The organism is Kyrpidia spormannii (genome assembly GCF_002804065.1).
GTDB classification, from domain to species: Bacteria; Bacillota; Bacilli; order Kyrpidiales; family Kyrpidiaceae; genus Kyrpidia; species Kyrpidia spormannii.
Genome location: NZ_CP024955.1, coordinates 1267096 through 1323965, shown reverse-complemented (window position 1 = coordinate 1323965; position 56870 = coordinate 1267096). Strand labels below are relative to the sequence as shown.

Annotated in this window: 59 protein-coding genes, 5 tRNA genes and 2 riboswitches (1 of these 66 running past the window's edge); of the genes, 19 read left to right on the top strand and 45 right to left on the bottom strand. The window is 59.3% G+C overall.

Features of this window, described 5'->3' with window-relative positions; translation table 11 throughout:
* Nucleotides 1–55: 55 nt before the first annotated feature.
* From CVV65_RS06615 to greA, 11 genes are all read right to left on the bottom strand, one after another.
* Nucleotides 56–140 (bottom strand) — tRNA-Tyr (locus CVV65_RS06615).
* Between the two features lie 4 nt (nt 141–144).
* Nucleotides 145–220 (bottom strand) — tRNA-Thr (locus tag CVV65_RS06610).
* Between the two features lie 3 nt (nt 221–223).
* Nucleotides 224–299, bottom strand: a tRNA-Phe gene (locus CVV65_RS06605).
* Between the two features lie 44 nt (nt 300–343).
* Nucleotides 344–419: transfer RNA gene (locus CVV65_RS06600), tRNA-Thr, on the bottom strand.
* A 5-nt stretch (nt 420–424) separates the two neighbouring features.
* Nucleotides 425–499, bottom strand: a tRNA-Asn gene (locus CVV65_RS06595).
* A gap of 160 nt (nt 500–659) precedes the next feature.
* Nucleotides 660–1403, bottom strand: a complete 744-nt coding sequence (locus tag CVV65_RS06590) for a DUF881 domain-containing protein (RefSeq protein WP_100667468.1) — start codon at nt 1401–1403, stop codon at nt 660–662.
* A 15-nt stretch (nt 1404–1418) separates the two neighbouring features.
* Nucleotides 1419–2219: an ABC transporter ATP-binding protein gene (locus tag CVV65_RS06585; protein WP_100667467.1), complete on the bottom strand. Its 801-nt coding sequence runs from the start codon at nt 2217–2219 to the stop codon at nt 1419–1421.
* Complete coding sequence (locus CVV65_RS06580) at nt 2216–3085, bottom strand: ABC transporter permease (RefSeq protein WP_100667466.1); 870 nt, start codon at nt 3083–3085, stop codon at nt 2216–2218. Before CVV65_RS06580 ends, CVV65_RS06585 begins: the two co-directional genes overlap by 4 nt.
* Before the next feature lie 12 nt (nt 3086–3097).
* The gene (locus CVV65_RS06575) at nt 3098–4108 is read right to left on the bottom strand and encodes an ABC transporter substrate-binding protein (protein WP_100667465.1); all 1011 of its coding nucleotides are present in this window, start codon (nt 4106–4108) and stop codon (nt 3098–3100) included.
* A 271-nt stretch (nt 4109–4379) separates the two neighbouring features.
* The gene (gene cspE / locus CVV65_RS06570; RefSeq protein ID WP_013075938.1) at nt 4380–4580 is read right to left on the bottom strand and encodes a transcription antiterminator/RNA stability regulator CspE; all 201 of its coding nucleotides are present in this window, start codon (nt 4578–4580) and stop codon (nt 4380–4382) included.
* A gap of 99 nt (nt 4581–4679) precedes the next feature.
* Entirely contained in the window at nt 4680–5156 is a 477-nt protein-coding gene (gene greA / locus CVV65_RS06565) for a transcription elongation factor GreA (protein WP_100667464.1), read from the bottom strand.
* Nucleotides 5157–5347: 191 nt separating this feature from the next.
* Between greA and CVV65_RS06560 the strand changes: the two genes are divergently transcribed.
* From CVV65_RS06560 to CVV65_RS06550, 3 genes are all read left to right on the top strand, one after another.
* A complete protein-coding gene (locus tag CVV65_RS06560) occupies nt 5348–6115 on the top strand; it encodes a polysaccharide deacetylase family protein (protein WP_100667463.1) in 768 nt (255 codons plus the stop codon).
* A 258-nt stretch (nt 6116–6373) separates the two neighbouring features.
* The gene (locus CVV65_RS06555; RefSeq protein ID WP_198592154.1) at nt 6374–7501 is read left to right on the top strand and encodes a sensor histidine kinase; all 1128 of its coding nucleotides are present in this window, start codon (nt 6374–6376) and stop codon (nt 7499–7501) included.
* 79 nt (nt 7502–7580) lie between these two features.
* Nucleotides 7581–8246, top strand: a complete 666-nt coding sequence (locus tag CVV65_RS06550; RefSeq protein WP_100667461.1) for a response regulator — start codon at nt 7581–7583, stop codon at nt 8244–8246.
* A gap of 61 nt (nt 8247–8307) precedes the next feature.
* On the opposite strand, the gene ltrA is transcribed toward CVV65_RS06550, so the two are convergent.
* Nucleotides 8308–9720, bottom strand: a complete 1413-nt coding sequence (gene ltrA / locus CVV65_RS06545; RefSeq protein ID WP_198592060.1) for a group II intron reverse transcriptase/maturase — start codon at nt 9718–9720, stop codon at nt 8308–8310.
* Nucleotides 9721–10174: 454 nt separating this feature from the next.
* The gene (locus CVV65_RS06535) at nt 10175–11821 is read right to left on the bottom strand and encodes a universal stress protein (protein ID WP_133121246.1); all 1647 of its coding nucleotides are present in this window, start codon (nt 11819–11821) and stop codon (nt 10175–10177) included.
* A 246-nt stretch (nt 11822–12067) separates the two neighbouring features.
* Nucleotides 12068–12190, top strand: a riboswitch (SAM riboswitch).
* 60 nt (nt 12191–12250) lie between these two features.
* On the opposite strand from CVV65_RS06535, the gene CVV65_RS06530 reads away from it, so the two are divergent.
* Genes CVV65_RS06530 through CVV65_RS06520 form a run of 3 tightly spaced genes read left to right on the top strand, consistent with a single transcriptional unit; the run spans nt 12251 to nt 14812 of the window.
* Nucleotides 12251–13279 carry a methionine ABC transporter ATP-binding protein gene (locus CVV65_RS06530; RefSeq protein ID WP_100667458.1) on the top strand — a complete coding sequence of 343 codons (1029 nt, stop codon included), beginning with the start codon at nt 12251–12253 and terminating at the stop codon, nt 13277–13279.
* Nucleotides 13257–13910 carry a methionine ABC transporter permease gene (locus CVV65_RS06525; protein ID WP_100667457.1) on the top strand — a complete coding sequence of 218 codons (654 nt, stop codon included), beginning with the start codon at nt 13257–13259 and terminating at the stop codon, nt 13908–13910. The genes CVV65_RS06530 and CVV65_RS06525 overlap by 23 nt, the downstream gene beginning before the upstream one ends.
* A gap of 38 nt (nt 13911–13948) precedes the next feature.
* A complete protein-coding gene (locus tag CVV65_RS06520) occupies nt 13949–14812 on the top strand; it encodes a MetQ/NlpA family ABC transporter substrate-binding protein (protein ID WP_100667456.1) in 864 nt (287 codons plus the stop codon).
* 139 nt (nt 14813–14951) lie between these two features.
* On the opposite strand, the gene CVV65_RS16750 is transcribed toward CVV65_RS06520, so the two are convergent.
* Complete coding sequence (locus CVV65_RS16750; RefSeq protein WP_157935418.1) at nt 14952–15107, bottom strand: hypothetical protein; 156 nt, start codon at nt 15105–15107, stop codon at nt 14952–14954.
* Nucleotides 15108–15245: 138 nt separating this feature from the next.
* Here CVV65_RS16750 and CVV65_RS06515 point away from each other — a divergent pair, with 138 nt between their 5' ends.
* Nucleotides 15246–15728, top strand: coding sequence for a hypothetical protein (locus CVV65_RS06515; RefSeq protein WP_100667455.1), 483 nt, complete (start codon nt 15246–15248; stop codon nt 15726–15728).
* Nucleotides 15729–16060: 332 nt separating this feature from the next.
* On the opposite strand, the gene CVV65_RS16745 is transcribed toward CVV65_RS06515, so the two are convergent.
* The 9 genes from CVV65_RS16745 to CVV65_RS06465 form a co-directional block, all read right to left on the bottom strand.
* On the bottom strand, nt 16061–16216 hold the full coding sequence (locus CVV65_RS16745) for a hypothetical protein (RefSeq protein WP_157935417.1): 156 nt from the start codon (nt 16214–16216) through the stop codon (nt 16061–16063).
* 142 nt (nt 16217–16358) lie between these two features.
* A complete protein-coding gene (locus tag CVV65_RS06505) occupies nt 16359–17066 on the bottom strand; it encodes a TVP38/TMEM64 family protein (RefSeq protein ID WP_157935416.1) in 708 nt (235 codons plus the stop codon).
* Between the two features lie 70 nt (nt 17067–17136).
* Entirely contained in the window at nt 17137–17376 is a 240-nt protein-coding gene (locus CVV65_RS06500; RefSeq protein ID WP_331250455.1) for a heavy-metal-associated domain-containing protein, read from the bottom strand.
* 8 nt (nt 17377–17384) lie between these two features.
* Nucleotides 17385–17657, bottom strand: a complete 273-nt coding sequence (locus CVV65_RS06495) for a metal-sensitive transcriptional regulator (RefSeq protein ID WP_013075952.1) — start codon at nt 17655–17657, stop codon at nt 17385–17387.
* 48 nt (nt 17658–17705) lie between these two features.
* Entirely contained in the window at nt 17706–18566 is an 861-nt protein-coding gene (locus CVV65_RS06490; RefSeq protein ID WP_100667453.1) for a galactose-1-phosphate uridylyltransferase, read from the bottom strand.
* Nucleotides 18567–18686: 120 nt separating this feature from the next.
* Nucleotides 18687–18989, bottom strand: a complete 303-nt coding sequence (locus CVV65_RS06485) for a hypothetical protein (protein ID WP_100667452.1) — start codon at nt 18987–18989, stop codon at nt 18687–18689.
* A riboswitch (cyclic di-AMP (ydaO/yuaA leader) is annotated at nt 18990–19123 on the bottom strand.
* Between the two features lie 433 nt (nt 19124–19556).
* Complete coding sequence (locus CVV65_RS06475; RefSeq protein ID WP_157935415.1) at nt 19557–20321, bottom strand: SDR family oxidoreductase; 765 nt, start codon at nt 20319–20321, stop codon at nt 19557–19559.
* Nucleotides 20322–20350: 29 nt separating this feature from the next.
* The gene (gene pssA / locus CVV65_RS06470) at nt 20351–20920 is read right to left on the bottom strand and encodes a CDP-diacylglycerol--serine O-phosphatidyltransferase (protein ID WP_197945572.1); all 570 of its coding nucleotides are present in this window, start codon (nt 20918–20920) and stop codon (nt 20351–20353) included.
* A gap of 140 nt (nt 20921–21060) precedes the next feature.
* Nucleotides 21061–22563, bottom strand: a complete 1503-nt coding sequence (locus CVV65_RS06465; protein WP_100667448.1) for a carboxypeptidase M32 — start codon at nt 22561–22563, stop codon at nt 21061–21063.
* A gap of 201 nt (nt 22564–22764) precedes the next feature.
* Here CVV65_RS06465 and pdo point away from each other — a divergent pair, with 201 nt between their 5' ends.
* Nucleotides 22765–23412: a protein disulfide oxidoreductase gene (gene pdo, locus CVV65_RS06460; RefSeq protein WP_100667447.1), complete on the top strand. Its 648-nt coding sequence runs from the start codon at nt 22765–22767 to the stop codon at nt 23410–23412.
* Between the two features lie 91 nt (nt 23413–23503).
* Here the strand turns inward: pdo and CVV65_RS06455 are convergent, their stop codons facing one another.
* The 4 genes from CVV65_RS06455 to CVV65_RS06435 form a co-directional block, all read right to left on the bottom strand.
* A complete protein-coding gene (locus CVV65_RS06455) occupies nt 23504–23878 on the bottom strand; it encodes a DUF423 domain-containing protein (RefSeq protein WP_100667446.1) in 375 nt (124 codons plus the stop codon).
* A gap of 21 nt (nt 23879–23899) precedes the next feature.
* Nucleotides 23900–25351, bottom strand: coding sequence for an FMN-binding glutamate synthase family protein (locus tag CVV65_RS06450; protein WP_100667445.1), 1452 nt, complete (start codon nt 25349–25351; stop codon nt 23900–23902).
* Nucleotides 25335–25646, bottom strand: coding sequence for a hypothetical protein (locus tag CVV65_RS06445; protein WP_100667444.1), 312 nt, complete (start codon nt 25644–25646; stop codon nt 25335–25337). Before CVV65_RS06445 ends, CVV65_RS06450 begins: the two co-directional genes overlap by 17 nt.
* 234 nt (nt 25647–25880) lie before the next feature.
* Nucleotides 25881–28280, bottom strand: coding sequence for a bifunctional acetate--CoA ligase family protein/GNAT family N-acetyltransferase (locus CVV65_RS06435; RefSeq protein ID WP_100667442.1), 2400 nt, complete (start codon nt 28278–28280; stop codon nt 25881–25883).
* Nucleotides 28281–28550: 270 nt separating this feature from the next.
* Between CVV65_RS06435 and CVV65_RS06430 the strand changes: the two genes are divergently transcribed.
* The 6 genes from CVV65_RS06430 to CVV65_RS06405 all read left to right on the top strand — a co-directional run bounded on the left by CVV65_RS06430 (nt 28551) and on the right by CVV65_RS06405 (nt 34299).
* Nucleotides 28551–29765, top strand: a complete 1215-nt coding sequence (locus CVV65_RS06430) for a Glu/Leu/Phe/Val family dehydrogenase (protein ID WP_100669244.1) — start codon at nt 28551–28553, stop codon at nt 29763–29765.
* Between the two features lie 146 nt (nt 29766–29911).
* Nucleotides 29912–31459 carry a glycan biosynthesis hexose transferase WsfD gene (gene wsfD / locus CVV65_RS06425; RefSeq protein WP_100667441.1) on the top strand — a complete coding sequence of 516 codons (1548 nt, stop codon included), beginning with the start codon at nt 29912–29914 and terminating at the stop codon, nt 31457–31459.
* A 117-nt stretch (nt 31460–31576) separates the two neighbouring features.
* Nucleotides 31577–31966, top strand: a complete 390-nt coding sequence (locus CVV65_RS06420; RefSeq protein WP_100669242.1) for an ArsR/SmtB family transcription factor — start codon at nt 31577–31579, stop codon at nt 31964–31966.
* Nucleotides 31966–33024 (top strand): ACR3 family arsenite efflux transporter, encoded by a 1059-nt coding sequence (gene arsB / locus CVV65_RS06415; protein ID WP_100667440.1) that lies wholly within the window; start codon nt 31966–31968, stop codon nt 33022–33024. Before CVV65_RS06420 ends, arsB begins: the two co-directional genes overlap by 1 nt.
* Before the next feature lie 110 nt (nt 33025–33134).
* Complete coding sequence (arsC, locus tag CVV65_RS06410) at nt 33135–33617, top strand: arsenate reductase (thioredoxin) (RefSeq protein ID WP_100667439.1); 483 nt, start codon at nt 33135–33137, stop codon at nt 33615–33617.
* 112 nt (nt 33618–33729) lie between these two features.
* Nucleotides 33730–34299 carry an FAD-dependent oxidoreductase gene (locus CVV65_RS06405; RefSeq protein WP_100667438.1) on the top strand — a complete coding sequence of 190 codons (570 nt, stop codon included), beginning with the start codon at nt 33730–33732 and terminating at the stop codon, nt 34297–34299.
* 145 nt (nt 34300–34444) lie between these two features.
* Here the strand turns inward: CVV65_RS06405 and CVV65_RS06400 are convergent, their stop codons facing one another.
* A complete protein-coding gene (locus CVV65_RS06400; protein WP_133121245.1) occupies nt 34445–34639 on the bottom strand; it encodes a hypothetical protein in 195 nt (64 codons plus the stop codon).
* 268 nt (nt 34640–34907) lie between these two features.
* On the opposite strand from CVV65_RS06400, the gene CVV65_RS06395 reads away from it, so the two are divergent.
* A complete protein-coding gene (locus CVV65_RS06395) occupies nt 34908–35774 on the top strand; it encodes a cupredoxin domain-containing protein (protein ID WP_100667436.1) in 867 nt (288 codons plus the stop codon).
* Nucleotides 35775–35924: 150 nt separating this feature from the next.
* On the opposite strand, the gene CVV65_RS06390 is transcribed toward CVV65_RS06395, so the two are convergent.
* A complete protein-coding gene (locus CVV65_RS06390; RefSeq protein WP_100669240.1) occupies nt 35925–36596 on the bottom strand; it encodes an LrgB family protein in 672 nt (223 codons plus the stop codon).
* Entirely contained in the window at nt 36596–37000 is a 405-nt protein-coding gene (locus CVV65_RS06385; protein ID WP_232796767.1) for a CidA/LrgA family protein, read from the bottom strand. The genes CVV65_RS06390 and CVV65_RS06385 overlap by 1 nt, the downstream gene beginning before the upstream one ends.
* Before the next feature lie 141 nt (nt 37001–37141).
* Here CVV65_RS06385 and CVV65_RS06380 point away from each other — a divergent pair, with 141 nt between their 5' ends.
* Nucleotides 37142–38038: a LysR substrate-binding domain-containing protein gene (locus CVV65_RS06380; protein WP_100667434.1), complete on the top strand. Its 897-nt coding sequence runs from the start codon at nt 37142–37144 to the stop codon at nt 38036–38038.
* Nucleotides 38039–38089: 51 nt separating this feature from the next.
* Here the strand turns inward: CVV65_RS06380 and phnW are convergent, their stop codons facing one another.
* The 15 genes from phnW to CVV65_RS06305 form a co-directional block, all read right to left on the bottom strand.
* Nucleotides 38090–39223, bottom strand: coding sequence for a 2-aminoethylphosphonate--pyruvate transaminase (gene phnW, locus CVV65_RS06375; protein ID WP_100667433.1), 1134 nt, complete (start codon nt 39221–39223; stop codon nt 38090–38092).
* The gene (pbfA, locus tag CVV65_RS06370) at nt 39207–40580 is read right to left on the bottom strand and encodes a (R)-1-hydroxy-2-aminoethylphosphonate ammonia-lyase (RefSeq protein ID WP_100667432.1); all 1374 of its coding nucleotides are present in this window, start codon (nt 40578–40580) and stop codon (nt 39207–39209) included. Before pbfA ends, phnW begins: the two co-directional genes overlap by 17 nt.
* Nucleotides 40571–41389 carry a phosphonoacetaldehyde hydrolase gene (gene phnX, locus CVV65_RS06365; RefSeq protein ID WP_100669238.1) on the bottom strand — a complete coding sequence of 273 codons (819 nt, stop codon included), beginning with the start codon at nt 41387–41389 and terminating at the stop codon, nt 40571–40573. The genes pbfA and phnX overlap by 10 nt, the downstream gene beginning before the upstream one ends.
* A 55-nt stretch (nt 41390–41444) precedes the next feature.
* The gene (locus tag CVV65_RS16930) at nt 41445–43178 is read right to left on the bottom strand and encodes a 2-aminoethylphosphonate ABC transporter permease subunit (RefSeq protein WP_198592153.1); all 1734 of its coding nucleotides are present in this window, start codon (nt 43176–43178) and stop codon (nt 41445–41447) included.
* The gene (locus CVV65_RS06355; RefSeq protein WP_198592152.1) at nt 43165–44385 is read right to left on the bottom strand and encodes an ABC transporter ATP-binding protein; all 1221 of its coding nucleotides are present in this window, start codon (nt 44383–44385) and stop codon (nt 43165–43167) included. The genes CVV65_RS16930 and CVV65_RS06355 overlap by 14 nt, the downstream gene beginning before the upstream one ends.
* Entirely contained in the window at nt 44351–45463 is a 1113-nt protein-coding gene (phnS, locus tag CVV65_RS06350; protein ID WP_157935412.1) for a 2-aminoethylphosphonate ABC transporter substrate-binding protein, read from the bottom strand. The genes CVV65_RS06355 and phnS overlap by 35 nt, the downstream gene beginning before the upstream one ends.
* Nucleotides 45464–45701: 238 nt before the next feature.
* The gene (locus CVV65_RS06345; RefSeq protein ID WP_100667429.1) at nt 45702–46469 is read right to left on the bottom strand and encodes a DeoR/GlpR family DNA-binding transcription regulator; all 768 of its coding nucleotides are present in this window, start codon (nt 46467–46469) and stop codon (nt 45702–45704) included.
* A 29-nt stretch (nt 46470–46498) separates the two neighbouring features.
* Nucleotides 46499–46753 (bottom strand): hypothetical protein, encoded by a 255-nt coding sequence (locus tag CVV65_RS17280; RefSeq protein WP_100667428.1) that lies wholly within the window; start codon nt 46751–46753, stop codon nt 46499–46501.
* 141 nt (nt 46754–46894) lie between these two features.
* A complete protein-coding gene (gene larC / locus CVV65_RS06335; protein WP_100667427.1) occupies nt 46895–48145 on the bottom strand; it encodes a nickel pincer cofactor biosynthesis protein LarC in 1251 nt (416 codons plus the stop codon).
* Nucleotides 48142–48900 carry a nickel pincer cofactor biosynthesis protein LarB gene (larB, locus tag CVV65_RS06330; protein ID WP_100667426.1) on the bottom strand — a complete coding sequence of 253 codons (759 nt, stop codon included), beginning with the start codon at nt 48898–48900 and terminating at the stop codon, nt 48142–48144. The genes larC and larB overlap by 4 nt, the downstream gene beginning before the upstream one ends.
* Nucleotides 48897–49715 (bottom strand): ATP-dependent sacrificial sulfur transferase LarE, encoded by an 819-nt coding sequence (gene larE, locus CVV65_RS06325; protein ID WP_232796766.1) that lies wholly within the window; start codon nt 49713–49715, stop codon nt 48897–48899. Before larE ends, larB begins: the two co-directional genes overlap by 4 nt.
* A 60-nt stretch (nt 49716–49775) precedes the next feature.
* Nucleotides 49776–51140: a (Fe-S)-binding protein gene (locus CVV65_RS06320; RefSeq protein WP_232796731.1), complete on the bottom strand. Its 1365-nt coding sequence runs from the start codon at nt 51138–51140 to the stop codon at nt 49776–49778.
* Nucleotides 51137–52582: an FAD-binding oxidoreductase gene (locus CVV65_RS06315; RefSeq protein ID WP_198592151.1), complete on the bottom strand. Its 1446-nt coding sequence runs from the start codon at nt 52580–52582 to the stop codon at nt 51137–51139. The genes CVV65_RS06320 and CVV65_RS06315 overlap by 4 nt, the downstream gene beginning before the upstream one ends.
* Nucleotides 52579–53841 (bottom strand): nickel pincer cofactor-dependent isomerase, group 22, encoded by a 1263-nt coding sequence (locus CVV65_RS06310; RefSeq protein ID WP_100667424.1) that lies wholly within the window; start codon nt 53839–53841, stop codon nt 52579–52581. Before CVV65_RS06310 ends, CVV65_RS06315 begins: the two co-directional genes overlap by 4 nt.
* A complete protein-coding gene (locus tag CVV65_RS06305; protein ID WP_198592150.1) occupies nt 53838–54656 on the bottom strand; it encodes a FadR/GntR family transcriptional regulator in 819 nt (272 codons plus the stop codon). Before CVV65_RS06305 ends, CVV65_RS06310 begins: the two co-directional genes overlap by 4 nt.
* A gap of 159 nt (nt 54657–54815) precedes the next feature.
* Here CVV65_RS06305 and CVV65_RS16925 point away from each other — a divergent pair, with 159 nt between their 5' ends.
* The 3 genes in view from CVV65_RS16925 to CVV65_RS06290 are tightly spaced (at most 27 nt apart) and all read left to right on the top strand, a layout consistent with a single transcriptional unit that may run on beyond the window.
* Complete coding sequence (locus CVV65_RS16925; protein WP_133121242.1) at nt 54816–55073, top strand: hypothetical protein; 258 nt, start codon at nt 54816–54818, stop codon at nt 55071–55073.
* Complete coding sequence (locus tag CVV65_RS06295) at nt 55070–55957, top strand: DUF6282 family protein (protein ID WP_100667421.1); 888 nt, start codon at nt 55070–55072, stop codon at nt 55955–55957. The genes CVV65_RS16925 and CVV65_RS06295 overlap by 4 nt, the downstream gene beginning before the upstream one ends.
* Nucleotides 55958–55984: 27 nt before the next feature.
* Nucleotides 55985–56870, top strand: partial view of an MFS transporter gene (locus CVV65_RS06290; RefSeq protein WP_100667420.1) — the 5' portion only. The gene runs 395 nt beyond the window's last position; the window shows 886 of its 1281 coding nt (coding positions 1–886); it begins with the start codon at nt 55985–55987; the stop codon falls past the right edge of the window.

The following is a 56870-nucleotide window of genomic DNA, read 5'->3' as shown; positions in this document are numbered from 1 at the left end:
AATAGGCCCGTCTCCCCAGTATCGCGTCGGTCGCCGACCCCAGCCGGGCAACCTCTGGTGGAGGGGGTAGGATTCGAACCTACGAAGGCTACGCCAACGGATTTACAGTCCGCCCCAGTTGACCGCTTTGGTACCCCTCCATCATGGAGCCACCTGGCGGACTCGAACCGCCGACCCCTTCATTACGAGTGAAGTGCTCTACCAACTGAGCTAAGGTGGCATGTGGTGGCTCGGGACGGAATCGAACCGCCGACACGAGGATTTTCAGTCCTCTGCTCTACCGACTGAGCTACCGAGCCCCGGGCTATACCGCCGGTCCAGAAACGACGATATAACCCGTGTATGGAGCTCCCAACCAGGCTCGAACTGGTGACCTCATCCTTACCATGGATGCGCTCTACCAACTGAGCTATGGGAGCAGGATTGGCTCCCCGGGCAGGATTCGAACCTGCGACCACCCGGTTAACAGCCGGACGCTCTACCACTGAGCTACCGAGGAAAGCGCGATTGTAACACCCTCGCCTCCGGGCGACAAGATACACTTTATCAAACTCCATCGTCTTTGACAAGGGGGTATTTGTACGCGAGGGAAATTCTTCTCGCACCCCGCCGCAACCAGGCCATGCCAACCAACCCGGACCTGCCCCCCGACAAAAACCTTATTGCCGAATGTCAAAGGTCCATCTTCGCCCATCGTAGCCGGGCAAGTGAAGGGTGTTGACCGCCTTGGGCGCGGACACTGTGAGCCCCCTCTGCTGAAGCCAGTCCAAGATGCCGCCCCGCATCGACAGCGCCGTCATCAACACGCTTGGATCCCCAATAGCCTGAATTTGATAAGGGGCGTGAAGATGGACAGGCGCAGAATCCGGTGCCGGACTGTCAACGATGGCCCAGCGCTGACCATTCACCGCCACCGCTTCAGCCCCGCCGGCCAAAAGTTCCTGGACCAGGCGCACGACGTCCCATTCCTCGACGATCGCCGCCTGTCTATCGCCCCCTGTTTGAGTCCCTCGACCATTGTCCAACGTCACCGTCACCCCAGGGCCGCTCACTGGTGCGCCGGCCAGAATCCGCGCCCGGTCCATGTCCATGCGCATCTGTTCGAATGATGCGAGGTTTCCCCCATACTGTTTTTCGATCCCATCAATCTGTTTCTGGACATCCTGAACTTGGGACTCCAGCTGTTGATTCCGGGCTTTTACGGCTTCGAGCTGGTGGGCGACTTCGCTCGCGTCTTGGGAAACTTCCGTATTGCCCCCCGAATGGAGCGACCGATACTGGACGGTGAGAAGCCAGCCCAATACAAAAAACACCATCGCCAGGGACACGTACAGGATCAGTTTCTGTCTGAGTTCCCTCGCCACTCCGGATTGCGGCAGCCGGCCCCCGGATTCTTTGGTCATGTTCCCGCACCCCGATTAGACTTCACTGAATTCCGCGAACACCATCCGATCGGACAAGGCAGAGCCCTCTCCGAACAGCTCCATGAGCTTCGCGACGGTAAGCCCCCGTTTTGCGTCGCCACCAATGTCCACCACCACGGAACCTTGGTGGAGCATGACCAAACGGTTGCCGTAGTCCAAAGCATTTTTCATGTTGTGCGTGACCATGAGGGTCGTGATCCGGTGCTCCTCCACCAGCTTCTTCGTCATCTCCATAATAATTCCCGCCGTCTTAGGGTCCAATGCAGCGGTGTGCTCATCCAGGAGGAGCAGGGAGGGGCTCACCTCCGTGGCCATCAGTAACGCCAGAGCCTGGCGCTGTCCCCCTGATAAAACCCCCACCTTAATATCCAATTTATTTTCTAACCCGAGGCCCAAAGACGCTAAACGTTCTTTAAAATGCTCCCGTCTCCGGCGGTCTCTTGCAAATCCTAAGCCGAAAGGTCGGCCTTTATTCACGGCCAAGGAAAGGTTTTCCTCGATCGTCAGTGAAGGGGACGTGCCAAGCGCCGGATTTTGGAAAACCCGGCTGATAAAAGCTGAGCGCCGGTGCTCGGGCATTTTTCCAACATCCCGGCCATTGACCACAATCCGCCCCGCATCCGGTGGGATGCTTCCCGCAATCAAATTCAACAATGTCGACTTCCCGGCTCCGTTGCTTCCGATGATCGTGACAAACTCTCCGGATTCGACCCGTAACGAAAAATCTCTGAACAAGGCCACTTCGTCGGCGGTTCCCCGATGGAACGTTTTATGCAAGCCTTCGATCTCGATCACGAGAACCGCACCTTCTTTCGAACAGCCGGCAACGTCAAGGCGAGAAACACGATGATAGCCGTGAGGAGTTTCAAATCGGTGGGTTCGAACCCAAGGACCAGGGCCAGTCCAATGCTCAACCGATAAACAAAGGTCCCGAGGAAAACACCCGCCAAAAGCCACCCCATGCCCCGGGAACCGGCAAACACTTCGCCAATGATCACCGAGGCCAGGCCGGCAATAATGGTCCCGATACCCATCCCTACGTCCGCGAACCCTTGATACTGTGCCACCAATGCACCGGAGAGGCTGACAAGGGCATTGGAGAGCGCCAGCCCCCACACCTCCATCCGCTCGGGATTCACACCGAGGGACCTCACCATCTGGATATTATCCCCGGTGGCCCGCAACACGTAACCGAATTTGGTGCGAAACAACCACACCAAAAGGACGAACACCACCCCTGGAAACAACACGAACACAACCCATGCGCTGGCGTCCGGCGAGAGGCCCAAGGGCTCGAATACCCCCAAAATCCCCTGCCCGCTCAGCAGCGGGATGTTCGGCCGGCCCATAATCCTCAAATTGATCGAGTATAAGGCGATCATGGTGAGAATCCCACTAAGCAGCCCAGTGATCCCCGCCTTGGTGTGTAAGAGACCGGTCACGGCCCCGGCGGCAAACCCCCCCGCCAGGGCCAAAGCAATCCCGACCCACACAGACCCACCGCTGATCACCACGGCCGCGTACGTCGCTGCCCCGAGGGCGAAAGTGCCGTCCACGGTGAGATCGGCAAAATTTAAAACCCTAAAGGTTAGAAAGACCCCCATGGCCATGATGCCAAACAGCAATCCTTCTCTTACCGCGGTGAGTAGAATGTCCAACAACGTTATTCGCCCCTATTGGATCTTCTTGGCGTCTTGAAGTAGCGAATCGGGAATCGTAATGCCGAGATCCTGGGCCGTCTTGAGATTGACTACCACGCCCAGATTTTTCGCCGTCTCCACGGGCAAGGTTTTCGGATCGGCGCCGGACAGAATCTTCACTGCAAGTTGCCCCGCCTGGTAGCCCAGCTTCTTATAGTCGATTCCTTTGGTGATCAGAGCACCTTGCTGCACCTGACCTTCCTCTGAACCAAAAACGGGAATCTTCTTCTCCTTGGCCGTGGCGACCACCGTGGCGATGGCAGAGACCACCGTGTTGTCCGTGGGAACGTAGATGGCATCCACCTTACTCGTAAGTTGCGCGGTGGCCACTTTTACATCATTGAGCCCTGAAACCGGTTGAGGGATGAGGTTAAAACCGAACTGCGGCGCAACTTGCTTCGCCTGATCCAATTGCACCACAGAGTTCGGTTCTCCAGGATTGTACAGGAATCCGACATTCTTTGCATGGGGGAGAATCTGTTGAATCAGTTTTAATTGTTCACCGATTGGCACCGCATCCGACGTACCGGTGACGTTCGTTCCCGGATGATCGAGGGACTGAACCAAACCGGCTTTAACCGGGTCCGTCACGGCAGTAAAGACGATGGGGATGGTCTTCGTGGCGTTGTATACAGCCTGAGCCGAGGGCGTGGCCACCGCCAGGATCAAGTCGTCCTTGTCCCGGACAAACTTGTCGGCGATCGTTTTTGCCACCGACTGATCATTCTGGGCGTTCTGTCGATCAAAAGTCACCTTTTCCCCTTCTTTATACCCCGCATCCGCCAACGCTTGAATGAATCCGTCTCGGGCGGCATTGAGCGCAGGGTGATCCATTATTTGAATGATGCCGATTTTCTTGACTTTCCCTGCGTCTGAACCGCCAGACGTAGTTCCAGCGCTGTTCTGAGCCCCACAGCCCGTCACCACCATGGTCATGGCTACGACCCCGGCCAACAACCACCCTCTATTTTTCATTCGCTCCATGTTGAGCCCCCTTTTCCCGTCGATCGGCCGCTTGGAAGGCCGCCGACTTCTTTTTGTGGAGATTTACCCCCTGATTTAGAAACTGTTACTTACGCCGATTATACACCAGTCTACCGAAAAACGGTCAACCTATTTTCTGGCACGCCCTCAAAAAGATATGTTTCTTCCCCCAGGCCCATGCGCCATAGCGCAAAAAACAGCAACAGCCACTGGCCTTAAGGCCAGTGGCTGAACCTTTCTGGCTTCCCGTCCGCACATTCATCAATTGCTCTTACAACTTCACGACATTCGCTGCCTGAGGGCCCCGCGGACCTTCCACGATGTCGTACTCGACGTCCTGGCCCTCTTCGAGTGTACGAAACCCTTCTTCCTGAATCGCGCTATAATGCACAAACACGTCTTTCCCGCCGTCATCCGGCGTAATGAAACCATAACCCTTCTCCGCATTGAACCACTTGACTTTGCCTTTCACGAAGCTGCCTCCTTGCGCCTTTATGCCCTCATCATAACATACAAACCAACCCCTGCACAGAGGAATTGGCAGACGGTCAACAATTTTTCTATGCGTCATTCAACGGATGCGCAAAATCCGGAATATGATCTCCCCGGCCGGCGTCTGAATGCCCACCTCTTCCCCTGCCCGGCGCCCGAGTAAACCAGCCCCGATGGGCGACTCATTCGATATCCGAAATTTACCCGGATCTGCTTCGGCAGTTCCCACAATGGTGTAAGTCTCTTCAGGACCATCCGGCAGTTCGCGAATGGTCACCGTGGAACCTATGGATACCACTCCTTCCACCTTGTCCTCCGCCCGGATGATTTTCGCCCGGCGAATCTGGTCTTCCAGTTGGAGAATCCTCGATTCGACAAAGGCCTGCTCCTCTTTTGCCGCATCATACTCGCTGTTTTCAGACAGGTCACCGTAACTTCGCGCGATCTTGAGCCTTTCTTTCACTTCCGCCCGTTTCTCGGTTTTTAGCCATTCCAGCTCTTCCTTGAGCTTGCGTAATCCCTCTTCGGTCATATACGCCGCTTGTTCCTGCTCCACCGTACTCCAACCTCCTGATTTCCCGCTCGAGACACCTCGAAGCCTTTCCCTTTATTGTTTCACAACTCCGGGAAAATGCCAAACCGGCCACGGGTTCATTCGGGAAGGTTCGGCTCAATCAGCAGGATCATAGCCAGTCGCTAGCCCGGTTACACTATGCGACGTACTCAAAAGCCCGGAGGGGACCCGTCATGTTGTTTCGCAACACATCACGTCGCCCGCTGGGATCTTTATATCTGACGGCAGTCGCTTTTATGGCCGTCGCGCCGACATTTCTAAGCCACCATCCGCTCGCCCGAATGGTCGATCCCAACGATCGCCAATCCTGGAACATTTCCGCGAACAGTTCGATCCCTGGACAGAACGCGCCCATCCGTACCGTCCAACACAGTGGCCAGTGCATCGCCCTGACCTTCGACGATGGTCCTCACCCCATCTACACCCCGCAGCTCCTGTACATCCTTCGCAAGCACCGGGTTCGGGCCACGTTTTTTCTCACAGGCATTCATTGCGAAAAACACCCTTCCATCGTTAAACGAATTGCGGCGGAGGGTCATGAATTGGGGAATCACGGATATCTTCACGCCCGTCTGGACAAAATGTCCCCAGATTCCGTCGCCGCCGATATCCGACGAGCCGATCAGGTGATTGCGCGCATCACCGGAATATGGCCCCATTATTTTCGCCCGGCGGGAGGCGTATTGACCCCCACCGTGCTGCAGGCGGCCGCCCAGACCGGCCATCCCATCGCCATGTGGTCTGTGGACCCGAGGGACTGGGTCGTCGGCCGGGATGCCACGGCTATCACAGCGGTGGTCAAAGACACGGTGGGCCCTGGAAGGATTGTGCTTTTTCACGACGGTGGCGGCAATCAGCCCCGAATGTTGGAAGCATTAGATAGTCTACTGGATTTTCTCAAGAAACAAGGATATCAATTCGTGACTTTAAGCGAAGAATGATCCATCGCGGAACTCCAACCTTTTCTAAACTCTGTTGCTTTAACGCGGAAAAACGTGTTATACTCCTTTCAGACCCCCTTTGAAGATTCTGTGGCCTAGGTCCCCAAAAGGGGACTATTTTTTTGGAGAAGGTTCGGATTTCCCCAGTTCTTTCTCCCTGCTCCCCGGTAGAAACCTGGTATACTAGTAATTGAAAAAGAAGTGTGCCGAAACGGACGTATTTTCGGCACAGGCGGTCGGGAACGGGGGGCGATGAAGATGAGTGACAGGAAGGAACAAGGGGATAACCCGGCCCTGTATTGCCACGCTTTGCTGGAACACGCTTCGGATGGCTTGGTGGTGGCGGATGAGGAGCGCCGGATCGTTTTTATGAACCGGGCAGCCAGGGAACTCGTCGGGCTTGCCGAAACCGAACAATTCCCAGACACATGTGCCGAACTTTTGCAATGCCGCAACGACAAGGATGAGAATCTCGCCCTGGCGCCACTGTGCTTCGGTCATTGCGTATTGAATACCAAGGCGCCGCTCAGCTACGTGGAGATGAACATCCATTCCCGACAGGGTGATGTGATCCCCGTCGCTGTCTCCTACTCGTATATTCCAGCCGGCAACCGCCGGTACTTCCTCATGAGCCTTCGAGACCTCAGGGAACGCCGACACTTAGAAGAAGAGCGGCGAAAACGCGACGAAATGTACTTTACGCTCCAGGAACGAGAGCGCCTGGCCAGGGACCTTCACGACGGTGTCGTGCAGGATATCGCCTACTCTCATATGCAGCTCAAACTGGTCCAGTCGCTGCTCGCCCAGGGTCGGGTCGCAGAAGCCCAGGATAAACTCCGGGATGTCACCGAAGTGGTCCACGACAGTTTTGTGGAATTGCGGCACGTGCTTTATGACCTCACCATTCACGCGGGAAAGGATCTGAAACATTTTTTGTCCAAATGGCTGGCCGAATTCCAGCAGCGGTCCGGGATCCCCGTCGAAGTTGCGATGCTCGAATTTCCGGACACCTGCGACCCTTATATTGGCGATCAGGTGACCAAAATCGTACAGGAAGCCCTGGCAAATGTCCGCAAGCACAGCGGGGCCACGAAAGCGTGGATGACCCTCGGTGCCTGTCCGGTGGGGCCCTACCGTCAGCAATTTAGCGTCATCATCGAAGATAACGGGTGCGGAATCCCCGAGGACGTCCTTCATCGTTTCAATCAGGGATGGGCGGATCATGAGAATGCCGGTCGTCACTTTGGCCTGAAGGCCATGCGGGAGCGAGCCCAATCCCTGGGTGGAATCTTGACCATTTCCCGCCGGAACCCGACGGGGACCCGGGTTGAGCTGCATTGGTTCCAGGACATATCCCATGAAGACGCTGTCAAGCAAGCCGGTTAATCGGGGCCGCTGTGACGCCGATGCCGGCCCGGGGATCAGGATCCCGTCCCGAAACGCCAGAGGAAGAGGGGAACGAAAGATGCCGGTGAGTGTGCTCCTTGTCGACGATCACGCTCTGTTTCGCCGGGGGGTGAGAACAATCCTCGAAACTGCCGAAGATCTTTCGGTGGTCGGAGAAGCTTCAAACGGAAAACAAGCGGTGGAACTTTATGCCGAACTGCATCCCGACCTCGTCCTGATGGACATTCGTATGCCGGTGATGGGCGGACTGGAGGCCGTGCGGAGGCTGCGAGCCATGGACCCCCAGGTGCGCATCTTGATCCTCACCGTTTCCGAGGAGGACGACGATCTTTTTGAAGCCATCCGAGCGGGAGCCAACGGATACCTGTTGAAAAACGTCGATCCCGACGAATTGATCTCCAGCATCCAGAAAGTCGCGGCGGGGGAAGCGGTGATCCCGGGTCTGCTGGCCGCCCGGATCATGGCAGAACTCCACAAGGAAGCTAGCCCCGAGGAAGTCCTTGACCCTTTGACGGGCCGGGAACTCCAAGTCCTGGGATATTTGAGCACCGGGGCCTCCAACCGGGAGATTGCTAAACAGTTGTTCATCAGTGAACACACCGTGCGCAATCATATCCAGAACATCCTCAGCAAACTCCATCTGACGAATCGCGTCCAGGCTGCCGCTTACGCCATTCGCCAGGGCATCCGCCCACCGGACACTCCCCCCTCAGACATCGAGTAGGAGGGGGCGGCTAGCCCCCGTCCTCTCACACCACCGGACATGCGGGTCCGCATCCGGCGGTTCACCAAGATTGACGAAGCCTTCGGTAACGTTCGGTTAAGCTCATGAGTCCTTGGGCCTGCCAATAGGCGTTCCCCAAGGCTCGATTCATCGGCCCATGGGCCATCCGCCACGGTCCTTTGCGGGCATTGGCAAATTGATGAACGACCCACTCCGGCAGCCCTAGCGCGCGCAGTTCACGGTATCGCGTCCGTACCCGTTTCCACTGTTTCCAGAGACACATCCGCAGCCTCCGCCGGATCCATCCTTCGATTTCTTCGAAGGTGCTCGGCGTCTCCGCCAGGGCAAAGTATCCCATCCATCCGCCCAGATACGTGTTCAGCCGCCGGATGCGTTCCTCCATGGCGATCGGTGTGTTCCTCGCCGTGAGGGTTCGGATCTTGGCCTTGACCCGCTCGATCGACTGTCTGGCCAAGCGAATGCGGATTTCCCCGGCTTTGCGTTTGTACATGCTGAATCCCAGAAACTTCAGTTTCCACGGTCGGTCCACCGTGCTCTTCTGCTCGTTGAGTTTGAGTCTTAGCCGCTCCTGCAGGAATGTCCGGACACTGGCCAGGACTCTCTCCCCCGCCCGTTTGCTTCGAACGTAGATGTTAGCATCATCCGCATACCGGACGAACTTGTGACCTCTCTTTTCCAGTTCTTTGTCCAGGTCATCCAGAAGGATATTCGCCAACAGGGGACTCAGCGGCCCGCCCTGTGGTGTCCCTTCCTCTCTTTCCATGACCACTCCGTTCACCATGATCCCTGCCTGGAGGTACCGGCGAATGACCTTGAGCACTCGTTTGTCCGTGACCCTCCGGGCTACCCGGGCCATCAGGATGTCATGATTCACTCGGTCAAAGAACTTTTCCAGGTCCATGTCCACGGCCCATTCGTATCCTTCTTCCACATACTGCCTCGCCTTCTTGACCGCCTCGTGTGCCCTTCTTCCGGGTCGGAACCCGTAGCTGGCCTCCGAAAATTGCGGGTCAAAGATGGGCGTCAGCACCTGCAGAAGTGCCTGCTGGATCAGGCGGTCCATCACGGTGGGGATCCCCAGCATCCGCTTGCCTCCCCCGGGTTTCGGGATTTCGACCCGGCGCACGGGCTGCGGTCGGTAGATCCCCGTGAGCAGCTCTTCCCGGATGCGCGGCCACTCGGCTCGGATCTGTTCCCGGAGGTTTTCCGTGGGAATGCCGTCCACGCCGGGGGCACCCTTGTTCTGCTCCACCCGCTTCAGGGCGGCCAGCATGTTCTGCCTGGCCACCACCTTCTCCATCAGGCCGTCACCTTGTTCTCCGCGAGGTGAAGCTCCGCTTTGTGCCGGAGAAGGGCTCGGCTCTCCCACGGTCCCCCGTGGCTTCACCACTTCCTCCCGTGGGTAGTCCCTGTTCAGGGTTTTCGGCTGTCTTCGTCCTTCTCGCGAACGCACCGGTTTCACCTCTGTCTTGATGTTCGGGCCTTCCCCCGGAGTTCATGACCTCCTGGGTACTATGCCCTCTGCTGACTCCTGCCGGTTCAACCGAACCTCTCGATCCGGGTTGCCAGTCCCCTGGCGTATCCGGCAGGCCTCCCCGGGTAAGAGCGTTGACCTTCCCCCCGCGCCCGCCTCATATACTCCGCCGCCCTTTGGCAGCCTTTGGATTTCGCTGTGTCTTGCCAGCTCATCCGAACGGCGTAGCCTCGTATGAGGTTCTTGTTCATCGGGCCGTGGGTTTGCCTCCAGCTTCCTTCGGATCCCACCTCACGATGGACACCCTTGCCTTTGGCTAGCAGACTCGTGCTGCCTCGCCTGCAGTGGACTTTCACCACCCAGTCAACGCCCATGCCGGGCGCACGAGTAGCGGGGGCAGACTCAAAACGTCCGCCCCCGCGCCCTCGTGGGATTAGCGAACCACCAACACCGAATGTTTGGCCCGATTTAACACACCGTGGCTCACACTGCCAAGAAGAACCCGGTCAATAGCACCCCGGCCGTGGGTCCCCACCACAATGAGATCGACGTTCTCCTCGTCCGCAACATCACAAATCGCCGTAGCCGGATGTCCCACCAGATGCTTGAAGCGCACCCGATCCTTGTAGTCTTTAAAAGTGTTCATCACGGTCTCTTCAATCTGCTTCGCCCAGGACTCCTCGTACTGGGACAAATTGGCCAAGAGGTCCGGAGTGGCTTCATAGTAGTAGGGCACTGTCTGGGACACGTAGAGGACCGTCACCTCTGCCTCCGTCCACTTCGACAAGATATCCGCCACCATCTGTTCCGCTTTCTTAGACGCCTCAGAACCGTCCGTGGCAAACAAAACCTTTTTCATCTCTGACACCTCGCTCGACAGATGATAGAAGTGTTCCTGATCCCGGCTGGCTGGCTCAGGATCGTGAGACACCCTTTTCATAGCCGCCCGACACACCGGCCCGTCCAAACGGCCGGCTAGCTCCTCGGCGTGCAGGAGGCGCGCCAACCGCCTCTTGATCCCGGCTCCTTCCTTCCCCTGAAGGGCCATTTCTTGGTCAACGAGAAATTCAGCCACCTGAAGGATTCGAGAAGGCAGACTCAGCATCTCGCCGGCAAGGCCTTCAGGGTACCCGGTGCCATCGATCCGCTCATGATGCTGGCCGGTCCATATCGCCGGACCCTCCAGGCCGGGTATTTGCTGCAAAAAAGCCTGGGTGTAATAGGAGTGAAGCCGCTCGCGCTCCTCCTGCACATCGCCACCAAACGTCCCTCCTGGGTTTCCCACCAGCCATCCCACATCGTGGTAATAAGCAGCAATATTGAGGGAATAGAGGTCCCGCTCCGACAGCCCCATCTCTTCCCCCAAGCTCATCGCCCAACCTGCCACCCGCTCCGCGTGATTCGGAGTCCCCCGCAAGACGCCGGCCAACCGTCCAAACATTCTCGCCAGCTTGACCGCATCTTCTGAGGACATCGGAGCGTCCCCGGCAGGCCGCTTTGACAACAACACAAAAGGAGAATACGGACCAAACGCATCTAGGACAACTTCTGGGTGCCCAAGCAGTTCTTCAAAAACTCGGACCACATCCGGATCGAAAACCTCACCAGCCCGCTGCCCGATTGCGCGAACCCGGGCCAGTCGCTCGGCCAAAGGGACATCCATCGGCGCCCGGTCCATTACCTGGGCCGCCTCGCGCGCCACCCGCACAATCCTCGCTCCCAATGAAATCTCACGACCGCGGAGCCCAAAAGGTACACCCGAACCGTCCCAGTTTTCCCAACTTTGCCCAACAAACACTTCTGTCCACGGGTCCAAGTCCAGAGACCGAACCCATTGTGCGGAGGCCACCGGTACGAAGGTTGGATCCCGCCGCTTGAAATCCCCGGACGGACTGACGAGAGCGCCGACGTCATGCAACAATCCGGCAAAATATAACGTTCGTGCCTCCCGGAGGCCCAAGCCCACCCCGAGCCCGATCTTCGCCGCGAGATACGCCACCCGCCGGGACCTTCCGACCCTTGCCCCGGACATCAAGTCAAAAATGGAGGACAGAGGGTTCAACGCATCGAACCATTTCATGTGCAACCATTCCCGTTCCCCTAGGAGGTCCACTGCAAATTATTCTTAGTAACCGTCTACAGTCTACCCCATCGGCCACCACCGAGAAAGGTTGACACCGACCAGTTTGCCCTGGTGAACCTGAGCTAACGGATGTAGTCCAAATGAACTATTTCCCCCTCCCTCTTGACGCCGCCATCGCCATTCATTACACTGAGATTCGAACTTGTCCTTATCGTATCAAAGAAATGCAGAGATTACTACAACCTCTTATCGAGAGCAGGCGGAGGGACTGGCCCGATGAAGCCCGGCAACCAACACCGCGCTTGACCATAGCGGGGTGTCAGGTGCTAAATCCTGCGAAGCCCATGGCGCTTCGGGAGATGAGAGGGCCGCTTCAGGGGCCCTTTCGCGACGCGAAAGGGATTTTTTGTGCTAGGAGATTGATCGATGATTGAACTTGACGGAGTATCCAAAGATTTTACGATCGGCGGCCGTGCGGTGCGCGTCCTGGACGGCATCGACTTAAACATTCCAAAGGGCACGATCTACGGGATCATCGGTCACAGCGGGGCGGGGAAAAGCACGTTGGTAAGGTGCATCAACCTCTTGGAACGCCCTACTTCCGGCCGGGTCACCGTAAACGGCAAGGATTTGACAAATCTGGACCCCCGGAAGCTGCAATCCGAGAGACAAAAGATCGGCATGGTGTTCCAACATTTTAATTTGCTGTCTTCTCGCACGGCGGCGGAAAACATCGAGTTCCCGCTAGAGCTGGCGGGCTGGCCAAAAGAACGTCGCCGCCGCCGGGTGGAAGAGCTTCTCCGGCTGGTGGGGTTGTGGGAGCTCCGGGATCAATACCCATCCAAACTGAGCGGCGGCCAGAAACAACGAGTGGGGATCGCCCGGGCCCTTGCCCCTCAGCCGGAAGTGCTCCTGTGCGATGAGGCCACTTCTGCCCTGGATCCCCAAACCACCGATTCGATCCTGGAACTGCTCGCCAGCATCAACCGGTCCCTGGGCCTCACAATGGTGGTCATCACCCACGAGATGCACGTCGTCACCGCGATTTGCGACCGCGTGGCCGTGCTGCACCAAGGGCGCATTGTGGAGGAAGGACGTGTGGTGGACGTGTTTCTCCGGCCGAAACATCCAGTCACCACCGAATTCGTCCGGCAAATGGGCGGTGCCGATACCGATGACCTCCCCGGGGTGCCGCAAGACGAACAGTTGTTGCGGTGTCTCTTTGTGGGAGATTCTGCTTTGCGGCCCGTTTTTTCTGAGGTGACGGAAGAAACCGGGGTACATGTGCGAATTCTTCAGGGATCTGTGGACCGGATGAAAACCATTCCCTACGGTCGGTTCATCGTGGCCCTTGTGGGGCCAGAGGAGGCGAAGCAGAGAGCCATACAAATCCTCCAGGATCGGGGGGCATGGGTGAAGGAGGTGAATTCAGGTGGATCCGGGGCTATGGGGTGAAATCGGACAAGCATCCCTCGATACGGTCTACATGATTGGACTGTCGGTATTGTTCTCGGTCCTGCTGGGTGGGCCCGTGGGGATTTTTCTCGTCGTAGCGGGACCTGGACACCTCAAACCGATGCCCGGTTTGTACCGGATCGTAGGGGCGGTGGTGAATATCGTTCGTTCGATACCATTCATCATCCTGCTCATCCTTATGATCCCGTTCACCCGGCTGCTGGTGGGCACATCCATCGGCGTCACCGCCGCCATCCCGCCCCTGGTGGCCTCGGCGGCCCCATTTTTCGCCCGGCTCGTGGAGACTTCCCTGCGGGAAGTCGACCGGGGAGTCATCGAGGCGGCCCAGGCTATGGGAGCCCGCACCGGCCAGATCATCTGGAAGGTCCTCCTTCCCGAAGCCCGGCCAGGGCTCTTGGCGGGCATCACCATTACCGCCGTGAACCTCATCGGCTACTCGGCTATGGCCGGTGCCATCGGCGGCGGAGGGCTCGGGGACCTGGCGGTCCGATACGGGTATCAGCGGTTCGACACCGGCGTCATGCTGCTGACCACCGCCCTCCTCGTCGTTTTTGTCCAGTTGCTGCAATGGGGCGGAGATCGCCTGGTCCTTCGTTTCACCCGCCGTTAGATCATAAGGTCTGTATCCAACAAAGGGGGTCTTTCACCGTGAAAAAGTTGAAAAGAGCTTTGCCGTTCCTGACCGTCGCCTTGGCCCTAGCCTTAACCGCGTGCGGATCTTCCGGAACATCGGGTTCACCCAGCGACACCGGCCAACAGGGGGGCGTGGAAAAAGTTATCAAAGTTGGAGCGACGGCCGTCCCCCACGCCGAGATTTTGGAACATGTCAAGCCGACATTGGCCAAGGAAGGGATTAAGCTAGAAGTCGTGACCTTTTCAGATTACGCCCAGCTCAACCCGCAATTGGTGGACAAACAGCTAGACGCCAATTATTTTCAACACATTCCTTATCTCGACAATTTCAACCAGCAAAAAGGAACGGACTTGCAGTGGATCGCCAAAGTCCACATTGAACCCATGGGGATTTATTCCAAGAAAATCAAATCTGTGGACGACTTGAAAAGCCAGGGGGGGACGGTGGCCATTCCCAACGACGCCACAAACGGCGGCCGGGCCTTGGCATTATTGGCTAAGGCGGGAGTCATTCAACTGAAACCAGGAGCCGGGGTCACGGCCACCGTTCGAGACATTGTACAAAAGCCGGGCAATTTAACCATCCGGGAGTTGGATGCGGCCATGCTCCCCCGGGCTTTGGACGACGTCACGGCAGCGGTCATCAACACCAACTACGCCCTACAGGCCAACCTCAATCCCACCAAAGACGCCATCTTTTTGGAGAGCGCCGATTCGCCGTACGCGAACGTCCTCGTGGTCCGCAAAGGGGATGAAAAGAGACCGGAGTTGGTCAAGCTGGCCCAAGCCCTCACTTCAGACGACGTAAAACAGTTTATCGAACAAAAGTATCATGGGGCTGTGGTCCCAGCCCCCGCCTTGGCTCCTGCGTTACAGTAGGCGGTTAACGATTCCTTTACGCCTTTGTATGGCTGTTCAAAACTCCTCTTGATCTTGGGCGGACGGTAGAGAGCAAACAGGCCGCCTGGGACCCGCGCCCCGAAAGGGGATCGCGTCCCAGGCGGCCGCCGCCCGACCTTCACCGTGGATCGTCGTAACAAATCAGAATCACTTCTTTCCCCAGCTCCGAGGAAAGCTTGGCCTCAAAAGTTTGCAACTCCTCCAACACATGAGGCGGAAGCTGCGAGAATCGATAATCCCGGCGATCGACCGATTGTTCTGTGCGCGGCTTCACGGCTATCCCCCTCCATAAAACGCGGTCACACACCTATCTTAACCCGCACATTGACGAGCTAATCCAGGGAGTCAACAGATGCCCGGTTTGCATAGGCTGCAGTGCCGACATGAAACGCAGGAAAGGAGTGGCCCCACCATGGAACCCTTGCCTCAACACCCCCACGTGGAACATGTCGTCTTTACCCGGGTACTGGACCATCTGACGGCGAGCGAATATGCTCTCGCCGTGCTCTGCTCCGTCAGTCGACAGATGAAACTTTTCGCCGTGACAAAGGACCTGCCGGGTTTCGATGAGTTTTATCGGGAGATTTATGAGAGTTCCTATCACCGGATCACGGCGAAAGGAAGCGTCCGCCGCATCTTAGCCGGAGATCACCACGCCACCGTCGTCGCCATTGCCGTTCACAGCATGCACAAAGCGGCAGAACACGACCGCTTGGCTGGGGAAGCCGTCCACCGAATGGCTGCAGCGGAAGCGAAAGAAGACGCCCGGCGGTGGATCACTTCTGTTCGCGCTTGGCACGAGCGAACCGCGACCGAGTTGCAGGTGGCCGTGACCCGAACCCGGGAATCGGTGGGTGAAGCGTTCTGGACATCCGCCCTTCAGCTCGATGATTGATGTTCAAACAGGACCCGAAGAACCAATTCCGCTGTGGCCACATTGGTGACTAAGGGCACATTGTGGACATCGCACACCCGGAGCAGAGCGGTGATGTCCGGTTCATGAGTCTGTGCCGTTAAGGGGCTATCAGTGCCACCCGTAGCACGACATTTCCCCCTTTTCCTCGTCGCGTCCCACCCGGGAAACCGTAGACGGAGAGAGGTCTCTGTGCGAACCAGTGTATCATAACCGAGGGAATTGTCGTACGTGAAAAACGCCATGGGATCCCCACGGCGTTTCCTGTGTCAACGACGATCGAGGCGGAGAAACCCCGCTTCAGCCCGGTACCTTCATCCACCCGTCGTTTGTTGTAAGTCTTCCAACATATCCTGCAGTTCCATCCGACGAATCAGAATCCTGACCCGCTCGGCCCGATCCGCCCACATCCACTGATCGAGCAGAGACTCCTTCTCTCGTTCCAATTCCTTGATGCGGTCCTGTTCCACGCGGATTCACCTCCTGGCATCCAATATGCCCCGCAACCCAGAGGTTCATCCTTAGGAAACCCGCGCTTTTGTGAAAAAAGGCACGATCTAGACAATGACCGGGGACCGGCCCACCCAAAAGAACTGAGCCTTCACTCCAGTCTCAGGTTCGGGGCCCATTCCGGGAGTCCCGTGTTTTACCGGGTGTAAAAACCGACCGGCCCATCCAGAGCCCTCCCGCAACCAAAACCAGCCAAGCCACTCCACCGAGGAGAGCCCTTGACCATACAACGCCCTCCGGTCTCCAAAAAGCTCCTCCAAAAAAAGACTCGACGGCAATCATAGGAAAAGTCCCGAGCAATGTCCCCACAAGAAACGACCGATACATCATTCCAGAGATTCCCGCCAGCCCATCGATGGCCGATGACGGGATGACCGGAACCAACCGGGTGAGCGCCACCAAAATCCATCCTTTTGAGGCCGCTGCCCGGTCCAGGCGCTCGGCGAGAGGATGATCCCTCCACCTGCGCCGGACCCACCCGCGCAAAATCCCGCGGCTGAGCCAGAACAACAGCGACGCTCCTGCGGCGATACCTAGCCAATTGATCAAAAAACCCGGAAGCGCGCCAAACAAAGCAACATTCGCCCCGGCCAGGACCACGAAGGGGATGTACGGAAAAACAGCGTGGGCGACGACCAATGCGGCCGCCGCCCCCCAGGCCATATAACCAAAACCCCTCAGGTGAGTGAACCAGTCCCCGGGGTTGGGCGAAGGGTGGCCGCCGAGCCCTCGATGCACCCATCCTGCAGCGAGGATCAGCACCGCCACGAGGATCAGCCCTTGCACCCACCGACGACTTTCTCGCACCACCCCGGGTCCTCCTTTCGCCATTCCTCCCCGATCTACAATTGAGGTTTTGTGAAGTTTTGGGTCGGCGCTGTTAGTGGTCCGACATACCCGTCAATTCGTACCCGGCCTCTTCGATGGCTTCGCGGAATTGAGGTTCTCGCACCTTGGATCCGTCGAACTTCACCAATGCCTTACCCTTATCAAGATCCACATCCACCTCGTGAACTCCGGCCAAGGCAGACAAGGCCGACTTCACGGCGTGTACACAATGACTACAGGACATACCTTTTATATGCAGGACTTTTGTCTCCAACTTGCTTCCGACCTCCACCCAAAAATTTATTTCGTAAAGAACTCAACGGCTTCCATCAGTTCCGTGATGGCTTCCTCCCCGCCGTTCGACTGAATGGCCCGGGTTACACACCCACGGGTGTGCGCTTCAAGCACCGTCAGTGCGACTTTGTTGGCAGCCGCTCGAATGGCCGCCAACTGGGTGAGAATATCTACGCAGTACCGATCGTCTTCAATCATTTTCTGAACCCCGCGCACCTGTCCTTCAATTCGGCGGAGACGCTGGATCAGCTCGTCCTTGACATCGGCGTACCCGTGCAACCGGTTCACCACCTTCGGCGCTATCTTACCATACCGGAGTATCGTAAATCAAACGCCTCGAAGCAAAGCGACGGCCCGTTCGGGATCCAGCCCGTTGATCCCCGCCCCGGTTCCAATGACAAATCCCGAGGAAGTGAAAATCCGCGCAAACACCAAGAAGCGAAGGTGATAATCCTCATCCCGGTCGTGACACAAAATAATGTTGTATGCCCGTCCATCAATAGCCTTCTCCAGTGCCCCCACCGCCTGGTGCAATACCGCCGCCATACCCGTAAGGACATCGTCAGGTATCGATTCGAAAGCCCCCACGTGGCGCCGGGGAGTCACCCACATTTCAAAAGGGTGCATCGAGGCGTAAGGGGCAAAGGCCATCGCCCATTCATTCTCGGCCACCAGGCGTTCGGGAACCATCCCGTCGATCTCGCGACAGATCGGACAACAACCCGCCCGTTGCAGCCTTTGAAACCCCTCCCGCTCCCGCTCGATGGCCGGAGGAACAAAGGGCAGAGCGTATAATTGACTGTGAGGATGCGGTTGTGTACCCCCCGATTGTCTTCCCCAGTTGCGAAACATGGATACGTATACGACCCCGGGGTGGTCGTATAAATGTTTCATCCGCTCACGGATGACCCACAGCAGCACGGCAATGGCCTCTGCAGAATGTTGGCCGAGCATCCGGTCGTGCACCCGGCTCTCCACCACCAATTCCTGGGCCATCCCTTCCGGCACTACCGGGTATAGATTATCCCAAACACTGATGGCGTCATCCCCCACAGGATAAACCTGTTTAATCGATTCAGAGGGATGACAGAAAGGACAATGCCCATCGATGTAGCCATTGGGTTTCCGTCGGTGATCGATGTATAGAATTGGATCCCCCGTGATGGCATGGAACCGGACGTGGTTCATGTCGACCCTCTCCCTCTTTCGCCGAGGTGATCCCTTATAAAAAGGACCGCCAGCAAGCGGTCCCTTTTACGTGCCTCCCCGATTCTGTCTCGCTTGTATCCGAATCGCGCCGTTCTCGCCCTAGACGCCCAACATGGCGGAAAACTCCATGGATCGACCGCTGGCCAGGATCACTTCGCGAAGCGCCTCAATGACGGAGCCGATGTCGGCTTTCCCCCGCAAGCCGTGGGGATTCCCGACCTCCACTTCCCGCAGGTCGGGGTTGTTTCTCAAATTCACACCGACTAAACGCGCCACTAAGCGGATCGACCCAAAAGGCAATTCGAATCGCCTCTCATTGAGCCGGATCCACGGAACATGTCCGTCCCCCAGCCGGATCGACACCCGAACACACCTCGGGTCCTTGACCCTTTCCTGCAACACCCACCCACTCTCCTTTCGCTTACGGGGTTAGCTGACGGGTTCGGGTCGAGAGCCACCCTACCGGCCTTGGCCGGATTCACCCCAAAGTCCTGGGTCCCCCGCTTCCGTTGTCCGGAACTCAGCGCATCATGACCCCCCCGGGGCACATCATTATTGTATGCCAATCCCGCACAAACAGCAACGCCGGTTTCTGTTGAAAATTCCGCCGACACCACGGCGTGACGCGCTCATCGGCGCCCTTCAAATAAATTCTGCAGCTCTGCACAATATATGCTCAGTCAACCGCCATCCTTGCACTCACGATATCCAACCGGAGGGAGAGGAATGACCCACCGCAAACCGTGGCTTTGGTTGCTCGCAGGACTCGTACTTGGGCTCAGTTTACAGGGGGTGCGGACCGCCATCCGGCACCGCGGCCGCACTTCTCCCGTCCCCTTTGGGCCATCGGTTTATCATACGTTGTTTGGACCCGCTGATCATCCCACCCCACCGTCACGAAAATCACGTTCGCGAAAGTGAATCCCGGCGCTCCTCCAAAAATATCCACCATCGACACCATTGGCCCCATCAATACGTGAAGGGAAAATACTGCACCCCTCCGGTCACGTAAATCACACTCCCGGTAACCATGTCCGAATCTGGATGACACAAAAACTCAACCACCCGGGCCACGTCTTCTCCAGTGGCGGGTCGACCGGCGGGTGTAGAACCTACCGTGGACAAACCCGCCTGGTTTCTGGCGTCGACGATCGCCCCTTCTTTAAATGGATCTCGGATATCTCCGGGACACACCATGTTGACCGTGATCCCGTAGGGGGCTTCTTCCGCGGCCAAAGTCCGGGTAAACGAAAGCAACCCCGCCTTGGCGCCAGCGTACGCCCCCCGCCCTTCCCAAGGCATCCCGCCCTCGATCTGGGGATACCCAAAGGTAATGACCCGCCCAAAATGATTTCCCCGCATGTGGGGAATCAGCCAGCGGGCGTGCCAGTACGCGCTATGTAAGTTGCCGGCGACGAGCTCCTCCCACTCCCCGGCTGCGGTGTCTGCCAGAGGCGTCCGTTTGACCCGAAACGGTCCAACCGCGTGAATCCAGCAGTCAAAATCGTGTTCCCGGCTCAACCACCGATCCACTTGTTGCCTGGACCCTGCGTCACATTGAACCGCCCGCACACCACCAAGACTCCACGTCTTTTTGAGACCTCCGTCGGACTGCTCTCCCACCTCGGCGCGATCCCGTCGGTAGGTCACCACCACGTCATGGCCGCGCCGGGCCAATCGCTCAGCCACGGCTCGACCCAGGCCGGCGATCCCCCCGGTCACCAAGACTTTCAAACCCGCTCCCTCCGATCGCGTCTCATCCCTTAGAATTTCTTAATTGGAATCTTGCTCACCATGAGCGCAGATAAGAGGATCTCAGCCGCCGCAAACCCGAGAAGGTGTACATCCCTCGAGACGAAACTGAGCAACCCGAGCACACCGCCGGCAAACGTAATGGGCACCCCGAGAAAGCCCCCGCTGAACCGTTGCACATTGTAGCGAGCCAACCGCAGTGCGCCGCAGAGCACATAAACCATGGACAACGCCCCACCCACTAGCGGCAGATGTTCCATGTACACCTGGGTATACACCAAGAGCGCCGGGGCCACCCCGAAAGACACCAGGTCGCTCAGACTATCCAGCTCCCGGCCAAAATCGCTTGCAATCCCCAACCGCCGGGCCGTGGAGCCGTCCAGGCGGTCAAACAGCACCGCCACCATCAACGCCACGGCAGCCCAGTGAAACAAATGCATGGACGACAACAGTACCGACAACAGCCCGAGGGACAGATTGGCGGCCGTGATCGTGTTCGCGGCATATTTCAGCCAACGTCGGGTCGGATTCGGCGGTACCCGCCGGATCCGCAGCTCCGTTCGTACGGGATTTCGTCGCACCCTCAGGCCCCCCCAGGCATACTCACAGCGCAGGGGGCGGATTCCAACCTGCCCCGACCCCTCCGCGCCCTCATTGTACTGTATCCCGGGGAAGGGCGTCCATGAGCGTTTTGACCTGCATGATCCCCAAAGCTCCCCTGTCATAGCCCGTACAGAGGGCCAAATTTCTCACGCCAGTACCGGAGGAGGGGCTCGGCGACCGGCCGGTCGGTACCCGTCGCCCTCTTTAACACCTCGTGAGGTTGCAGCTCCCTCCCGGGCCGGTGAACTTTTTCCCTCAACCACTCCCGCACGGCCGCCACATCCCCTTCGGCCAGCCGCCGGTCGAAGCCGCCCAGGTCCCGATCCATGGCCTCCCAGAATTGCGCCGCATACACGTTTCCCAATGTGTAAGTCGGAAAATAACCAAAGCTCCCTGACGCCCAGTGCACGTCCTGCAAAACACCGTCGGCGTCCCGGTTCGGTTCGAACCCCAAAAGCGCCCTAGTCTTTTCCCTCCAGGCCTGCGGCAGATCGGCCACCTTCAAATCCCCGGAGATCAGAGCCCGTTCCAATTCATAGCGTAAGAGAATATGAAGGTTGTAGGTGACCTCATCCGCCTCGGTACGAATGGGAGAGGGACGGACATCGTTGATTCCCGCATAGAACGTCTCAATATCCAAATCGTTCCACGCCGGACCCAGCCTCTTTGTCAGTTCGCCATAATAGTGCTCCCAGAAGGCCCGGCTGCGGCCCACGACATTCTCCCAAAACCTCGACTGGGACTCATGGACCCCGAGGGATGCTCCGGCGTAAAGGGGGGTTCCCGCTAGGTCCGGATCGATCCCCTGCTCGTAAAGCGCGTGACCACCCTCGTGAAACGCACTGAACAACGCACTGCGAAAATCCTCGACGACATACTTCGTGGTTACCCGCACATCTCCGGCATTCAACGTGATCTGAAAGGGGTGGGCCGTTTCATCGAGGCGCCCCCGGTCAAAATCATACCCGATGGTCTTGAGCGCCCATCGACAGATTCTCTGCTGGGTCTCGACCGGTACCGGACGAGCGAAAACCCCGGGATCGGGCCTGCGCCCAGACTCGGCGATCTCCCCCACCAGGGCGACGGTGGCTTCTCTCAGCGTCGCGAACAGCGGGTCGATCTCGGCTGTGCGCACGCCCGGTTCGTAGAGGTCGAGGAGGGGATCGTAGGGGTCCTTCTCGTAGCCCCAGTATCCGGCGAACTCCCGGGTCATCGCAACGATTTCCTCGAGATATGGTTGAAGGAGGGCAAAATCATTCCGATTCCTGGCATCTTCCCAAGCGGACTCCGCCTTCGCCGTCAGCACGACAAAAGCTCGGTATCGCTCCCGGGGAATGCGCCGGTTGCGGTCGTATTCCCGGCGACACTCCCGAACGAGGGCGGCGGTTCTCCCGTCTAGCCCATGGGCCCTCGCCTCCAACGCTTCGAGAAACTCTCCCATTCGCGACGAGGTCATCAGGCCGAACACCTCGTCCGACAAGGTCCCGATGGCCTCCGCCCGGGCTTCCACCCCCTTTTTCGGCGCCCCGGTCCGCAGATCCCAAGCCATGAGGGACAGCGCCTCCTGAAAATGTTGGATGCGACGGACATAGTCTTCAAACTGCGACTGGATCTTTGTCAATACAATCCCTCCTTGGTCGGAGTCCGGCCACCTTGGTTCGGCGAAATTATGTGGTCTCACCCTCTGGTGATTTTGGTGCGGAACGTGCATACTGAAAGATAGATGGTACCCGTCGCCTTGACACCCGGCCACTAAAAGCGGATAATACCCTTACGGGTACACCGCATCAATGCGGAGTGCATACGGAGGTGCGTAACTGTGATGATCCCGGAAAAAGATCGGCAAAAGATTCGGGAGCGGTTCTCCGCGATGACCGAACCTGTCGTTCTGCGCTTCTTTGAGTCGTCCATTGACTGCCCGACCTGCCCGCAGATCAAAGATCTGTTGCAGGAAGTCGCCGACCTGTCCGACAAGCTCACCCTGGAAGTGTTCAACCTGTACACCGACGAAGACAAGGCGAAGGAGATCGGGGTCGACAAAGCGCCCACTCTCGCCATCCTCGGCGGATCCGGACAGGATTACGGGATTCGCTTCTACGGCGCTCCGGCAGGCTACGAGTTCGCCGCCTTCCTCGAAGCGATCCTCATGATCTCCCGGGGCGACTCGGGCCTGAAAGCAGAGACCAAAACCAAACTGGCCACCATCGACCAAGACGTGACCTTGAACGTCTTCGTCACCCCGACCTGTCCGTACTGCCCGAGCGCCGTACACCTGGCCCATCAGTTTGCCTTCGAGAACGCCCATATCCGCGGTCACATGATCGAGGCTACGGAGTTCCCCGACTGGGCAAACCGCTTCGACGTATACGGCGTGCCAAAGACGGTCATCAACGACCTGGACTCCATCGAAGGCGCTGTCCCGGAAGCCGTCCTCCTGGATCAAGTCCTGGCCGTGGCGACCAAAGCCTAAAATCAGCCGGGGGCCGGCCCTGCAATGTTGTTGGGTCCCCGGGACGGGCGAGTCGCCCGTCCCGGGGATTTTTTGTGGTGCCAGGCGCCATTCAGGCTCCCCGAATCGCCGCCAGAATCAGCAGAATCCAGCCCGCCAAAAAAGCGAGTCCCCCAAAGGGAGTGATGAAACCCAAGGAGGAAACACCACTCAAGGTCAGGGCGTACAGGCTTCCGGAAAACAACACGATCCCCACCACAAACAAGATTCCCGCTCCCGCGACAAGACCTGTCGCATACAGCCGTTCGGACAGAATCGCCACCAGGATCAGGGCCAGTGAGTGAAGAAACTGATAATGGACCCCCGTCTGGTAAATCGATAACATGGCGTCAGAAATTTTCCCGCGAAGCCCGTGGGCGCCGAACGCTCCCAGCGCCACCGAGAGGAAAGCTCCAATACTCCCGAGGATGACAAAAACCCGCAGCATACTCCTCTCCCCCCACTCCCGTTACTGCAACCCTCCCGGTGCCGGACCGGTTTGCGCTCCTTCCCATTGTAGTGGAGGCCGTTCGGGGAAACAAGGCGCCTCCTCCACCGTTCGGGCCCCAAACAATCCAGCCTGGCGCTGGGGGGACACCCAGCCCCAGGATACGCCCGCCGCCCAAGCCACAAAGGGGTCGAGGGCCGTGAGGTCCGATTTGCCCACATCGGCCACCGCCGTCTTCCCCAGGGATTGCACCACACTCTCCATCTCGTGCATACAGGCGTGCAAAAACCGGACGACATTGTGAGCCCCTTTGTCCACATCCAGTTGATCGGTCAGCTTGCCTGTATAAATCACCAGACTGGTGGGCGGCTCAAAAGGCAGGGTTTCCACCATCTGGTCTGACACCATGGCAAAAAGGGGCGCCGTTCCCACGTAGACCGCATCCGCTCCCAGGGCCAGCGCTTTGAGCATCTGCCCGGGGGTGATGAGACCTCCAGCCGCCAGCAAACTCACTCGACCCCGGACCTTTTTTTGCACCAGGACATCCGCAGCCCGGGAAACGGCAAACAAAGTCGGCAAACCCACATCGTCCTGCAGGGTCGGCGACCCTCCGTGAGTGCCTCCTTCGGCCCCGTCGATGGTGATAAAATCCACCCCGGCTTCCAGGGCGATCTGCATCTCTTCTTCGAGATGATGGGTGGCGGCGATTTTGAGCCCCACCGGAACCCCGGTCTCAGCCCGGAGGCGCTGCACGAGGGCCACAAAATCTTCAGGCCGGTCAACTCCGGGCAGTCGGGAGTGGATGACGGCGGATTGCCCCTCGGCCAGGCCAAAAACCCGCCGGTAATCCTCCCCAATATTGTGGGCTGCCGTCCTTTGGGAGGTCGACCCCTGGGCTCCCTGTCCCAGTTGAATCTCAACGGCATCCAGGCGTCTGTACTGTTCGGGTCGGTTCATCCATCCGCCCCGGTTGAATTGGCCGATCAGCAGGTCCGCCGCTTCCCGCTCCTCTTCAAGGAGCCCCGCCTCGCCGGTGTTGGTCGCGGTGCCGATCTGGGAAGCCGCTTTGGCCAGAGCGATTTTTGCCCGTTTACTCAAGGCGCCTCCAAAGGACATCGCCGCGATCACAATGGGAATGGACAGGGTGAGGGGATGCCTGGCCGCCGGACCAATCACCGTCGCCGTCTCGATTCCCACCTCTTCCGGGGTCGGGAGGCGTGTCAAATGAACCGGGTTAAAAATTAATTTTTCCCAAGGCGAAAAATGCACCGGACTGCCGAGGGGGCGGGAAGGGGCCGCACCCTGGGTGGCCCGCATGGCCGTTTCCGCCATGGATACTGGGCCCACCTTGCCTGTGACGGGAACCATTTCAAAAAGGTTCTCTGTGTACTGATCCCGCACAATTCGGGTCAGGGCTTTGTCGACCATTTCATTGACGATGGAACGCATCCAATTCTCAATGAACCGGAGCACGTTCCTCCCTCCCCTCCCCGGCAGCGACAGCCTCTGGGCGAACGTGGCCTTGGAGGAGGTCGTCGATTCGCTGACAGGCGGCGAGACACATCTCTTTGATGGCCCCGAGGCGTTTAGCGGCATTATCTTCTTCCACGGCGATGTCCCTGAGTACGGCATCGTCATAATCACTTAAGCGCTGGTGGTGGCTCCGCTCAATCATGGCAAGAGTGCCGGCAGCCGTTTCGACGCGCCGCAGTTCAGTTTTGACGTAGGCCAGGAATTGCTCTACATCTTTTTCATTAAAACGGGTCATGGGCGGTCCCCCTTGTAGGTTTTTTACTCCGATGGTAGTCTTCGCCTTGACCAAGGGGATCATTCACCGTTCGGAGGCAGGCACCCAGCCTTTTTCCCTGGAATAGGCTGTGTTGGAACCAGGTCGAAATGGCCGGAACTTAAGGGAAAGAGGGATCTGGGTGGAGATAGACATCGTCAGGCGGGGGGACACCCTGTGGGGAATCTCCCGTCGGTACGGCATCGAACTGGAGGGTCAACCGGCCTGGCCACCCACCGCGTCTTGACGTCTTCCCACCGCGATTTGGCAGTCGCCAATCCAGCATCCATCTTCGGACACGCCGACATCTGTCAATGCCACTTTGGTGATCTCGTAGACTTCTTCCACCAAGCGGGAGACCCGAAGGATAATGTCCGCCGCCGCGTGACGGGCCGGGGAGTCCGCCGGGGGCCCGTCGGGGCCGGCCACCGTCGTCAACAGGTCCTGGACATCGAGATCTGTGAGAGGCGTGATCCGCACCGTGCGGGCGGAGGGCGAACCGACAAATAAGATCATGCCAAAGAGCGGGTCCAACTCCGCCGTCACAGAAAACCACATCGCCGCCCCGGCCACCCCCACACTCCGCCGGATCCCCATGGCATCAAGCACCTCATTGCAAAGCTCCCGGGGCATCCATTCCACCACCCGGGCCCTCTCCGCCGCATCCGGTCGATGCCCGCGGATGATCTGCCGGGCCCGGCCCGTGTCCGCCCCTTCCAAATCCGGGATCCGCCCCACCGGTTTTTGCCGATAGGCCCCATACGCGGCCACCTTGGCCAAAGCCCGTACCGCCTGTTCCGGAAAAGGGTACACCGGAATCCGCTGGACACCGGCGTCGATGGCGTGGACAAAATTGTCTTCGGTCATGAGAAAATTGGCCACGACGGGCTTGGTGGTGAAGTCGCCTACCGCCGGGTCCGACGCCGCCTCCCGTAGGGCCTCCGCCAAGGCCCGGGCGACTTCCCGGTCATCCGAAACCCCGACAGGGGTAAACAGTACCAGAACGGCGTCCACGGCGGGGTCGTGCAGCAGCTTCGGCAGGGCTTTGCGATACCCGTCGGCCAAGGCCACAGTCCCCAGATCCACCGGGGTTCCCGCCATCCGCAATCCCTCGTTGTGCAAGGCATCCACGGCCATCACCGCCCCGCCCGCGGTGTTCGTTACAATGGCCACCCGGTCTCCCCGGGGGAGCGGCGCCGAGGCCAGAAGCGCCGTCACATCGAACATCTCTTGGAGCGTATTGACCCGGATGATACCCGCCTGGCGAAAAAGCGCATCCACGAGCACGTCCCTGGCCCGGGGCAGCACCGAGCCCGTTAAAGACACGGCGGTCCCGCCCTCGGTGCTCGCCCCTTTTACCGCAACGATCGGTTTCTTGCGGGTAATCCGCCGGGTGATCCGGGAGAACTTCCGCGGATTTCCAAAGGACTCGAGGTACAAGGCGATCATGTCGGTTTCCGGGTCATCTTCCCAGTACTGTAGTAGATCGTTGCCGGACACGTCCGCCTTGACCCCCATGCTGGCAAAGCTCGAGACACCGATCCCCATACGGCCGGCATATTCCAAAATGGTAATTCCCAGCGCCCCGGAGTGGCTGGCGATGGCGAGGGCCCCCCGCCGGGGGAATCGGGGAGCAAAGCTGGCGTTGAGCCGCACGTTCGGGTCCGTGCTCACCAGTCCCAAGGAGTTCGGACCGAGCAGTCGTGCCCCGGCCCGGCGCAAGCGGGCCGCCAACTCCGCCGGGGTGGGGACCCCTTTTTCTTCCTCCTCGGGCAGGCCCGAAGTGATGATGATCACCGACCGAACTCCAGTTTTCACGCAGTCGTCCACCACCGGAGAAACCTGGTCGGGGGGAACCGCCACCACCGCCAATTCCACCGGTTCAGGCAACTCCTGCAGACTGGGAAACGCCCGCACCCCGGCTACAGAGCGAGCCACGGGGTTCACGGGGTAGGCGATTCCCTGGAATCCGCCCTCCAGGATGTGCCGGAACAAAACATGGCCGAGGCCCTTCGGGTCTCTGGATGCTCCCACCACCGCTAAAGTGGTGGGGTGAAAAAAGGGGGCGAGGGAAGCAGCGGTGGCCAATTTTTCCCGAGTTTCCTGCAAGGCTCGGATCCGTTCAGTATGCGCGAGCTTGAGAACGAGATGGGCGACCCCCGACTGATGTTCGCTCCGGATCTCGTAGCCGCTGGACAGAAAAACGCCCATCATTTTTTCGTTATCGTACAGCACATAGGCCTCAAAAAATCGGAAACCGTTTTGCCAAGCGATTTCCGCCAAGTGTTCCAATAAGAGCGTCCCGATGCCTTTTCCGTGCAGATGGTCGTCCACCAAGAACGCCACCTCGGCGGTCTCGTCATCCACGCGGTTGTACGTGCCGATTCCGAGGGGTTGATCCCCGGCCATGCAGAGAAGGGTCGCATCGTTCACGCCATCGGCGGAAACCATGGCCTCGATCACTTCATCGGGAACCTCCCGGATCACGTGAAAAAAACGAAAATAGAGGCTCTCCGGAGAGGCAGTTTGAAACAAACGCCGCACCGTGTCCCGGTCTGAGGGCCGAGCGGGTCGAAATTCCGCCGCTCGCCCGTCTCGCAGAATGACCCTTGTCATCGCATTCCCGCCTCCGCATCTCCCGTTTTTCCCACCATCTCTCCATGTATACAGTATCAGAAAACCATTGACAGAAAAACAAATCCTCGCGGTCCATCTCTGAGGCAGATCCGCGAACGTCCAATGACAATTCTGATGGCCATCTTGAGTGTGCTGTTGGGTCACGTTATACTGTAAGAATCGCAAACACAAATTTCAGGAAAAGAAGGTGGAGTGGACGTGTCGCTATCCCTGCCCCGCTCGTCAACCCATGCTCAAGGCCCGTACGAAATGGTGCAGGAACAGATCGAACGAGCCGCCGAGCATCTCGGGATTCCCCGGAACGCCGTGGAGATCATGAAGAGGCCCAAACAAGCGCTCATCGTTCATTTTCCCGTGAGGATGGACGACGGGACGATCCGGGTGTTTGAGGGGTACCGCGTTCAGCACAATGACGCCATCGGCCCCACCAAAGGGGGCATCCGTTTTCATCCCGGAGTAACTCTCGACGAGGTCAAGGCTTTGTCCATGTGGATGACTTTCAAATGCGGTGTCGCGGGACTGCCTTACGGCGGAGCCAAGGGCGGGGTTGCGGTGGATCCCCACAGCCTTTCCGAAGGAGAACTGGAGAGGTTGAGCCGTGGATATATGGAAGCAGTGGCCCAGGTGGTGGGCCCCGACAAAGACATACCCGCCCCGGATGTGTACACCAATCCCCAAGTGATGGGCTGGATGATGGACACCTTCAGCCGGTTACACGGCACCTTCACCCCGGGGGTCATCACCGGAAAACCCGTGGTCATCGGCGGATCTCTGGGGCGAAGCGACGCCACCGGCCGGGGCTGCGTCACCGCCATTGCGGAGGCGGCCAAAGATATCGGGCTCCAACTGCAAGGGGCATCAGTAGCTGTCCAGGGATTTGGAAACGCCGGGCGCACGGCGGCGAAACTTTTGGCGAATCTCGGATGCAAGGTGGTGGCGGTGAGCGATTCCAAGGGGGCCCTGTACGATCCGTCGGGCCTGGACTTGCCTCGGGTGATCCGGGCCAAGGAAGCCGGCAACCTGTTGGATTACGGTCCCCAGCGCATTGATTCCTCCGAGCTTTTGGAACTCGACGTGGACATCCTCATTCCCGCCGCCTTGGAGGGCGTGATCACCGGTGCCAACGCCCCACGGATCAAGGCCCGGATCGTCGCCGAGGCGGCGAACGGCCCCACCACCCCTGAAGCGGACCGGATTCTACACGACCAAGGCATCATGGTGATCCCGGACATTCTCGCAAATTCGGGAGGCGTCACCGTGTCGTATTTTGAATGGGTCCAGAACCTGACCAACGACTACTGGAGTGAAGACGAAGTCAACCAGCGCCTCCAGCGGGCCATGGTGAAAGCCTATCGTCACGTTCGGCAAACGGCCGATCAGCATCAGGTGGACCTCCGCACGGCGGCGTTCATGATCGCCATGCAGCGGGTGTACGAGGCGATGAAAGCCCGGGGCTGGGTCTGACCTGAGATCGGGACAGGGTCTCAAGATCGGGCAGGTGCCGCCTTCGGGCGGCATTTTTCTGTCTCGCCCTTTCTCGCATTGTTATGGTACACTTTCAGAGTGTGCCGTACGTCAGATCGAGAAAGGAACGTTGAACGACGAGGACCATGGGTCGACCAGCCGCATTGTTTTCTGCCGTTTCCCTGAAGTTTGCCCGCCATGCGTCGCAGTTAGTGCGGCTGTTTTCCCGGGGGGTGGACGGGGGATATGCCATCCTCGTTTTCGTCCTGGCGACAGGGATTCTCCTCGCCCCGCCGGCAATCGGGATGGCGAACAACGGGGATTTTGAGCGCATCATGTACCAACCCGAGGTCGGGTTGGCGTTCACCACCACTGACCCGCACCTTCGTTATTTTAATTGGGTCAACCGGTATTTTGACGTGGTGGGAGGCGGGGACGCCCGTTACCCATCCTCCCTCGCTCTGTTGCTACAGCCGGCCATCGCCGTCAGCCAATGGTTATACGGCCGTCCGCTGTTCGACCTGTCGGTCCTCGCCGTTTTTTACGCGGCCTTGCTGGCCGTGGCCGCATTTTTCACCTTAGGCGCCCTGCGCCGCGTCCTGCCCCCGTGGGCGACAGTGTTCGCCGCCCTGGCAGGGATCGTTGTGTACTGCGATGTCGCTTATCTGGCCTACTGCCGCTCTTTGTACAGCGAAGCCGTTTCTTTTGTTTCTTTTATGTTTCTCCTGGCTTTTACCTTAGATTTACTGACCCGGCCGGTGCCGAGAATCTGGGGACTTGTGGCCTTTGGCGCCGCTGCTGTCGCTTTTGGCACCGCCAAGCTACAAATGGCGCCCTTGGCCCTGGTTCTCGGGGTGTTCGCGGTGCGCTTGGCACATCTGAGGCAGGACCGGTTGTGGCGGGTCGCATCCGTCCTTTGCGCGGCGGTCGTGGTTGGGGCCTCGACTGCTTCCTATGCCCTCACGCCCCGGGCCTTCGCTTACACGAACCTGTACCACAGCGTGTTCGACGGTATTCTGGTGAATCCGGCGACCCGTGTCCAGGATCTCCAGTCGCTCCATCTCGACGCCAGGTTGGCCGTGTTGGCTGGAACATCGTATTTTGACCGCCATCCCATCGATGTTCGCGGGCGAGAGTTCAGGGAGCGGTTTTACAGGAAGATCGGTTGGACCCAAATCGCTGGATTTTATCTCACCCATCCCGACCGGTTCATCGAGGCGATACAACAGAGTCACCGGGCCGCCCTGGCGATGCGGCCGCCATACCTCGGCAATTACGAGCGGTCATCCGGGATGCCCGCCAAGACCCTGACCCACCGCTTTTCTGTCTGGAGTGACACGAAAAGAGACTGGTTCCCGTCTTCGGTATGGGTGCTTGCGGGATACTGGTTGGTTTACGTGGTGGTGGCCATCCGAGGCCTGCGTGTTCGCGGTTTCAGATCAGTCGATGGGCTGGCTAGTGGTCCTCGGCTTGCAGAATTCGCTTTATGGGTTGGCACCCTGGCGGTGATCCAGTTTCCAATTCCCTATCTTGCCGAAGGTCGTAACGAACTTGTCAAACACCTGTTTACGTACGATCTCCTGTGGGACACGACCTTGCTCATCTCGGGCTCGTGGGCGATCGCCAAGATCGAGTCGGCCATCCGGTTGAGGAAGCGCCAGCGGGTGATTATGTCTGAAACCACGGCTGGATAAACATGAAGCGGGGAAAACGTATCGACCTTGACGGCCATCAGTCACCAGATCTACCCGAAGAAGCGAGAATTTCAATAACCATATAGTTATGTTATAATGGATCCCGGAGGGATCGACGTGGACATTCGAGAATTGGCCGATGTGTTTAAGGCGCTGGGAGACCCGACCCGGCTGCAGATCTTGGCTCTTCTCAACGTCCGGGATTGCTGCGTATGTGAGTTGGTACCGCTCTTTGGGATCTCCCAACCGGCGGTGTCCAAACATTTGGCGCGACTCCGGGCGGCGCGCTTGGTGCGGGAGAACCGTCGAGGCCAGTGGGTCTTTTATGCCCTCAACCGAGAACGCCTCAAAGAGATACTGGCAGCTATAGATCCGTTGCCGGATCTGGACGGCCCCTTGAAGGAGTTGGCAGACCGAGGGCCAGCCCCTATGTGCAGCGCGGAGCCGGCAACTGGCACGCCGGCAGCCGTTACTCCGACGGCCGTAATCAAAAGAGAGGTGCGGTGATGGCTGACCAAATCCAGAAACGATTATCGCCCTTGGATCGGTATCTGACCGTGTGGATTCTTCTGGCCATGGCTGCAGGCGTGGCCCTGGGCGCATGGGTGCCGGAATTCACTGGCGCGCTCCAACAGTTTCAAATCGGCACCACCTCCATTCCCATCGCCGCCGGGCTGATCCTCATGATGTATCCCCCTTTGGCCAAGGTGCGTTATGAGGAGCTCCCGAAGGTCTTTCGGGACAAGAGAGTATTGGCACTCTCCCTGTTTCAAAACTGGGTCATCGGGCCTCTGCTCATGTTCGGGTTGGCGATTCTTTTTCTCCGGGACCACCCGGCCTATATGACCGGGTTGATCCTGATCGGTCTGGCCCGGTGCATCGCCATGGTCATCGTGTGGAATGATTTGGCCTGCGGTAACCGCGAATACGCCGCCGGGCTGGTCGCCCTGAACTCCATTTTCCAGGTAGTGTTCTATTCGTTCTATACCTATCTTTTTGCAACCTTCCTCCCAAGCGTACTGGGTTTGCAGGGTGTGGCGGTACAAGTTTCAATGGGCGAAGTGGCCCAAAGCGTTCTTTTATACCTCGGCGTCCCTTTTACCGCGGGGCTTGTAACGCGATTCACCCTCCTTCGGCGGAAAGGGCATGATTGGTATGATCGAGCCTTTGTACCCCGGATCAGTCCGCTGACCCTGGTTGCCCTCCTGTTCACGATTATTGTGATGTTCTCCCTGAAGGGTGAAACCATTGTTCAGATTCCGATGGATGTGGTGCGCGTTGCGATACCCCTAGTGCTGTATTTCGTCCTTATGTTTTTTATCTCATACTGGCTCGGGCAAAAGGCCGGGGCAGACGCTCCAGTTACCACCACCCTCGCCTTTACCGCCGCCAGCAACAATTTTGAATTGGCCATCGCCGTGGCAACCGGGGTGTTCGGCATTGGCTCTGGTGAGGCCTTTGCAGCAGTCATCGGGCCCCTCGTGGAAGTTCCGGTGATGTTGATGCTGGTTCACGTGGCAAACCGATTGCGAAGACGGGAACGGCCTGTACGCGACCGGTCTTAAAAGGAACAGGAAAAAATGAGACGCGAAGGACCCGGGGATGGCGATGGGCATCGCCTAGGCATGACCGATAGGGAAACCCGGGCCCCCACAGCGAATACGGAGGTGCACTCATGAATTCTTGGGCGGAAAAGGGCGAAAGCGAACGTCAGCGAGAAAACGAAGAACAGCGGGCAATTTTATATTTTATCTGCACCGGTAATTCCTGCCGCAGCCAAATGGCCGAAGGGTGGGCGAAGTATTTGGGTGGGGATCGGTTCCGGGTGTACAGCGGGGGCCTCGAACCCCGGGGCGTCCATCTCATGACCGTGGAAGTGATGCGGGAGGTCGGCATCGATATATCCGGTCAAACCAGTGATCCCATCGATCCGACGCTGCTAACCCAGGCAGATTGGGCGATCACCTTGTGCGGTGATGCCGAGGAGCGGTGCCCGGTGACTCCCCCGACGGTGGAGCGTTTGCACTGGGGCTTGCCGGATCCCGCCAAAGTCACTGGCAGCCCCGACGAAATCAAGGACGCATTCCGGCGGGTTCGTGACGAAATCGGGAGAAGAGTACAGGAGTTGCTGAAGGACGTGGCGGCAGCAGCCCGCTGAGACCCGTCGCGCCTCCGGTCGCTTTGCCCCCATCCGTTCTAATCCTGTATAATTTCCATTGGGAGATCCCACAGAAAGATACAACGGTTCCTACGAAAGGATGGGTGCAACCATGTATGACGTCGCGGTTATTGGAGCGGGCCCGGCGGGGGCCAGCGCGGCTTTGTTCATAGCGAAGGCGGGAAAAAAAACCATCGTAATCGACAGCGACCAAAGCATCACCAAGCGTGCTTGGATTGAAAACCACTACGGAGTCAAGGAAATCACCGGGCCGGATCTCATCGAGATCGGCAAGCAACAGGCCGCTCACTTTGGTGCAGAGTTGGTCCAAGACAAGGTGACGGATATTCGCAAAACGGACGACGGATTCGACATTCAAACAGAAAAAGAAACATACAGCGCGAAACACGTCATTCTCGCCACCGGGTTGTGGACGGATTTGGCGGAAAAAATTGGTCTGAAAACGAAACCGGCCACCGAGCCGCGGATCAAGACGATCATCGAAACGGACGGACAGGGCCGCACCAACATTCCGGGTCTGTGGGCTGCAGGCACCGTAGCGGGGGTGAGCGTACATACGATCATCACTGCCGGAGATGGCGCCAAAGTGGCCATTAACCTGATCAGTGAACTAAATGGCGAGCGCTATGTGGATCACGATATTTTGACGCCAAAGGAGTAAAGCGGGGGACGGAGATAAGGTGAACCGGAGGGTCGCCGAGGGATCGGGCCGGGGCCGACAGTTGCCCCCGACCCGACCGACCCAACTGCGTCGTACCATTGTCCGGTTCGCCAAAAGGCATTCCCAGGGAATCTGCGTTCGAATATCATGCTCCTCCCCGGCGCCGTCCGATCGGATACATGCTTTTTCCGCTTCTGACAACCACCGGCTCGGATTCGATAACAGTTGATGTCAGCGCATTCGGGTAGGTCTGAAGAAAATCGATGGCGTCCAAGGCCTCGCGGGTGGTAATGTCCGTCATTCCGATGCCGTTGGCGCTCCCATGGGTGCGCTCGGTCAACCTCCGCACGCAAATCTTTCCAACCCGGGGGACTCCGGTGGCGAAGGGCATGGCATACCGGCCGGTGGGCCAACATATGAAACCCGCCGTTGAGCGGACTTTCGATGAACACTGCCGTGTTTTTGGGTCATTTATACCATACCGATGGGTTCATTCGTATCCCGAAAGAATGAGATGTTTTACCCTGCCTTTATTCCCATACGTACTGTAGTCTAAGGGAGGAAAAGATTTCATCTTTCACCCTTGTTGGGAAGGAAGGCGAGCTTTCATGAAGCGTGTGTGGAAAAAAGGATTGCTGGCTCTTACTGTTACCTCCTCCCTAGCTCTCGCAGCCTGTGGGGCCCAATCGTCGGCCCCGGCCGTACAGAATCCAGCTTCTCAACCGAACACCACGGCCACACGTGATCAAAGCACCCAGGGAACCAACACCAGTGCACAACACGTATACCTCGTGGTGGAGCCCGGTGCAAAGCTCGGTTCGGATCATGTAAAACATGACGCCTTTATCAACGGCGATTTTACAGTGGTGGCCGGTAAACCGGTCGACTTGACAGTATACAATTACGAGCAAACTCCCTTGACCATGAAAGCTGCGGACCTGGGGCTAAATGTGAACATCAAAGCAAGTACGACAAAGGGAGATCCAGCAGTCACAAACTACTCATTCATCCCCCAGAGCCCGGGAACTTACACCTGGGTGGCATCGGGAGATCGTGACCAGTGGGCCGCTAAACAGAAGGGGTTCCTGCAGGGGACCGTCACAGTGACACCGCCCAGCGATAACACTCAACATATCTCCCTGGTCATCAATCCAAATTATAAACTCGGCCCGGACGGAAAATTGCACGATGCCTACACTCCCGGGGACATTACCGTCAAGGCCGGTCAGCCCGTTGAGTTAACCATTTATAATCTCGGTAAAAAGGGCCATCCCTTTATCAGTTCCGCCCTAGGGGTCAATGTGCCCGTACAAGGTAGTCAGGGTACCGGCGAACCAGCCGTATTTAAGACCACCTTCACTCCACAAAAACCCGGAAAATATACGTGGATATGCGGTCTCCCGTGTGACGGGGAAAATAACCAATGGGCCATGTCTCACGACAATTACATGATGGGATACATTACAGTCCAGTGAGTCAAGAGACCCAGGTCTTAGAAAAAATGCTGTTAGAAGTAGGTCGCGGGGTAAATGGGTACTTACGAGTTGTAAAGGCTGTCGAGTCTGGGACTTCCACACTCGGCAGCCATTTGTTATCCCTAATCTTGGCACCAAACAGTACGGCCCCTACAACATCCGGACCAGGAACGGGGCCAGCACCACTGTCAAAAGCCCGGTCAGAATCATGGTCAGGCTGGAAACCGTCCCTTCCCGGGGCCCTAGTTCCAACGCCCGGGCGGTTCCCACGCCATGGGCCGCCACCCCGAACAAAGCCCCCCTGGCCACCCGACTTCGCAAGCGTAAGACGCGCAAGACAAAGGGCCCCATCACGCTGCCCAGCACCCCGGTGACAATGACGAATACGGCAGTCATCACCGGGACCCCGCCGATCACGCGGGAAATGTCCATGGCAATGGGTGTAGTCACCGAACGCGGCACCAGACTGGTCACCACCGCCGGGGCGAGGTGCAGCCAGCGGGCAAAATAAACAGAAGACACGACGGCGCTCATGGAGCCGGCGGCAACTCCGGCCAACATGGCGAGACCGTATCGGCGCAACAACTGCCGATACCGATACAGCGGCACCGCAAAAGCCACGGTGGCGGGCTGAAGCAACCAGGTGTATACCTGAGCTCCCCGGACGTAGTCGGCATAAGAAACGCGGCTCACCACTAACACGGCCATGATCGCCAGCGCCGTGGTCAGAATCGGGTTCATCCAGGGCCTAGGTACCCTGCGATAAAGAAGGGTGGCCACAAAATAGGCAAAAAGCGTCAACGCGAGACCGAACAGGATCATCAGCACGCTTTCCCCACCCTTCTTCGGGCGATACGCCACGCCCGTAACAGTTGTCTGATCCGGTGTGCCCCGTCGATGGTGATCCCTGTGACCGCCATCACCAAGGCGGTGCTCGCGACGATCGTCGTCGCGATCCTCCACCCTTCGAACCGCAACAGCCCGGTATACTGCAGGATTCCCACTGCGGAGGGCACAAAGAAGAGAAGCAAATGCCGAAGTAGCCAATTCGCCCCTTCCTCCACCCAGGACAACGGCAACCACCCCAGCTGCAACGCCGCGTACAACAGCCCCAATCCCAACAGCGAGCCAGGGATCGCCGACCAGTGCAACCACGAGGCCAACGCACTCCCCAGGGCCGAGATGGCCACCAGAAGCCCCACCTGCCCAATTCTTCGGGCCCACATGCGGGCCACCTCCTTCGCCCCCTTTAAAGTGGATATCCTTACCTTAAAGAGTCCGGGATATTGCGTCAAATATATCATTTTGCTATGATCAATTCGTAATCCGAATCGATGAAAGATATCCTGACAAAGATAGGTGGACCCATGGAAATTCGGCAACTGGAGTACTTCGTCGCCGTGGCGGAAGAGCTTCATTTTGGCCGGGCTGCCGAACGGCTTCACATGACCCAACCTCCGTTGAGCCAACAGATCCAGCGCCTCGAAAACGAGATCGGCGTTCGCCTGCTCAGCCGCACCAGCCGGCGGGTCCGGCTGACCCCTGCCGGCCAGGCCTTTCTCGATGCGGCCAGAAAAGTGCTCGGGGAACTGGACGAAGCGATCCTCGAAGCCCGCCGGGCTGAGCGCGGGGAAACGGGGCGGCTCCGGGTGGGGTTTGTGGGGTCGGCCACCTACGGGATGCTGCCGCTTCTGGTGCGAACATTTCGGGAACAGTATCCCGGTGTCAAACTGTACTTACAGGAGATGTCAACCCCGCAACAAGAGAAAGCATTGGATCGGGAAGAGTTGGATGTGGGGGTCGTCCGCCCGCCCCTCGGAGACCCCTCCCTGTACACCGCTCAGATCGAAGAAGACTCGGCCATGCTCGCCATTCCCGAAGAACACGCCTTGGCAAACCGGAGTTCCGTACATATTGACGATCTTCGGGGTGAGCCATTGGTCATGCTGGCCCGGAAGACTTGGGCGGGACTTTTTGATTCCGTGGTGGACCTTTGTTTGCAAAGCGGGTTTAAGCCGAACATCGTTCAAGATGCCACGGAATTCCAAACAGTGATCGGTCTGGTGGCGGCGGGGCTCGGGGTCGCCGTGGTTCCCGGCGGTGCAGCCGCGGTGCCGCGCAGAAGTGTGGTGTTCCGCCCCGTTACGGGCCCGGCCCCCCGCTTTGCCATGGCCTTGGCCTGGAGAGCGGACGACGATTCGCCCTTGGTACACCGATTCGTCACCTTGGCGCAGCGGATCAAGGCCCAGGCCCCGGTAGTGTGACACACCCTTGCGGCCCGAAGGGCCGGGCCCCCTCCACTTAGAGACAAGCCCTTATGGCCGGTACGCGGAGTTCCGCAACCTCACGGATTGGAAGTGGCGCAGCGCCTCCAGTAGGGCTTGAATGTCCTCCGGCGTCACGGTACCGATCGTCCCGATCCGGAACGTGTCGACATCCGTCAGTTTACCAGGGTAGATCACAAAACCCGCGCGTTTCAGAAACATATACATGTCCGGAAAAGAAAAATCCCTGTCATCCGGATACAAGAACGTGGTGATCACCGGCGATTGAAAGGCTCGAGGGACCAGGATGCGAAATCCCAACCTCTCCATTCCCTCGACCAGCACCCGTTGATTTTCCCTGTACCTGCGATTCCGGGCCGGAACCCCTCCTTCTTCCGCCAGTTCCTGCAGGGCTTGGTGGAGTGCCCGAACCGCGTGGGTCGGGGAAGTAAATCGCCATTTGCCTCGCCCCTCTTCCATTTCCCGCCACTGATCGTAGAGATCGAGGGACAGGGACCGGGCGCGGCCCCGGCACTCCGCCAATTCGTCCCGGCGAGCGATCACAAATCCCAGCCCCGGCACTCCCTGCAGACATTTATTCGCACTGCTGATGAAAAAGTCGATCCCCATCCCAGAAATGTCTATCTCAATCCCACCGAAGCTGCTCATCCCGTCGACAATGGAAATTTTCCCATAGGTCCGGACGAGATCCGCAAACTCCTTCAATGGATTGATTACCCCGGTGGTGGTTTCAACGTGGACCATGGCCAGGTGGGTAATGGCTGGGTCCCTTCGGAGGACTCGCTCCGCCTGCTCGAGGTCGCAGGGCAGGACCTCGGACCCGGAAACGATCGCCGCTGGAATCCTGAGCACCCGACAAATCCGGGCCATTCGCCGGCCGTAGGCGCCGTTCTCCAGAATCAAGAGTTTCCCGCCGGGTGGAATGGCCGTGCCAATGGTCGCCTCTACGGCAAAGGTGCCGCTCCCCTGAAGGAGCACCGTGGTGTAAGCGCCATCCTCATCTCCCGCTAGCCAAGTCAGACGCCGCCGGACGTCTTGCACCAGCTCCTTGTAGTCGTCATCCCATGTACACCAGTCCCGGAGCATGGCCCGCCTGACCCCAGGGCTCGTGGAGACGGGCCCCGGGGTCAAGAGCAGGTAGGGATTGTCATCTGAGATATCCATATTCCACCATCACTTCCTGTAGAGATTCCTCCAGAATGTCGAGCGCCCGGTCCAGCTCCTCTTCGCCGATAATCAGCGGCGGGGAGAGGGTCAGCACATTGCCCCGGGAAACTTTGAAATTGAGCCCTTTCTCCAAGCAGCGATACATCACCGCTTCAGCCTCCGACGTGGCAGGCTCCTTGGTGCGCCGATCCTTTACCAGCTCCACGCCATAAAGAAAGCCGATCCCCCGCACGTCCCCCACCAGGGAGTATTGCCGAGGCCAATTTTTCAGACGCCGCCCCATGCGCCGCCCCAACGCCACGGCCCGCTCAAGAAGCCCCTCTTCCTTGATGACCTCCATCACCGCCAACGCAGCCGCCGCCCCCAGCGGCGTTTTTTCGTGGGTGTAATGCCCGACGGCCCCTTCCCCGGCCACATCCAGCCCCTCCCGAACCACCAGGGCCGCCAAGGGAAACACGCCGCCCCCGAGCCCCTTGCCGAGGATCACCATATCCGGGACGATCCCCCAATGTTCAAAGGCAAACATCCGCCCGGTCCGACCCAACCCCACCGCCGTTTCATCGAGGATCAACAGCGCCCCATGCTGATCGCAAGCCTCCCGAACCCTTTGATAGTACCAGGGAGGTGGGATGACAACATCGGTGTTTCGCACCGTCTCCAGAATCACCGCCCCGATCTCCCCGTCTTTCGCCAACACGTACTCCAGGTACCCAGCGCATGCGCAGGATCCTTCCCCTGAGCATTCCTTCAGCGGACAATGGTACGGGTCCACCGGGGGCACGTGCTCCGCCCCGGGCAAAAGGGGGCCCATCCCCCTCCGAAAAAGAGCCTGGCCTCCCACGGTAATCGCGTCCAAGGAGGCCCCGTGAAACGAATCCCACACAGACAACGTCTTGTAGCGGCCCGTCGCCGCCCGGGCCAATTTGAGCGCCGTACTCACGGCCAAGGTCGCCGCCGGCGCCAGAAGCACTTTATTGAGATCCCCAGGGGCGAGGTCGGCGAGTTTTTTCGCCAACTCAACCACCTTGACGTTGGTGAAGCGCCGGGTGCAAAAGGGCAGGATCTCCAACTGGGCCTTTACCGCCTCAACCACCCGGGGGTGGCCAAATCCCACTTGGTGCACGTTGTTGCCGTGAAAATCTATGATTTTGCGGCCATCTGCCGTTTCCAAATAAATCCCGCTGCACGCCTGAATCGCATTCAGGCACGGCGTCGATAGGGCTTGATGGACAAAATACCGCTCATCCTCCCGAAGAATCGGTCCCGCCGCCCCGGTCTTGGTGCGCGCTCTCCACGCCCGGGCAAAAGGTGTCAGGTTCAGATCTCCTTCGCTCCGATCGCCGATCACTGGCATGGGCACTCCCCTTGACTCAGTCGCTGGTTAATTTCGTCAACCGCCCGCTGCAGTTCATCGATCCGACGTAAAACGTAATGGGCCCCAGCACGGCGAAGCTCCGCCTCCGCCTCCCCCATGCGCCGTTCCAATTCCAGTTCCGGCAACTTTTCTCGCTGGACCCGGGTGAGACCGAGTACACTCCCACCCTCCAATATGCCGATGCTCCACATGCCGGCATTTCGCCCTTCTTCCATGTCGCCAGGGGTATCGCCGACTTTGACCATGGTCGCCATCGGAAATACCCTTAGTCGCAGGGCGTTCTCATAACACATCCAAGGGGCCGGCCGACCTTCGGGGACATCCGAGGACGAGACGACGGCGTCCGGGCAAAACCCCCGCCGGGCCGCCTCGGGAACTAGGACCTCCATCATCTCCGACGTGTATCCCGTGGTGGACCCGATTCGGATCCCCCGCTCCCGCAGCCGCAAAACCGTGTACTCGACACCAGGAATCAAATCGGCGTGTTCCGCGAGGACCGCCCGCTGAATCGGCACAAACTCGTTGTACAAATCGTCCACGTCCTCTTCGCCGGGCTCCCGGCCCAAGGCAGCCCTCCATCGCAGGCGAACAGCTTCCAACCGGAGAAGCGCTCGAAGGTGGTCCTTTTTCGCTAATCCCATGAACCGGCGGATCTCCTCTTCCGCGACTTCGATCCCGCGGCGACCAAACACATCTCGAAACGCCGCCACTGGGGCCACGCACCCATCGTCCACCACCGTCCCGGCCCAGTCAAAGACCACGGCCTGGACCTCTAACCTTTGGTTCATCCATTCCGCCCTTCTCTCTTCAAAATAATGTGCCAAGATCCCCGCCCGAGCGCTCTCACGAAACCGCACCGATATCGGCCCCGTCCCCTGCACCTCGGTCCACCGCTCTCCGATCCCGCCTCAGACCCTTTCGGGCTAGCGCCCATCCGGATCGCCGATTCACACCCAGAGCCGCCACCGCCGCCAGTCCTAAAAAACCGGCGAGCAACAACAACACGGCCAGAGCGGAACCTTGGTAATAATACCCGCGCTGGATATACTGCAGAATCTGCATCGGTGCCGTGGCAAACCCCGGAGGACAGACCATCATCGTGGCGCCGAGCTCTCCCAGGGACAGGGCGAAGGCAAGGGCGGCCGAGGCCCGCATCCCCGGGAGCAGCAGCGGAATCTGCACCCGCCGAATCCTCCGCCAGGGCCCGGCGCCGAGCCCTGCCGCCGCCTCCTCCAAGGCCGGTGGCATCGTTTCCGCAATGGCAAGCAACATCCTGTAACTAAAGGGCAAAGCCAGAAAAAGCTGAACCAGGATGACGATCGCCGGGGACCCCGAGAGATCCAGGGGCTTCTGATGATACGCTGCCAGGACGGCCAAACCCACCACGACACTAGGAACCGCGCCGGGAATCATGATCAGGGCGTCGATCAAACCAGCGATCCCTCCCCTGCGCCTCCGCAGCAGCAGAGCGGCCCCCGTACCGATGACAGTAGCCAGCAGGGCCACCGCCCCTGCCACCGCGATGCTCACTCCGAGGGATGCCCAGTCACTGGCATCCAGCACAGCAAACCATCGCCAAGTCCACCCCTCCGGGAGTACCGTCCCCACCCAAGTCCTGGCCAAGGCGGAGACAACCACCACCATTATGGGGAGCACAAATACAATGACGACTGCGAGGGTCGCAATCCACGCCGCCCAGCCGGAGGATTTGCCGACCGACCCGCCCGTCCCCTTTGCACCTCCAACGAACACACCCCCCCGCCCCCCGAGGCTCCAGCGCTCCACCTGGCGATAGAGGGCATAAATCGCCAGGGACATCCCCAACATGACCGTCGCGGTCACCGAGGCAGCTGGGAGATCCAAATTCATCATCGCCGTGCTATAGATCAACATGGGGAGCGTTTGGACCTGTTGGGAGCCGAGGACAAGCAGAATGCCGAATTCATTTTGAATGAGTAAAAAGCAGAGGATCGCCCCGGCAGAAATACCCGGGTACGCCATAGGGAGGATTACCCGCCTCCACACCCGTCCAGGCCGAGCCCCAAGTCCGGCGGCCGCTTCGGGCAGCGCTGGGTCCATTCTCTCAAGTACCGCCAAGGTCGGCCGAATCATAAACGGAATGTAGTAACACACTTCGGCGAACACCACCCCGGCCCTCCCGTACAAGAAATCCCAGGGCGGGCCCGACAGGTGTAACAGATGCTGAACCCCCGCGGTGATCGACCCTTGGGACCCGTACAGAAAGATCAGGGAAAAGGCAATCAGAAACGAAGGAAACGCCACCATGAGCTCGACACTCCGCACCAACCACCGGGCAAAGCCGGGGGGCGAGCGGTGAATCGCCACAGCCACCCCGACCCCGATGAGCACGGCGAAGACAGTACTCTCCAAGGATAACCCCAGAGAAAACCACACTGTCCGCCATAGGGCCGCGCTGTGCAGTACAGTGCTCCACTCGGTCCACACCCCGCCCCCCTGAAGGGAAATCAACATCCACCCCGGATAGACCACCATGGGGATAAACACGAGTCCCGCCACTGCCAGTGGCCAACCGAACCGGCTCTTACTGGCCAACATCCATCCACTCCTCCGGGGAGAAAGATACGGGAACCACGTCCCCTGGCCGGGGAAGGCCCCCCCGGCGCAGGAACTCAGCGCTGAGGGTCAACTCCGGAAACTCTAGAATGACAAGCTTGACCCGGCAAATCGCCCCCACCCACTCCACCTCCGAGACCCGGCCCGTGAATGCGAGTTTAGCGCTGTGATCGAGACGGACACATTCCGGACGAACTCCGAAGGAGCGGGACCCATCCCCCATCTTAGCGAAAAGCCCCGGAGCAAAGCGGCGGACGAAGTCTGGCGGAAGCACATTGACCGCACCCAAATAGGCGGCGGCATACAGGCTGACCGGACGATCGTAGAGCTCAGAAGGGGTGCCCACCTGCTCCACTCGACCCTCCCGGAGCAGCGCGATGCGGTCGGAGAGGATCATCGCCTCTTCCCGATCATGAGTCACGTAAATCATGGTCAACCCAGGAAATCGCCGGTGGAGCAAGAGCAGTTCCGACCGAAGTTCCTGCCGCAGATTGGTGTCCAGGGCACTCAAGGGCTCGTCGAGCAACAGAACGTCCGGTTCGAGCACCAGAGCCCTGGCCAAGGCCACCCGCTGCTGCATCCCGCCGCTCAGTTGCGAAGGATAGAAATCCGCATGAGCCTCCATCTTCACCAAGTGAAGGTACCACTGGACGCGTTCCTTGACGATACGGCTTGGCATCCGGCGCTCCCGCAGGCCGAAGGCCACATTTTCCGCCACCGTCATATGCGGAAAGAGGGCGTAATGCTGATGCACCATGGCGATATTTCGCCGGTGGGGAGGAAGGCGGGTAATATCACGACCCCCGACCTCCACCGTTCCCGTGGTCAGATCGATCAAACCGGCCACAGCCCGAAGCAACGTCGTCTTTCCGCATCCGCTGCTCCCGAGAAGCGTGAGCAGTTCACCCTGGTTGAGACTCAAGTCGATCTCTTGCAGGATCGTCCGATGGCCGTGCGCCACGGTGACGTTTTTGAGGGCCAATCCCGGAACCGCCGACGCCACCTGGGTGGTGTGTTTCTCACCCAGGGGCTCCTGTCGCCGATCCGTGTGAAACGCTGGATCGCAGGTGGCGATCCCGGCGCACCCGGATTGTGTCGAGAGCTCACCCAAACCGCTCGCAAAGGCTGGATCGCTCCGGGATGACACCTGGGGATCACTGGGGAGCCGTGACACTGCCCTGCTTGCCATAGGCACCGAGCACCTCCGATTGCCAGCGGTCCTGCCATTTTTTCTGGTTATCGAGCACATGATTCCAGTCGATAGTTACAATCTGAACCCCGTTTAGCGCTTGTTTCACTGCCGTGGCTTTGTCTCCCGACGGGCTCACATCAGAACGGGCGGGAATGCCGTAAATATCATAGGTATGGGCCTGAGCTTCTTTGGAGAGCAGAAAATCGATAAGTGCCTTTCCGCCTCGGCTGTTCGGAGCATTTTTCACCAGGCCGATCACATAGGGGTCCGCGAAGGTGACGGGTTTTGCATCCTGGGAAGGTTTCAGAAACAGCGGTGATAGGGACAGCCCGCCTACGGTCTTGTCCGCCATGTCCATTTGCAAGTCGCCGTTGGCTACGGCAATCTCGCCACGGTTAATCAGCACATCGAGGTATCCGGTGCCTTTGGTGTGAAATTTGACGTTTTGCTCCAGTTGTTTGAGGTAGGAAAAGGCCTGGTCTTCTCCCCACAACTTCTCGAGGAGAATGATCACCGCCATGCCGTCGCCGGCGGAAATCGGATTGGAATAGGCGATTTTATCCTTGTATGTCGGCTGCAGCAGATCTTGGAACGTCGACGGAGGCGAGGACGTCAGCCGGGGATTGTAGACAAAATTGACGTAGTTGTTAATGAAGGTATACCAATGTCCGGCACTGTCTTTTTGATCGACCGGGATGGCGGCGCTCTCCGGAGACGCATAAGCTTCGAGAAGGCCGTCCTTTTGCGCGGCCTGGATGAAGGGCGGCATGGTGACCACCACGTCCGCTTTGGGATTGTCTTTTTCCACCTTGAGGCGGTTCACCACCGCGCCACTGCCGTCCGCGACCATTTGCACTTTTGCCCCGTATTTTTTCTCAAACTCCGGGATCACCGCCTTGTAATAGTCTTCAAGGCCATCCGACGTGTACAAAGTAACAGTCCCCAGGGACGAGGAGGAACTGCCCGCGCCCCCGCTTCCCGGCTGACCTGCCGGTCCAGCCCCCGCCCCACAGGCGGTGAGCACCGACGCACAGGCCAAGCTGATCAAACCCGTTTTCCATGCCCGTTTCCCCACGTTTACCACGCCTCCCTGCGATGGTTTGCACATCTTTACACATAACAACACGTATTACCACAACTTCACACCCCCAGCATAGCAGGTTCAGCCCAGGGGTGTGTGATGCCTGTGTAAAGATTGGACAGGAAGTTGGTAAAGGGGCGGATTGGACCACCGAGCTGAAGGAGCCTCGGGTTACGGGGGGCGGACGCCCCCCGGCAGACGGCCAACAGGCTTGCGGGAGTGCTATCCCACCTCATCCGCTCACCTCGCCCCGGATGACCTCTACCCCCAAGGCGCAGATCGCCTCGGTCTCCTCCTCAGGTAAACCCGCGTCCGTCACGATCACATCCACCGCAGTGAGCGGAACGACCCGAGTAAAAGCGGTGACGCCGAACTTGCTGTGGTCCGCCAGCACCACCGCTCTTGCCGCCCGTTCGACGATGATGCGCCGGAGCTCCGCCTCTTCCACGTGATAATCGGTCACCCCGTGCTCAATGGTGATCCCCCCGGCGCTGATGAAAGCCGTATCGACAAAAAAATTCTCCGTCACATGGTTGGCGATGGCCCCGGACAATGACATCTCCCCGTCCCGCAAAAGCCCCCCGGTCACATACACTTTGGCAGAGGTCGCCGCCAGGGTCGCTGCCACGGTGATGCTATTCGTAAAAACCGTGAGCGATCCCGCCGGACGCAACACCTTTGCAAACTCCAGCATGGTGGTCCCGGCATCGAGATAAATCGTGTCCCCCGGGGCAATGAGGGACAGGGCGGCCCGGCCGATGGCCTGCTTTTCCGCCCGGTGAGAAACGGTGCGCACTTCATAGGAAGGCTCTTCCCCCACCTGCTTGAGCACCGCCCCGCCGTGTACCTTCGTCAGCAGCCCCTTCTGCTCCATCTGCCGCAGATCCCGGCGAACCGTCTCCCGGGACACCCCCAGTAGCTGGATCAAGTCTTGCACCGCCAAAGAACCGTGTTCCTCCAGATGCCGGCGGATGAGTTCAAAACGCTGTTCTTGCAGCATACCCCCGAACCCCCTTCCCGACAGGATGGTCAGCCATCCACTAATTTAGCATACGTTGACACGAAAATGCACAGATTAATGTCCGGTAGTCGCAAAAGAAAAGGCAGGCCCGGCGGGCCTACCCCACGTATGGTCAACTCAGTTTTCTGGCGGAACCCCTTCTCTTTCCCGGCGTAAACCTGCTGGTTACGTACCACCATATCCATCAAACGATCTGCAGCTTGGGCCAGGGTGATTTCTCGGCGCAGCAGACCACTCACGTCCACATCGATATGTTCGGACATCGTCGATAACTCTAGCCGTCCCAGGCCCCGGCTGTCCGCTCTGGGGCTACACTGACTATCTTGTCAGATTTTCATTTGAGATTAAAACGAAGGGGTGGAGAGAGGGACCATCGCATCGGAACGCAACGGGACCCCAATGATCTACAAGCCCTTCGATCCCACCTGCCGTACGACCTCCTGATACACCCATTTGAGCGGCACCCCGTACTCCTCCGCCCGGAGGCGGCAGTCCTCATATTCCGGGGCAACGTTCATTACACGGCCATGTCGATAAGCAATTTTCACCCGCACCGGTCCATACGGGGTCACCACTGTTTCTGTCCGGCGGTCCAGGGCCTCCCGGCGCACCCCGTACTCCCGCACCCCGATGGATGAACTCTGGGCGAAAATTTCTTCTTTAACGGCCTCCAGTCGATCCGCCGTGCACAGTGCTCGGATCTCCATGCCCGGCCGGCCCTTTTTCATGATTATCGGCACGATCCAGGCGTCCAACGCCCCCACCTCCAGCAGCCGGGGCACCAGGTACCCCGCCCATTCGGGGCTCATATCGTCCACATTCGTTTCAACCACAAAATAGCGATCCCCCCCTCCCGCCTCCACCGCCGCCGCTCCACTCCCCTCCATCTCCAAGCCGGCCTCGATTCCGGAGCCGCCCGGTTGGACCGCTTTCCCTGACTCGGACACCCGCTCCCCCACTTGAATCCGCAGCACATTCGGAACCCGAAGTTCCCTCGACCCGGCCCCGTACCCCACAGCCTCTGCTACATAGCGCAGCCCCCCGGCCGGCCGGGACAGGGTCCGCAAGATCGCCGCCCCGGTGGGAGTCACCGTCTCCCCCCAGAGGCCGCTGGAGTACACCGGAAACCCCTTTAACAACTCCACCGTCACCGGGGCAGGCACGGGAATAGGCCCGTGGGCGGACACCGTCCAGCCTCCGCCCACCTCAAGGGGTGAGACAAAACATTCCGGCATCCCGAGAAGATACCAGCCCGCCATGGCCCCGACGATGTCGACGATGGCATCCACCGCCCCAACCTCATGAAAATGCACGTCCTCCGGAGACGTGCCGTGCACTTTGCCTTCCGCCTCGGCCAACAAGCGAAAAGCCTGGATGGCCCGCTCCCTCACCGCCTGGGGAAGGGTACTCCTATCAAGAATCTGCAAAATATCCGCCAGCCGCCGATGCGGTTGTTCTCCGCCGGACTCCACATCGACTTTCAACGCGCTGATGCCCCGCTTGGTCACCCGCCGAATACTCAGGACATAACCCCCGAGCTGCAGTCCACCCAGGATCTCCCGCCAGCGGTCTTCCGGAGCGCCGACGTCCAGCCAAGCCCCTAAAAACATATCTCCGCTGGCTCCGGCAAACCCCTCGATATACGCGACCTTCACGCCGATTCCCCCAACCCGTTGATCAGAGCGGCCATGTATCCGGCGCCAAATCCGTTGTCGATGTTCACCACCGCCACTCCCGGGGCGCAACTCGCCAACATCCCCATCAAGGGCGTCAGTCCCTGCCACTGGGCGCCGTAGCCCACACTGGTGGGCACCCCGATGACCGGTTTGTCCACAAGGCCCGCCACCACACTCACCAAGGCCCCCTCCATCCCGGCCACCACCACGATCACCCGGGCCCGGTACAAGCGATCCAGGTGGGTCAAAAGCCGGTGAAGCCCGGCCACCCCCACATCCGCCAGCAGTTCGACGCGGGCCCCCATCAACTCCGCTGTCACCATCGCCTCCCGGGCCACGGGGAGATCCGAGGTTCCGGCGCAGACCACCAACACATCCCCAATCTTGCGCCTGGGCTCTTGACGAATCACCACCGTGCGGGCCAAAGGGTCATATTCACACTCCGGCACCCTCATCCGGAGCAGCTCCGCCACCCGGGGCTCGGCCCGGGTGCCAAGGACGTTTCCTCCCTGACGGGCCAGGCGCTCCAGGATTTCCGCCGCCTGCTCCGGCGTTTTTCCCTCACAGTACACCACTTCCGGGAAGCCCTTGCGCAGGGCCCGGTGGTGATCCAGCCGGGCATACCCGAGATCTTCCGCCGACAGGCGACCCAGGGCCCGAAAACCCTCCTCCACCGTCCACTCCCCCCGCTGGACGGCTTCCAGAACCTCCCGAAACCCCCTGGGCTCCCTCATCCTTCTTCCGCTCCCCCGAACACGGACCGCCGCGATCCGACCGGCGCCAGCATCTCGTTGAGGCTCCCCGTTCGATACCCCTGTAAATCCATACAGACGTAGGTATACCCGATAGCTTTCAACTGGGCCGTCACCTCGTCCGCCGCAGCCACCAGCCGCTCCCTCTCCCCGGGCTCCACCTCGATCCGGGCGAGGGTCCCGTGTTGACGCACCCGAACCTGCCGAAAACCGAGGGCCATCAAAAACGACTCCGCCCGGTCCACCATCGTCAATTTTTCCAAGGTAATCCGCTCCCCGTAGGGAATTCGGGAAGAAAGACAGGCAAAAGAGGGCTTGTTCCATGTGCGTAGTCCCATCTCCCGGGATAGCTGGCGAATCTCCGCCTTGGTGAGCCCCGCCTCCTGAAGGGGCGCCCGCACCCCCCTCTCCACCGCCGCCCTGAGTCCCGGGCGATGGTCCCCGAGATCATCGGCAATGGCCCCGAAGATCACGTGGTCATATCCCTTTTGTTTGGCGAGGGGAATCAAGTGGCTGAACAGCTCTTGTTTACAAAAATAACATCGGTCGGTCGGGTTTTCGGCATACCCCGGAATCTCCAGTTCCCGGGTGTGGATCAGCAGGTGCGGGCTGCCCAGCTCCCGGGCCAATTCCACCGCTTCCCGCCGTTCCCGCTCGGGGTAGGTTTCCGAATCCGCCGTCACCGCCAACACCCGGTCCGGTCCCAAAGCTTCCAGGGCCGCCTTCAACAAAAAGGTGCTGTCCACCCCTCCGGAGAAGGCGATCACCACCCGGCCCAATTCACGCAGGCGGTCCATCAGCACCCGGCATTTGTCATGGGCTTCCACGCTCTTCACCCCCGATCCCGTCATCGTGGACTAGACCTTGCCCCCGGCTCCTCCTACCTCTTCCACCCCACAGGCCCAGGCCAAAAGCTCAACCAAGTGGATCGCCTCTTTGGGCCCGCCCTCCGCCGCCGACCCGGACCGGCGCACCCCGAGGCGCATTTGGAGGAGACAACCCGGGTTCGATGTCACCACCCAATCGGTGCCCGTCCGTATCGCCTTTTCCATTTTCTCGTCGAGCACCGCCATGGACTCCTCGTAATGGACTGCGTTATAAATCCCCGCCGACCCGCAGCAACGGTCCATCTCTTCCATCTCCACGTACTCAACACCCGGAATCCGCCGCAACACCTCCACCGGCTCATTTTTTACCCCTTCGACGTTGCGGAGGTGACAAGAGGGCTGGTAGGTCACCCGCAGGGGCACCTCCCGCACGAAAGCGCTGTCCGGCGCCTGAACGGCCAACTCGCTGATGTCTTTGACGTTGGCGGCGAATTTGGCAGCCCGATCGGCCCACTCAGGATCGTCCGCCAATAGGCGCGGATACTCGGTGAGCATGGCCCCACAACCGCCTGCGTTGTGCAGGATCACTTCCGCTCCGGAAGCTTCAAAGGCCGCGATGTTGCGCTTGGCCAGTTCTTTCGCTCCGTCCAGATCCCCGGCGTGGGCGTGCAGGGCGCCGCAGCAGCGCTGGTCGTCGGGAACCACCACTTTCCAGCCGAACTTCGCCGCCACTTCCCCGGTCAATCGGTTCAGGTGCTGAAACAGGACATCCATGATACATCCGCGAAAAAGCATGGCCGTGCCGACGGGCTTCGCATCTTTGTCCACCGGCCGGTAGACCCTCGGCGCCCGGCGCCGGGTACGGGGCCCATCGACCTTGGGGAGCACCGGGGCAAAAGCCCGCATCCCCTCAGGCCATATCGGCCACGAAGCCCCCCAACGCCCAACGGGGCCCATTCTCTGGTACATCCAAACGAAGTCTCCGGCAGCCTGTAACCGGTCGGGCTCTGGCCACACATTTCGCAAAAGCCATGCCAACGCCCGGTCCCCCTTGCCCGGGTTTTCTTTCATCCTGCGTTCTCGCAGGTAATGCCGGGTCTCCTCCAAGATCTGGCCATACGGCACCCCCACCGGGCACGCCTCTTCACAGGCCCGGCAACCGAGGCACAGGTCGATGGGCTCCTCCACCACTTTCCAGTCCGTTCGCCCCTCGGCGAGCATGCGAACCAAATTGATCCGTCCCCGGGGGGAATGGGTTTCTTTTTCCATGGTCCGGTACGTCGGGCAAGCGGGCAGACAATACCCGCATTGCACGCAGCGTAAAGCCTCGTCGTAAGGGAGACCCTCCAACACCTGAACCGCCGGCGTCTCCACAGATTTCGCCGCTTCGCTCATGATGTGAACACCAGCCTATCCTTGCCGGGTTCCGGAAAAATTTTCCCGGGGTTCATGATGTTGTCCGGATCCCAAGCCCGCTTGATCCGCTTCGTCATCTCCACCCCGACCTCTCCCAACTGCCACGTCAAAAATGGCGCCTTCATCGTGCCGATGCCGTGTTCCCCGGACAGGGTCCCCCCCATCTCCAGAGCCGCGCGGAAAATCTCCGCCACCGCCTCTTCCACCCGCTTCATCTCTTCCCGGTCCCGGAGATCGCACAGGATGTTCGGGTGGAGATTCCCATCACCGGCGTGGCCGAACACCACCAATTCCACCCCGTACTTGTTGCGAATCTCCCGGAGTTTGGCGAACATGTCCGGAATCCGGCTGCGGGGCACCGTGGCGTCCTCGGAGATTTTGGTGGGTTTGATCCGGGCGATGGCCGGAGAAATCTGCCGGCGGGCAAACCACAGTCGATCCCGGGCCGCCTCATCCGCCGCCACCTCCACCGACCGCGCCCCCAATTGCCGACAAATCTCCGCGGCCTGACGGATCTCGTCGTCCACGGCGGCGGGGTGACCGTCCACCTCCACGAGCAATACTGCTTCGGCGTCGACAGGGAGACCGCTGGGCCGGAACGCCTCCACGGCCCGAAGGCAGGCCTGGTCGATGATTTCCAAGGCTCCCGGGAGGATCCCCGAGGTCAAAATCTTGGAAATGGCCTTCCCCGCCACCACCAGATCGTCAAAAATCGCCAGGGCCGTCCGCCTGGCCTCGGGTTTTGGCAGCAGGCGCAACACGGCTTCCGTGACGATGCCCAAGGTCCCTTCGGAGCCGACGATCAGCCTCGTCAAATCGTACCCCGTCACATTCTTGATCGTGTGGCCTCCGGTGCGAAACACCCTCCCGTCAGCGGTCACCACTTCAAGGCCTAGCACATAATCCCGGGTCACCCCGTATTTCAGCCCCCTGGGGCCGCCGGAGTTCTCCGCGATATTGCCCCCGATGGTGGAAACCCGGGAACTGCTCGGATCCGGCGGATAAAACAAACCATGGCGCTCCGCCGCCTTCTGCAGATCCAAGGTCCGCACACCCGGCGACACCACCGCCACCAAATCGTCCGGGTAGATCTCCAGCTTCCCATCCATCTTCGACAGATCCACCACGATGCCCCCGTACACCGGCAGCGGACCGCCGCTCAGACAACTGCCCGATCCCCGGGGGTACAAAGGAATCCGCTCCCTCGCCGCCGTCCGCACCACTGCCTGCACTTCCTCGGTACTCTTCGGTTGCACCACACAATCCGGCACATAGACCCCGAAGGACGCGTCATAAGCATAACTCAACCGATCCGCCTCGGAGGTCAGCACCCGACCGGGGCCGAGAATCCCCCGCAACTCTTCAATGGGCACCGCCCGCCGGGAGCCGCTGGCCACCCGACTCTCTTCTCCCGCACTCATCCACGGTCCTTCCCTTCTTCTTCCTCTTCCCAAACCAGGTCGCCATCTGCAGTAAACGTCACGTCCCGCAGGGCCCCTACCCCGGCCACGTCCGGCCATGTCAGCGCCTCTTCCCACAGCGCCTCCCCCACCCGGACCTCGCCGAGCTCCAGGGTATTGGCCACCGCCATCCAGCGCACCTGGTGCGGCGGCCGTTTTAACGCTCGGAACGCCGAGTCGAGCATTTCTTTTTCACTGGAAAATGTCATGGGAACGGCGGCCCGGGCGACGAACCCGCTCGTCAAACAGTTCAAATACGTGGCGGCGCGGTCGATTTTCGCCGCCAATTTCTCTGTGGTAAAATCCGCCAGACCAACCCCCGTGGCGTTCCCATGGGAAGCTTCGGACAGGTCGCACACCGCAATGTAGGTGATTTGAACATCTTGCGGCTCCGGTACCCCGGTGATACGCAACCGGCCGATCACATTCGTGTCCATCCCGGTGCCGCTGAAATTCTTCCCCATCTCCCGAACCACTAACAGGTCAAGCCGATCGGTCGGTAGGCCAGGCATCAGCCGCCTGGCTTCCTGGAGCAACGCCCGGTCGCCGGCCAAAAGATCCGCCGCCCGGAATCCCCGTATGTGAGCGGGGCGCTCCCGGCTGTTCTCGACGATACCCAGCCCACCGATCACCGGCAGCCGGCGAAGAACTTCCCCGGCGATCTCCGGCACCACCCCGGGGAGATGGCCGACCCCGAGACGATGAACCGCCTCGGCCCCCGCCGCCCGACCCATCCCTACGCTGAGCATTTTCGCCAGGCCGCTCTCGTGGGGGCCGTGAAACGAAGTGTGGGGCTTTACCCGGTTCACCACGAGGATCGCGTCCGCCTCCGCAGCTTCCCGGGCCACATACACCGGAAGCCCGGAGGGCGTTTCCCCCACCTGCACGACCTCGGAGGAGCAGCTCACCGGCGCCCCCATCGCCTCTTCGCTGATCCCAAGAGAAGCGAGGATCTGCCTCTGCCCCTCGGCGGTGCCTCCGCCGTGGCTCCCCATTGCTGCAAAAAGGAACGGGTCGCCGCCAAAAGACCGGATGGTTTGAACCACTGTCCGCAAAATCCGGTCGATCCCGAAAATACCCCGGCTGCCGGCGGGAATCGCCACCCGGAGTGGACGGTCAAAGGCTCGGCCCAGGACTGCCGCAGTCTCCCGCTCCACCACCCCTTCGAGATCGGCGATCTCCGGGGTTTCCAGATTCCGGCGCACCCGAGCCCACTTCATCGCCCGGACTCCTCTCCGGACGGAAAAGGCGAGGCCACGCTTTCCGGTTCGCCCGCCCCGGTGCCGGGTCCTTGTAGCCCGTCATGGGTTTGCCCATCCTCCGGCGGTTTTAAATTCATTTCCCGCTGCACTTTCTCCCGAACCTTTCCCAGGTGAAAGGCCATGGCCGCCCGGGCCTCCTCCGGGCGACGCTCCCGAATCGCCTGGTAGATGCGATCGTGCTCGTCATAAACCTCCCGCATGCGCTTGAGGTTGCCTTGGTTCTGTCCCAAGGTGTAACGCATCCCTTCCCGGACCAAATCGGATACCCGGGCCATCAGTTCAACCAGGATGGGATTGCCGGTGGCTTTAGCGACCGCCTGATGAAACTGAAGATCCCCGGCATCGCCAACCCGCCCGGCCCGGAGTTCGTCCAGGTAACCCTGCATCGCCCTTTCGATCTCCGCTTTCTCCCGATCCCCTGCCCGCCGGGCGGCCAACTCCGCCGCCGACGTTTCGAGGATGCTCCGCATCTCCAAAAGGTGTAAGATTTGCTTGGGAAATGCGATCATCGACACCGCCACCGGGGGAATATACCGGGAAAGATCGGCTTCGAGCACGAAGCTCCCCTCGCCCTGGCGGACGTCGATGATGCCGGCCGAGGCGAGCACCGAAAGCGCCTCCCGGACCGAGGCCCGACTGACGCCAAACTGTTTCGCCAACTCTTTCTCGGGGGGCAGTTTGGTTCCCGGCGGATACACGCCGGACTGGATCAATTCTTTTAACTGTTCCACGACCGCCTCAGACAACTTCGAGCGCCGCACCGGCTGGATCATGGGCATCACCTATTTGTCTAGTGATCAGACATCTTCACGCAACTTTAGCGTATCCAAGAATTCAACCGGTGTCAAGATGTGTCGCGGGATTCCTACTCTTTCTGTTTAATCGCGATTGACAACAAGAACCGCGATGAAGCCAGAACGGGAAATGTGTGGATGTCTGTGGACCCCGCCGCCAGTCGTGAAAGTATCGCCCGCATTCTCGATACGGCCGATTGGGTGGTCCCGGGGCACGATGGGATTTTGCGTGTAAACCATGTTCCAAACGGCCGGGAGGTTCACGCCACGGAACGGACCCGCGGGATCATCGACCTCATCCTCACAGAGGTGGATTCACAAATCCACGTCACAAATTCGGATGGGCAGCAGATCAAGTCCCCAGTTTATTTTGAAATAAAAGGAGATCCATCATGAATATCGATCGGTCTTTTTTGCAGGGGTTTATTGACATTCATGTCCACTCGGCCCCAAGCATTTTCCCCCGTTCGGTCACTGACCAAGAATTGGCGGAACAAGTTCGCGATGCGGGGATGCGGGGATTCGTGCTGAAAGCTCATGAAGAGTGCACCGTCTCCCGGGCGGAAATCCTGAAGAGATCCTTTCCCGAGTTAGATATTTTCGGGTCCTTGGTGTTAAACGTGTTCGTGGGTGGGTTAAACCCCTACGCAGTGGATCTAGCCCTGAAGCGCGGCGCCAAGATCATCTGGATGCCTACCGGGTCGGCCAAACATCATCTGGGTTTTTACGGCGGGTCGGATTATTCGGCCCAGAAATCCGAGGTGGCGCTCAGACCCTTGCAGGGTATCGAAATCTTGGACAAACAGGGCCGGGTGATACCCGTCTTGTACGAGATTCTCGACATGATCGCCGAAGCCGGTGCAGTGGCAGCCTCAGGGCACCTGTCTCCTCGGGAAACCATAGCCTTTGTCGAAGCAGCCCAGGAGCGGGGAGTTGAAAAAATCCTGGTCGCCCACCCGGATCTTGGGGTGACCCAGATGCCCCTGGACCTGCAGGTCGACCTGGCCCGAAAGGGGGCCTATTTGGAAAAATCCTACCTGCCCTTGATGCCGGACTGGAAGACAATCGATATCGAACAGATGGTGGACAGTATTCGCCGGATCGGACCGGAGCGATGCGTGCTGCAAACGGATTTTGGACAGGTCAATCACCCGTCACCACCGGAAGGATACCGGTCCTTTGTCTCCCTATTGCTAAAATCGGGGCTACCCGACCGGGACATCCGCCGAATGGGGGCTCAAAACCCGGCTGAGTTGCTCAATCTGCCCGATAAAAGTTGAACCTAAGATTGCAGAGGAGGCGGAAGAATGGAGCGCACAACAACCGCAACAATCGAGAAAACCGCAGTCGAGCAAGCCCCCGCCCATTGGTGGCAGGTCGGCCCCCAGGCCTGGAAGGCACTCATCGCTTCGGGACTTGGGTGGATGCTCGATTCCATGGATGTCATGTTGTATTCGATGATCCTGGTCAACATTATGGCAGACCTTCACATGAACAAATCCATCGGCGGACTGCTGGCCTCTTTGACCCTTTTGAGTTCGGCGGCAGGAGGTATCCTCTTCGGAGTGCTTGCCGATCGAATCGGGCGCACCCGATCTCTTTTGTACAGCGTCCTGATCTATTCAGTATTTACCTCCCTTTCTGGTTTTTCCCAAACCGTGAGTCAACTGGCCTTGTTTCGAGTCTTTCTCGGTCTAGGCATGGGCGGGGAGTGGGTGGCAGGTGCCGCCTTGGTCACCGAGGCTTGGCCGGCGGAACACCGGGGTAAAGCGATGGGGTTTGTGCAAGGCTGCTGGGCCATCGGCTATGCCGCAGCCTCATTGATTACGGCTTTGGTACTCCCCACCTTCGGATGGCGGGCAGTGTTCTTCGTCGGAATCCTGCCGGCTCTGATCATTTACGCGGTACGGCGGACGGTGAAAGAACCGGAAATTTGGACACAGCGCCAGGCCACCGGGGGGCGTCGCGGATCCTGGCAGACGTTTGCGGAGATTTTCCACGCGCCCCATCTGAAATGGACGGTCCTCGGTTCGGCGCTGAGCTTGTTCGCGCAGTTCGGTTACTGGGGCTTGTTCACCTGGATTCCGACCTATTTGGGCACCTCGGCGGCTGAAGGAGGAGCCGGGCTCACCGTCACGAAAACCGCCCTCTGGGTGATCATCATGCAGGTGGGTAGCTGGCTGGGCTATGTGA

Bases quoted from the DNA above. Each gene is read 5' to 3' on its own strand.
- CVV65_RS06590 (WP_100667468.1), bottom strand. From the start codon at position 1,403: ATGACCAAAGAATCCGGGGGCCGGCTGCCGCAATCCGGAGTGGCGAGG.
- CVV65_RS06575 (WP_100667465.1), bottom strand. From the start codon at position 4,108: ATGGAGCGAATGAAAAATAGAGGGTGGTTGTTGGCCGGGGTCGTAGCC.
- CVV65_RS06560 (WP_100667463.1), top strand. From the start codon at position 5,348: ATGTTGTTTCGCAACACATCACGTCGCCCGCTGGGATCTTTATATCTG.
- CVV65_RS06555 (WP_198592154.1), top strand. From the start codon at position 6,374: ATGAGTGACAGGAAGGAACAAGGGGATAACCCGGCCCTGTATTGCCAC.
- CVV65_RS06550 (WP_100667461.1), top strand. From the start codon at position 7,581: ATGCCGGTGAGTGTGCTCCTTGTCGACGATCACGCTCTGTTTCGCCGG.
- CVV65_RS06535 (WP_133121246.1), bottom strand. From the start codon at position 11,821: ATGAAATGGTTCGATGCGTTGAACCCTCTGTCCTCCATTTTTGACTTG.
- CVV65_RS06530 (WP_100667458.1), top strand. From the start codon at position 12,251: ATGATTGAACTTGACGGAGTATCCAAAGATTTTACGATCGGCGGCCGT.
- CVV65_RS06515 (WP_100667455.1), top strand. From the start codon at position 15,246: ATGGAACCCTTGCCTCAACACCCCCACGTGGAACATGTCGTCTTTACC.
- CVV65_RS06490 (WP_100667453.1), bottom strand. From the start codon at position 18,566: ATGAACCACGTCCGGTTCCATGCCATCACGGGGGATCCAATTCTATAC.
- pdo (WP_100667447.1), top strand. From the start codon at position 22,765: ATGATCCCGGAAAAAGATCGGCAAAAGATTCGGGAGCGGTTCTCCGCG.
- CVV65_RS06455 (WP_100667446.1), bottom strand. From the start codon at position 23,878: ATGCTGCGGGTTTTTGTCATCCTCGGGAGTATTGGAGCTTTCCTCTCG.
- CVV65_RS06445 (WP_100667444.1), bottom strand. From the start codon at position 25,646: ATGACCCGTTTTAATGAAAAAGATGTAGAGCAATTCCTGGCCTACGTC.
- CVV65_RS06435 (WP_100667442.1), bottom strand. From the start codon at position 28,280: ATGACAAGGGTCATTCTGCGAGACGGGCGAGCGGCGGAATTTCGACCC.
- CVV65_RS06430 (WP_100669244.1), top strand. From the start codon at position 28,551: ATGGTGCAGGAACAGATCGAACGAGCCGCCGAGCATCTCGGGATTCCC.
- wsfD (WP_100667441.1), top strand. From the start codon at position 29,912: ATGGGTCGACCAGCCGCATTGTTTTCTGCCGTTTCCCTGAAGTTTGCC.
- arsB (WP_100667440.1), top strand. From the start codon at position 31,966: ATGGCTGACCAAATCCAGAAACGATTATCGCCCTTGGATCGGTATCTG.
- arsC (WP_100667439.1), top strand. From the start codon at position 33,135: ATGAATTCTTGGGCGGAAAAGGGCGAAAGCGAACGTCAGCGAGAAAAC.
- CVV65_RS06405 (WP_100667438.1), top strand. From the start codon at position 33,730: ATGTATGACGTCGCGGTTATTGGAGCGGGCCCGGCGGGGGCCAGCGCG.
- CVV65_RS06395 (WP_100667436.1), top strand. From the start codon at position 34,908: ATGAAGCGTGTGTGGAAAAAAGGATTGCTGGCTCTTACTGTTACCTCC.
- CVV65_RS06390 (WP_100669240.1), bottom strand. From the start codon at position 36,596: ATGATCCTGTTCGGTCTCGCGTTGACGCTTTTTGCCTATTTTGTGGCC.
- CVV65_RS06385 (WP_232796767.1), bottom strand. From the start codon at position 37,000: ATGTGGGCCCGAAGAATTGGGCAGGTGGGGCTTCTGGTGGCCATCTCG.
- CVV65_RS06380 (WP_100667434.1), top strand. From the start codon at position 37,142: ATGGAAATTCGGCAACTGGAGTACTTCGTCGCCGTGGCGGAAGAGCTT.
- phnW (WP_100667433.1), bottom strand. From the start codon at position 39,223: ATGGATATCTCAGATGACAATCCCTACCTGCTCTTGACCCCGGGGCCC.
- pbfA (WP_100667432.1), bottom strand. From the start codon at position 40,580: ATGCCAGTGATCGGCGATCGGAGCGAAGGAGATCTGAACCTGACACCT.
- phnX (WP_100669238.1), bottom strand. From the start codon at position 41,389: ATGAACCAAAGGTTAGAGGTCCAGGCCGTGGTCTTTGACTGGGCCGGG.
- CVV65_RS16930 (WP_198592153.1), bottom strand. From the start codon at position 43,178: ATGTTGGCCAGTAAGAGCCGGTTCGGTTGGCCACTGGCAGTGGCGGGA.
- CVV65_RS06355 (WP_198592152.1), bottom strand. From the start codon at position 44,385: ATGGCAAGCAGGGCAGTGTCACGGCTCCCCAGTGATCCCCAGGTGTCA.
- CVV65_RS06345 (WP_100667429.1), bottom strand. From the start codon at position 46,469: ATGCTGCAAGAACAGCGTTTTGAACTCATCCGCCGGCATCTGGAGGAA.
- CVV65_RS17280 (WP_100667428.1), bottom strand. From the start codon at position 46,753: ATGTCCGAACATATCGATGTGGACGTGAGTGGTCTGCTGCGCCGAGAA.
- larB (WP_100667426.1), bottom strand. From the start codon at position 48,900: ATGAGGGAGCCCAGGGGGTTTCGGGAGGTTCTGGAAGCCGTCCAGCGG.
- larE (WP_232796766.1), bottom strand. From the start codon at position 49,715: ATGGACCGCCTGCGTGAATTGGGCCGGGTGGTGATCGCCTTCTCCGGA.
- CVV65_RS06320 (WP_232796731.1), bottom strand. From the start codon at position 51,140: ATGAGCGAAGCGGCGAAATCTGTGGAGACGCCGGCGGTTCAGGTGTTG.
- CVV65_RS06315 (WP_198592151.1), bottom strand. From the start codon at position 52,582: ATGAGTGCGGGAGAAGAGAGTCGGGTGGCCAGCGGCTCCCGGCGGGCG.
- CVV65_RS06310 (WP_100667424.1), bottom strand. From the start codon at position 53,841: ATGAAGTGGGCTCGGGTGCGCCGGAATCTGGAAACCCCGGAGATCGCC.
- CVV65_RS06305 (WP_198592150.1), bottom strand. From the start codon at position 54,656: ATGATCCAGCCGGTGCGGCGCTCGAAGTTGTCTGAGGCGGTCGTGGAA.
- CVV65_RS16925 (WP_133121242.1), top strand. From the start codon at position 54,816: ATGTCTGTGGACCCCGCCGCCAGTCGTGAAAGTATCGCCCGCATTCTC.
- CVV65_RS06295 (WP_100667421.1), top strand. From the start codon at position 55,070: ATGAATATCGATCGGTCTTTTTTGCAGGGGTTTATTGACATTCATGTC.